At 68.3% G+C, this 46483-nt stretch carries 39 protein-coding genes, 3 tRNA genes and 1 riboswitch (1 of these 43 cut by a window edge); of the genes, 4 read left to right on the top strand and 38 right to left on the bottom strand.

What is annotated here, in order from left to right; genetic code table 11:
- A partial coding sequence (gene mgtE / locus RN02_RS09720) for a magnesium transporter (protein ID WP_043314245.1) occupies positions 1 to 1407 on the bottom strand: 1407 nt, incomplete at its 3' end.
- Positions 1408 to 1730: 323 nt separating this feature from the next.
- Between mgtE and bamE the strand changes: the two genes are divergently transcribed.
- The gene (gene bamE, locus RN02_RS09715) at positions 1731 to 2240 is read left to right on the top strand and encodes an outer membrane protein assembly factor BamE domain-containing protein (RefSeq protein ID WP_043314244.1); all 510 of its coding nucleotides are present in this window, start codon (positions 1731 to 1733) and stop codon (positions 2238 to 2240) included.
- Between the two features lie 68 nt (positions 2241 to 2308).
- Here bamE and RN02_RS09710 read toward each other — a convergent pair.
- From RN02_RS09710 to RN02_RS09590, 25 genes are all read right to left on the bottom strand, one after another.
- Positions 2309 to 2385: transfer RNA gene (locus tag RN02_RS09710), tRNA-Arg, on the bottom strand.
- A 101-nt stretch (positions 2386 to 2486) separates the two neighbouring features.
- A tRNA-Arg gene (locus RN02_RS09705) sits at positions 2487 to 2563 on the bottom strand.
- Positions 2564 to 2672: 109 nt separating this feature from the next.
- Positions 2673 to 2763 (bottom strand) — tRNA-Ser (locus RN02_RS09700).
- 61 nt (positions 2764 to 2824) lie between these two features.
- The gene (gene csrA / locus RN02_RS09695; protein ID WP_003085981.1) at positions 2825 to 3010 is read right to left on the bottom strand and encodes a carbon storage regulator CsrA; all 186 of its coding nucleotides are present in this window, start codon (positions 3008 to 3010) and stop codon (positions 2825 to 2827) included.
- 187 nt (positions 3011 to 3197) lie between these two features.
- The gene (locus RN02_RS09690) at positions 3198 to 4433 is read right to left on the bottom strand and encodes an aspartate kinase (protein ID WP_043314243.1); all 1236 of its coding nucleotides are present in this window, start codon (positions 4431 to 4433) and stop codon (positions 3198 to 3200) included.
- Positions 4434 to 4533: 100 nt separating this feature from the next.
- A complete protein-coding gene (gene alaS / locus RN02_RS09685; RefSeq protein ID WP_043314242.1) occupies positions 4534 to 7158 on the bottom strand; it encodes an alanine--tRNA ligase in 2625 nt (874 codons plus the stop codon).
- Between the two features lie 121 nt (positions 7159 to 7279).
- Entirely contained in the window at positions 7280 to 8284 is a 1005-nt protein-coding gene (gene ltaE / locus RN02_RS09680) for a low-specificity L-threonine aldolase (RefSeq protein ID WP_009620768.1), read from the bottom strand.
- 642 nt (positions 8285 to 8926) lie between these two features.
- Positions 8927 to 9925 (bottom strand): succinylglutamate desuccinylase, encoded by a 999-nt coding sequence (astE, locus tag RN02_RS09675; RefSeq protein WP_043314241.1) that lies wholly within the window; start codon positions 9923 to 9925, stop codon positions 8927 to 8929.
- Between the two features lie 51 nt (positions 9926 to 9976).
- Positions 9977 to 10258, bottom strand: a complete 282-nt coding sequence (locus tag RN02_RS09670; RefSeq protein ID WP_009620763.1) for a hypothetical protein — start codon at positions 10256 to 10258, stop codon at positions 9977 to 9979.
- Positions 10259 to 10263: 5 nt separating this feature from the next.
- Positions 10264 to 11610 carry an N-succinylarginine dihydrolase gene (gene astB, locus RN02_RS09665; protein ID WP_043314240.1) on the bottom strand — a complete coding sequence of 449 codons (1347 nt, stop codon included), beginning with the start codon at positions 11608 to 11610 and terminating at the stop codon, positions 10264 to 10266.
- A complete protein-coding gene (gene astD / locus RN02_RS09660; protein ID WP_043314239.1) occupies positions 11610 to 13073 on the bottom strand; it encodes a succinylglutamate-semialdehyde dehydrogenase in 1464 nt (487 codons plus the stop codon). Before astD ends, astB begins: the two co-directional genes overlap by 1 nt.
- A 28-nt stretch (positions 13074 to 13101) precedes the next feature.
- Positions 13102 to 14121, bottom strand: a complete 1020-nt coding sequence (astA, locus tag RN02_RS09655; protein ID WP_043267706.1) for an arginine N-succinyltransferase — start codon at positions 14119 to 14121, stop codon at positions 13102 to 13104.
- 90 nt (positions 14122 to 14211) lie between these two features.
- Positions 14212 to 15228: an arginine/ornithine succinyltransferase subunit alpha gene (gene aruF / locus RN02_RS09650; protein WP_043267708.1), complete on the bottom strand. Its 1017-nt coding sequence runs from the start codon at positions 15226 to 15228 to the stop codon at positions 14212 to 14214.
- Between the two features lie 159 nt (positions 15229 to 15387).
- On the bottom strand, positions 15388 to 16608 hold the full coding sequence (locus RN02_RS09645) for an aspartate aminotransferase family protein (protein ID WP_043314238.1): 1221 nt from the start codon (positions 16606 to 16608) through the stop codon (positions 15388 to 15390).
- 626 nt (positions 16609 to 17234) lie between these two features.
- On the bottom strand, positions 17235 to 18218 hold the full coding sequence (gene argR, locus RN02_RS09640; RefSeq protein WP_009620752.1) for a transcriptional regulator ArgR: 984 nt from the start codon (positions 18216 to 18218) through the stop codon (positions 17235 to 17237).
- A gap of 34 nt (positions 18219 to 18252) precedes the next feature.
- Positions 18253 to 19017 carry an arginine/ornithine transport ATP-binding protein AotP gene (aotP, locus tag RN02_RS09635; RefSeq protein WP_009620746.1) on the bottom strand — a complete coding sequence of 255 codons (765 nt, stop codon included), beginning with the start codon at positions 19015 to 19017 and terminating at the stop codon, positions 18253 to 18255.
- A gap of 15 nt (positions 19018 to 19032) precedes the next feature.
- Positions 19033 to 20145 (bottom strand): succinylglutamate desuccinylase/aspartoacylase family protein, encoded by a 1113-nt coding sequence (locus RN02_RS09630; RefSeq protein ID WP_043314237.1) that lies wholly within the window; start codon positions 20143 to 20145, stop codon positions 19033 to 19035.
- A gap of 16 nt (positions 20146 to 20161) precedes the next feature.
- On the bottom strand, positions 20162 to 20860 hold the full coding sequence (locus RN02_RS09625; protein WP_043267718.1) for an ABC transporter permease: 699 nt from the start codon (positions 20858 to 20860) through the stop codon (positions 20162 to 20164).
- Between the two features lie 13 nt (positions 20861 to 20873).
- Positions 20874 to 21563: an ABC transporter permease gene (locus RN02_RS09620; RefSeq protein WP_043314236.1), complete on the bottom strand. Its 690-nt coding sequence runs from the start codon at positions 21561 to 21563 to the stop codon at positions 20874 to 20876.
- A gap of 425 nt (positions 21564 to 21988) precedes the next feature.
- Positions 21989 to 22768 (bottom strand): ABC transporter substrate-binding protein, encoded by a 780-nt coding sequence (locus RN02_RS09615; protein WP_009620740.1) that lies wholly within the window; start codon positions 22766 to 22768, stop codon positions 21989 to 21991.
- Between the two features lie 835 nt (positions 22769 to 23603).
- On the bottom strand, positions 23604 to 25559 hold the full coding sequence (acs, locus tag RN02_RS09610; protein ID WP_043314235.1) for an acetate--CoA ligase: 1956 nt from the start codon (positions 25557 to 25559) through the stop codon (positions 23604 to 23606).
- 149 nt (positions 25560 to 25708) lie between these two features.
- Complete coding sequence (gene dctM / locus RN02_RS09605) at positions 25709 to 26989, bottom strand: C4-dicarboxylate TRAP transporter large permease protein DctM (RefSeq protein WP_043267724.1); 1281 nt, start codon at positions 26987 to 26989, stop codon at positions 25709 to 25711.
- Entirely contained in the window at positions 26986 to 27618 is a 633-nt protein-coding gene (locus RN02_RS09600; RefSeq protein ID WP_043314234.1) for a TRAP transporter small permease, read from the bottom strand. Before RN02_RS09600 ends, dctM begins: the two co-directional genes overlap by 4 nt.
- 82 nt (positions 27619 to 27700) lie before the next feature.
- Positions 27701 to 28696 (bottom strand): TRAP transporter substrate-binding protein, encoded by a 996-nt coding sequence (locus RN02_RS09595; RefSeq protein ID WP_043314233.1) that lies wholly within the window; start codon positions 28694 to 28696, stop codon positions 27701 to 27703.
- Positions 28697 to 28919: 223 nt separating this feature from the next.
- Positions 28920 to 29867 (bottom strand): LysR family transcriptional regulator, encoded by a 948-nt coding sequence (locus tag RN02_RS09590; RefSeq protein ID WP_043314232.1) that lies wholly within the window; start codon positions 29865 to 29867, stop codon positions 28920 to 28922.
- Between the two features lie 322 nt (positions 29868 to 30189).
- Here RN02_RS09590 and RN02_RS09585 point away from each other — a divergent pair, with 322 nt between their 5' ends.
- Positions 30190 to 32358 (top strand): FUSC family protein, encoded by a 2169-nt coding sequence (locus tag RN02_RS09585; RefSeq protein WP_052267683.1) that lies wholly within the window; start codon positions 30190 to 30192, stop codon positions 32356 to 32358.
- A gap of 669 nt (positions 32359 to 33027) precedes the next feature.
- Positions 33028 to 33291: a DUF2790 domain-containing protein gene (locus RN02_RS09580; protein ID WP_009618416.1), complete on the top strand. Its 264-nt coding sequence runs from the start codon at positions 33028 to 33030 to the stop codon at positions 33289 to 33291.
- 78 nt (positions 33292 to 33369) lie between these two features.
- Here the strand turns inward: RN02_RS09580 and RN02_RS09575 are convergent, their stop codons facing one another.
- Positions 33370 to 34668 carry a phospholipase gene (locus RN02_RS09575; protein WP_043314231.1) on the bottom strand — a complete coding sequence of 433 codons (1299 nt, stop codon included), beginning with the start codon at positions 34666 to 34668 and terminating at the stop codon, positions 33370 to 33372.
- Between the two features lie 206 nt (positions 34669 to 34874).
- Between RN02_RS09575 and RN02_RS09570 the strand changes: the two genes are divergently transcribed.
- Positions 34875 to 36539 carry an MFS transporter gene (locus RN02_RS09570; protein ID WP_043314230.1) on the top strand — a complete coding sequence of 555 codons (1665 nt, stop codon included), beginning with the start codon at positions 34875 to 34877 and terminating at the stop codon, positions 36537 to 36539.
- 195 nt (positions 36540 to 36734) lie between these two features.
- Here the strand turns inward: RN02_RS09570 and RN02_RS09565 are convergent, their stop codons facing one another.
- From RN02_RS09565 to RN02_RS09515, 11 genes are all read right to left on the bottom strand, one after another.
- Complete coding sequence (locus RN02_RS09565; RefSeq protein ID WP_043267732.1) at positions 36735 to 37469, bottom strand: adenosylcobinamide-GDP ribazoletransferase; 735 nt, start codon at positions 37467 to 37469, stop codon at positions 36735 to 36737.
- Positions 37466 to 38071, bottom strand: a complete 606-nt coding sequence (cobC, locus tag RN02_RS09560) for an alpha-ribazole phosphatase family protein (RefSeq protein WP_043314229.1) — start codon at positions 38069 to 38071, stop codon at positions 37466 to 37468. The genes RN02_RS09565 and cobC overlap by 4 nt, the downstream gene beginning before the upstream one ends.
- Positions 38068 to 39123: a nicotinate-nucleotide--dimethylbenzimidazole phosphoribosyltransferase gene (gene cobT / locus RN02_RS09555; RefSeq protein ID WP_043314228.1), complete on the bottom strand. Its 1056-nt coding sequence runs from the start codon at positions 39121 to 39123 to the stop codon at positions 38068 to 38070. The genes cobC and cobT overlap by 4 nt, the downstream gene beginning before the upstream one ends.
- Complete coding sequence (cobU, locus tag RN02_RS09550; protein WP_043314227.1) at positions 39120 to 39641, bottom strand: bifunctional adenosylcobinamide kinase/adenosylcobinamide-phosphate guanylyltransferase; 522 nt, start codon at positions 39639 to 39641, stop codon at positions 39120 to 39122. Before cobU ends, cobT begins: the two co-directional genes overlap by 4 nt.
- A 71-nt stretch (positions 39642 to 39712) precedes the next feature.
- Positions 39713 to 41173 carry a cobyric acid synthase gene (locus RN02_RS09545; protein WP_043314252.1) on the bottom strand — a complete coding sequence of 487 codons (1461 nt, stop codon included), beginning with the start codon at positions 41171 to 41173 and terminating at the stop codon, positions 39713 to 39715.
- Between the two features lie 8 nt (positions 41174 to 41181).
- A complete protein-coding gene (cobD, locus tag RN02_RS09540) occupies positions 41182 to 42168 on the bottom strand; it encodes a threonine-phosphate decarboxylase CobD (RefSeq protein ID WP_043314226.1) in 987 nt (328 codons plus the stop codon).
- The gene (gene cbiB / locus RN02_RS09535; RefSeq protein ID WP_043314225.1) at positions 42161 to 43198 is read right to left on the bottom strand and encodes an adenosylcobinamide-phosphate synthase CbiB; all 1038 of its coding nucleotides are present in this window, start codon (positions 43196 to 43198) and stop codon (positions 42161 to 42163) included. Before cbiB ends, cobD begins: the two co-directional genes overlap by 8 nt.
- On the bottom strand, positions 43195 to 43845 hold the full coding sequence (bluB, locus tag RN02_RS09530; RefSeq protein WP_043314224.1) for a 5,6-dimethylbenzimidazole synthase: 651 nt from the start codon (positions 43843 to 43845) through the stop codon (positions 43195 to 43197). The genes cbiB and bluB overlap by 4 nt, the downstream gene beginning before the upstream one ends.
- Positions 43842 to 45137, bottom strand: coding sequence for a cobyrinate a,c-diamide synthase (locus RN02_RS09525; protein ID WP_043314223.1), 1296 nt, complete (start codon positions 45135 to 45137; stop codon positions 43842 to 43844). Before RN02_RS09525 ends, bluB begins: the two co-directional genes overlap by 4 nt.
- Positions 45137 to 45748 carry a cob(I)yrinic acid a,c-diamide adenosyltransferase gene (cobO, locus tag RN02_RS09520; RefSeq protein ID WP_043314222.1) on the bottom strand — a complete coding sequence of 204 codons (612 nt, stop codon included), beginning with the start codon at positions 45746 to 45748 and terminating at the stop codon, positions 45137 to 45139. The genes RN02_RS09525 and cobO overlap by 1 nt, the downstream gene beginning before the upstream one ends.
- A gap of 227 nt (positions 45749 to 45975) precedes the next feature.
- Positions 45976 to 46196: riboswitch (cobalamin riboswitch) on the bottom strand.
- 22 nt (positions 46197 to 46218) lie between these two features.
- Positions 46219 to 46483 carry the 3' end of an FUSC family protein gene (locus tag RN02_RS09515; protein ID WP_043314221.1) on the bottom strand. Its footprint extends 1775 nt past the window's final position, so the window shows 265 of its 2040 coding nt (coding positions 1776-2040); the start codon falls outside the window, past its right edge; its stop codon occupies positions 46219 to 46221.

The following is a 46483-nucleotide window of genomic DNA, read 5'->3' as shown; positions in this document are numbered from 1 at the left end:
AAAAACCCCGCCGCTGTCGGTCATGGCGGTGATCATCACGCTGGATCCCATCGCCGGGTCGCGCCCCAGGCGCAGCAGCGTCATCGGAATCAGCACCCCCGCCAGCGCCGCCAGCAGCAGGTTGAGGGTCATGGCCGCGGTCATCACCACGCCCAGCTCCCAGTTGCCGTACAGGTAGAAGGCCACCACGCCTATCACCCCGCCCCACACCAGGCCGTTGACCAGCGCCACGCCCAGCTCCTTGCGCAGCAGGCGCGTGGCGTTGCTGGTCTGGATCTGGTCCAGGGCGATGGCGCGGACGATCATGGTGATGGTCTGGTTGCCCGAGTTGCCGCCGATGCCGGCGACGATGGGCATCAGCGCGGCCAGCGCCACCAGCTTCTCGATGGAGCCTTCGAACAGGCCGATCACCCGCGAGGCGACGAAGGCGGTGATCAGGTTGGTGGCCAGCCAGGTCCAGCGGTTGCGTACCGACTTCCACACCGAGGCGAAGATGTCTTCCTCCTCGCGCAGACCGGCCATGTTCAGCACTTCGGTCTCGCTCTCCTCGCGGATGAGGTCGACCATCTCGTCGATGGTCAGGCGGCCGATCAGCTTGCCGTTCTTGTCCACCACCGGGGCAGAGATCAGGTCGTAGCGCTCGAACGCCTGGGCGGCGTCGTAGCCGTCCTCGTCGGGCTGGAAGGTCACCGGGTCGGTGGCCATGACCTCGGCCACCTGCTTGTCCGGGTCGTTGACCAGCAGGCGCTTGATCGGCAGCACGCCCTTGAGCAGGCCGTCGTAGTCGACCACGAACAGCTTGTCGGTATGCCCCGGCAACTCCTTCAGGCGGCGCAGGTAGCGCAGCACCACTTCCAGGCTGACGTCGTCGCGGATGGTGACCATCTCGAAGTCCATCAGCGCGCCGACTTCGTCTTCCTCGTAGGACAACGCCGAGCGCACGCGCTCGCGCTGCTGCGCATCGAGGGTTTCCATCAGCTCGTGGACGACGTCGCGCGGCAGTTCCGGCGCCAGGTCGGCGAGTTCGTCGGCGTCCATCTCCTTGGCCGCGGCGAGGATCTCGTGATCGTCCATGTCGGCGATCAGCGTCTCGCGGACGGCGTCGGAAACTTCGAGGAGGATGTCGCCGTCGCGCTCGGCCTTGACCAGCTGCCAGACCGTCAGGCGGTCGCCCAGCGGCAGCGATTCGAGGATGTGGGCGATGTCGGCGGGGTGCAGGTCATCGAGCTTGCGCTGCAGCTCGGCGAGGTTCTGCCGGTGTACCAGGTTCTCGACGAGGTCCTGGTGCTGGCCCTCCTGGCGGTGCGCCAGGTCTTCGACCAGCTTGTGCTTGTTCAGCAGCTCGACCACCTGGTTCAGGCGGTCCTGCAGGCTTTCCTGCGGCTTCTTGGCTTCTACTTCGGTCATAGCACGCTCCACCCCCAGCGGCGGAGCGCGCACGGGGGCTTAAAACATCAGGTCGTGTTGAGGCAATCGGGGTTCTGGGTAACTACTGGGTAAGTCCATGGTGGTGTGCCCACGCGCCCATATCGGGCAGATAGGAGAAATGATAACACTCCGGAGCCTGTTCAGCGTTACAAAATAGCGGCTAGAACAATCGCTTGCGGCACAAAGTTGAGGGTTACTTCACTGGCTATCACAGACGCCGGAAAAACCTGTCGAGACACCCGGAAATTTCGCGGAGGCCAGGCGGGATAGGCTGCATGCAACCCTGTCACGGAGGATCGGAGATGCGCCTGTCGCCCCTGCACTGCCTGCTGCTCCCGCTGCTCGCCCTCATGCCAATGGACAATCCCGCCGCCACGCCGTTCCGCTGCGAGGCCGCCGATGGCCGTGTCAGCTTCCACCAGCATGGCTGCCCGCCGGGCCAGGCGCAAAGCCGGCAGCGCGCGCACAACCCGACGCCGGGCAGCGGCAGGCCGGTGCCCCTCGCCCGCCCTTCCCAGGAGAGCCGGCGCATGCCATCCGACACGCCGCTGGTGGTGGTCGGCGAGCGCGAGGACGGCTGCGGCAACCGCCTCGACGACCGGGAAAGACGCACCGCGATCCTGCAGAAACGCATCCGCACCGGCATGACCCGCGCGGATGTGGAAAGCGCCTTCGGCCGCCCGGACCGGATCAGCCAGTTGGATGACCGGCAGCGCTACCACTACGACGCCAGGCCCGGCCAGGGCCGGCGCACGGTGACCTTCGACGAGTTCGGCTGCGTGCAGGGCAAGGCGACGCGCAAGCGGCGCTGAGCCTGGCCGACTTGGAAAAATGCGGACAAAGAAAAAGGGCCTGCATTGCTGCAGGCCCTTTCGGTAGATGGCGCACTCAGGAGGATTCGAACCTCCGACCGCTCGGTTCGTAGCCGAGTACTCTATCCAGCTGAGCTATGAGTGCGCTGGTTGGTGCAGTTTAGCCAGGTTCACCAACTGGTGCAGCTTCTCGGGCCGAGGCCTTTCGTCGCTGCTGGCGTCCGCTTTCGCGTACCGCCTGTGTAGTGGCGCACTCAGGAGGATTCGAACCTCCGACCGCTCGGTTCGTAGCCGAGTACTCTATCCAGCTGAGCTATGAGTGCGCTGATGGGGCGCAAATTCTAGTCCGAACATTCAGACGTGTCAAACAGATTTTTCAATCTTTTCAGTAGCTTAGCTACCTGACTCGTCATTCGCAGCAGAACGTGCAAATGGCGGAGAGGGGGGGATTCGAACCCCCGACACCCTTTTGAGGTGTACTCCCTTAGCAGGGGAGCGCCTTCGGCCACTCGGCCACCTCTCCGCAACACGGGGCGCATGATATCCATGTTTTCCCCGTTTGCAAAGAATTTTTTATAGAAAAATTAATGGTTTGGTTCTTGGTCTTTCTCTTTCTGGATGCGCTGGTAGATCTCTTCGCGGTGAACAGCGACTTCCTTCGGCGCGTTCACGCCAATGCGCACCTGATTTCCCTTGACGCCCAGCACAGTCACAGTGACGTCATCACCAACCATCAGGGTCTCTCCGACCCGGCGAGTCAGAATCAGCATTCCTTTCTCCTTTCGTGTTTCGGATAAGCAGTCTGCAAAAAAAAGAAATGGCGGCAGAGCCACTGAATATCAAGTGTGTGCTCCTTCACCCAAGTATTGACCAGTCCGCGCGGAATGAAAGTTCCGGCGGCCCGGTCAAAAACGACAAAAGGCGCGGGATGAGCCGCGCCTTTTGCATGATGCCCTCTTACTCGCCCTGGCGGGCCGGGGCATCCAGCTCGAAGGCAGTGTGCAAGGCGCGCACCGCGAGCTCCAGGTATTTTTCCTCGATGACCACGGACACCTTGATTTCCGAGGTGGAGATCATCTGGATGTTGATGCTCTCCTTGGCCAGCGCCTCGAACATGCGGCTGGCGACGCCGGCGTGGGAACGCATGCCGACACCGACGATGGAGACCTTGGCGATGTTGGTGTCGCCGGTGGCTTCGCGCGCGCCGATGTTGGCGGCGGTCTGCTTGAGGATTTCCAGGGCGGCCAGGTAGTCGTTGCGGTGCACGGTGAAGGTGAAGTCGGTGGTGTTATCGTGCGAGACGTTCTGCACGATCATGTCGACTTCGATGTTCGCGGCACTGATCGGCCCGAGGATCTTGAAGGCCACCCCGGGGGTATCCGGTACGCCACGGATGGTCAGCTTGGCTTCGTCGCGGTTGAAGGCGATGCCGGAGATGATCGGCTGTTCCATGGATTCCTCTTCATCAAGGGTAATGAGGGTGCCCGGACCCTCCTGGAAGCTGTGCAGCACGCGCAGCGGAACATTGTACTTGCCGGCGAACTCCACCGAGCGGATCTGCAGCACCTTGGAGCCGAGGCTGGCCATTTCCAGCATTTCCTCGAAGGTGATCTTGTCCAGTCGGCGGGCCTGCGGCACTACGCGCGGGTCGGTGGTGTAGACGCCATCGACGTCGGTATAGATCTGGCACTCGTCGGCCTTCAGCGCCGCGGCCAGGGCCACGCCGGTGGTGTCGGAGCCGCCGCGGCCGAGGGTGGTGATGCTGCCGTGCTCGTCCACGCCCTGGAAGCCGGCGACCACGACCACGCGGCCGGCCTTGAGGTCGGCGCGGATGTTGGCGTCGTCGATGCTCAGGATACGCGCCTTGGTGTGCGCGCTGTCGGTCAGGATGCGCACCTGGTTGCCGGTGTAGGAAACCGCCGGCACGCCGCGCTTGATAAGGGCCATGCTCAGCAGGGCGATGGTCACCTGCTCGCCGGTGGAGACCATGACGTCCAGTTCGCGCGGAACCGGTTGGTCCATGATCTGCTTGGCCAGGCCGATCAGGCGGTTGGTCTCGCCGCTCATGGCGGAAACCACCACCACGATATCGTCACCCGCCTCGCGGAATTTCTTCACCTTCTGGGCTACCTGCTCGATACGCTCGACGGTGCCGACGGAGGTCCCTCCAAACTTCTGTACGATCAAAGCCATTTCAAAAGCCGCCTGATTCCTGAAGGGCGCCCATTAGACAGACATCGCTGCCCCTTGCCAAGGCCCGCCGGGCGCGCCGCGGGCCTGGCCTTGCCGGTGCTTACCGGCCCTGTTCGACGAAGGCCTTGGCCAGGGCCAGGGCCTCGTCCAGCTTGCCGGCGTCGGTGCCGCCGCCCTGGGCCATGTCAGGGCGACCGCCGCCCTTGCCGCCCACGGCTGCCGCGGCCTGCTTCATCAGGTCGCCGGCCTTGAGTTTGGCGGCCAGGTCCTGGGTCACCCCGGCGACCAGCACCACTTTCTCCTCGAACACGCCGCCGAGCAGGATCACGCCGCTGCCCAGCTTGTTCTTCAACTGGTCGACCAGCGCCAGCAGCGCCTTGCCGTCCAGGCCGTCGAGACGCGCGGCCAGCACTTTCACGCCCGCCACGTCCACGGCCGAGCCGGCCAGGTCGTCGCCGGCGGCGCTGGCGGCCTTGGCCTTGAGCTGCTCCAGCTCCTTCTCCAGTTGGCGGTTGCGCTCCAGCAGGCCGGCGAGCTTGTCCAGCAGGTTGTCGCGGCTGCCCTTGACCAGGCCGGCCGCTTCCTTGAGCTGCTCTTCGGCGCCATTGAGGTAGGCCAGCGCAGCCGCGCCGGTCACCGCCTCGATACGGCGCACGCCGGCGGCCACGCCGCCTTCGCTGGTGATCTTGAACAGGCCGATGTCGCCGGTGCGGCCGACGTGGGTGCCGCCGCACAGTTCGACGGAGAAGCCGCCGCCCATGGTCAGCACGCGCACCTGGTCGCCGTACTTCTCGCCGAACAGCGCCATGGCGCCCTTGGCCTTGGCGGTGTCGATGTCGGTCTCTTCGGTTTCCACGACGCTGTTGGCGCGGATCTCGCGGTTGACGATGTCTTCCAGCTGCTTCAGTTGCTCGGGCTTGATGGCCTCGAAGTGGCTGAAGTCGAAGCGCAGGCGCTGGCTGTCCACCAGCGAGCCCTTCTGCTGCACGTGGTCGCCCAGCACCTGGCGCAGCGCGGCGTGCAGCAGGTGGGTGGCGGAGTGGTTCAGCGCGGTGGCCTGGCGCACGCTGGCATCGACCTCGGCCTTGACCGCGGCGCCGACGCTCAGGCTGCCCTGGGCGACGATGCCGTGGTGCAGGTGGGCGCCGCCGGCCTTGGTGGTGTCGCGCACGTCGAAACGCACGCCGGCGCCGGAGAGGGTGCCGCAGTCGCCGACCTGGCCGCCGGATTCGGCGTAGAACGGCGTCTGGTCGAGGACGACCACGCCCTCCTCGCCTTCATTGAGCTTCTCGACGGCCTTGCCGTCCTTGAACAGCGCGATGATCTGGCCGGCGCCGGACACGCCCTGGTAGCCCAGGAAGCGGGTGTCGCCGTCGACCTTGACCAGGGCGTTGTAGTCCATGCCGAAGGCGCTGGCGGAACGGGCGCGCTCGCGCTGGGCCTCCATCTCGCGCTCGAAGCCTTCCTCGTCGAGGGTCAGGCTGCGCTCGCGGGCGATGTCGTTGGTCAGGTCCACCGGGAAGCCGTAGGTGTCGTACAGCTTGAACACCACGTTGCCGGGGATGACGCTGCCTTTCAGCTCGTTCAGGTCCTGTTCGAGGATCTTCAGGCCCTGCTCCAGGGTCTTGGCGAACTGCTCTTCCTCGGTCTTGAGCACGCGCTCGATGTGCGCCTGCTGCTGCTTGAGCTCGGGGAAGGCCTCGCCCATCTCGGCCACCAGGGCAGCGACGATCTTGTGGAAGAAGCTGCCCTTGGCGCCCAGCTTGTTGCCGTGGCGGCAGGCGCGGCGGATGATGCGGCGCAGCACGTAGCCGCGGCCCTCGTTGGACGGCAGCACGCCGTCGGCGATGAGGAAGCTGCAGGAACGGATGTGGTCGGCCACCACCTTCAGCGACGGCGCGTCGTCGTTGGCGCAGCCGATGGCCTCGGCGGAGGCTTTGAGCAGGCTCTGGAACAGGTCGATCTCGTAGTTCGAGTGGACGTGCTGCAGCACGGCGCTGATGCGCTCCAGGCCCATGCCGGTGTCCACGCTCGGCGCCGGCAGCGGGTGCATGACGCCGTCCGCGGTGCGGTTGAACTGCATGAACACGTTGTTCCAGATCTCGATGTAGCGGTCGCCGTCCTCTTCCGGGGAGCCGGGCGGGCCGCCCCAGATGTCGGCGCCGTGGTCGTAGAAGATCTCGGTGCAGGGGCCGCAGGGGCCGGTGTCGCCCATCGCCCAGAAGTTGTCGGAGGCGTAGGGGGCGCCCTTGTTGTCGCCGATGCGCACCATGCGCTCGGCGGGCACGCCGACTTCCTGGGTCCAGATGTCGTAGGCCTCGTCATCGCTGGCGTAGACGGTGACCCAGAGCTTGTCCTTGGGCAGGTTCAGCCACTTGTCCGAGGTGAGGAATTCCCAGGCGTAGTGGATGGCGTCGCGCTTGAAGTAGTCGCCGAAGCTGAAGTTGCCCAGCATTTCGAAGAAGGTGTGGTGGCGCGCGGTGTAGCCGACGTTTTCCAGGTCGTTGTGCTTGCCGCCGGCGCGGACGCACTTCTGGCTGGTGGTGGCGCGGGTGTAGGCGCGCTTTTCCAGGCCGAGGAAGCAGTCCTTGAACTGGTTCATGCCGGCGTTGGTGAACAGCAGGGTCGGGTCGTTCGCCGGAATCAGCGAACTGGACGCTACGCGGGTGTGCCCCTTCTCTTCGAAGAAGCGGAGGAAGGCTTCACGGATTTCAGCGCTTTTCATAGGTTCTTCCACGGAAAAATGCGGCCACGAATCGCCGGCAAAGGGCCGCATTATATCGGCCCTGCGCACCGGGTACAGTGTGTTTCTACGATAGATGGCAGCTATTGCGCCTCTATCCTAGTCAGTCGCGACGAAAGGCGGCGAAAGCCTCGACGATACGGGGAATGTCCGCGGTTTTCACGTCCAGGTGAGTAACCAGGCGCAGGCGCGGGGCGGCGCTGACGCGGATGCCGCGCTCGCCGAGGAAGTCGCGCAGGGCCGCGGCACGCTCGCCGAGGTCGACATAGACCATGTTGGTCTGCACCGGCTCGACGGCGTAGCCCAGGTCCGCCAGGCCGCGGCCGAGGGTTTCGGCGTTGGCGTGGTCCTCGGCCAGGCGCTGCACCTGGTGGTCCAGCGCGTACAGCCCGGCCGCCGCGAGCCCGCCGGCCTGGCGCATGCCGCCGCCGACCATCTTGCGCAGGCGCCGGGCCTTGCCGATCAGCCCGGCGCTGCCGCACAGCACCGAGCCCACCGGCGCGCCCAGGCCCTTGGACAGGCACACCGAGACGGAATCGAAGTGGCGGGTGATCTCGCCGGCGTCCACGCCCAGCTTGACCGCGGCGTTGTACAGGCGCGCGCCGTCCAGGTGCAGGGCCAGGCCGCGGCGCTGCGTCAGCTCGCGGGCGGCGGCCAGGTAGGCCAGCGGCAGGACCTTGCCCTGCATGGTGTTTTCCAGCGCCAGCAGGCGGGTGCGGGCGAAGTGGAAGTCGTCCTGCTTGATGGCCGCCTCGACCTTGGCCAGGTCCAGCGAGCCGTCGGCCTCGCCCTCGATGGGCTGCGGCTGGATGGAGCCGAGCACCGCGGCGCCGCCGCCTTCGTATTTATAGGTGTGGGCCTGCTGACCGACGATGTACTCGTCGCCGCGTTCGCAGTGGGCCATCAGCCCGAGCAGGTTGCTCATGGTGCCGCTGGGCACGAAGAGCCCGGCCTCGAAACCCAGGCGTTCGGCCAGGACGGCCTCCAGGCGGTTGACGGTGGGGTCCTCGCCATACACGTCGTCGCCCAGCTCGGCCCGGGCCATGGCCTCGCGCATCCCGGCGCTGGGCAGGGTGACGGTGTCGCTGCGAAGGTCGATGACGGACATGACGGGGCTCCTGGAACGCGGGGAAAGAGCCCGATGCTATGTGCTTGGCTGCCTGGGGACAAGGCTCGGAAGGCAGCTCTTCGCGGGCAGGGGAATGGCGTGGGTGGAACAGAGTAGGAGCGGATCTTATCCGCGAATCGCGCCGGTGTGTCCGGCTATCGCGGACAAGGTCCGCTACGGCGTGAGGAATGTCGTGCCTCCCGGCAACCTGTAGGAGCGGGCCCTGCCCGCGATTTCGCGCGCAGGGCGCGCTCCTACAGGGGATGGCGTGGGTGGCGCAGCGTAGGAGCGGATCTCATCCGCGAATCGCGCCGGGACGTCCGGCTATCGCGGACAAGGTCCGCTCCTACGGGGGGAGGAATACCGTGCCTCCCGGCAACCTGTAGGAGCGGGCCCTGCCCGCGATTTCGCGCGCAGGGCGCGCTCCTACAGGGGAATGGCGTGGGTGGCGCAGCGTAGCGGATCTCATCCGCGAATCGCGCCGGTGATTTCAGCTATCGCGGACAAGGTCCGCTCCTACGATGGGAGGAATGCCGTGCCTCCCGCCAACCTGTAGGAGCGGGCCCTGCCCGCGATTTCGCGCGCAGGGCGCGCTCCTACAGGGGAATGACGTGGGTGGGGCAGCGCCCAAACGCCGGGCGCTCAGAGCTTGGTGGGCACCACGAGAATGCCGGCGCGCAGGCCGTTCCGCACCCGCGGGTTGGGGAAGATGATGCGCGCGCCTTTCTCTTCGACGATCCAGCGGGTGCCGCCGATGTCCTCGGCGAGCAGGTAGCCATGGTCCAGCTCGGTGAAGTTGTCCACGGCGTCGTCCAGGTGCAGGCGGAAGTGGTCGCTGTGCTTGATCACCTCGCGGGACACGGCGAACAGCTGCAGGCCGTCCAGCCCGCCCTCCTCCACCGGCGCCTCGCTGCCGTCGACCAGCACCTGCAGCAGCGCCTCCAGGCGGCCCAGGTTGACCACCTGGTTCTGCCCGAACGGCCGCGCCTTGCCCAGTTCCAGGGTGAAGGCCTCGGCGCCCAGACGGCTGTAGGTGTAGGAGCTGAAGGTGATGCCGGTCTTGTTCTGCAGCAGCACCGCGTCTATCCCGGCGCTGCGCAGGCGCGCCAGCTCCGCGCGGGAATGCTCGCGGCCCTCGCTCCAGGGGTAGAGGGCGAACTGCTCGATCTTCGAGCCGCGGATCGCCGTGTGCAGGTCGTAGTGCAGGCGCTGGCGGCCGTCGCGGGCGAAGAAGGCCGCGGCCAGGCGTTCCAGCTCGGCGGCGCGCAGAGCCTCGCTGCCGCTGCCGTCCTCGTGGCGGCCGCAGAACAGGCGGTTGATGTCCTGTTCCAGGTAACGCTCGCCACGGCGCATGGCTTCCGGGTTGCCGAGCAGGAACAGCAGGCGCGCCGCCGGCTTCAGCTCGCCGCGGGCGATGCGCTGGACGAGGCGGTCGAGCAGCTCGATGGGCGCCGTCTCGTTGCCGTGGATGCCGGCCGAGAGCAGCAGGTCCAGGCCGTTGTCGCGACCGCTGGCAGGGGTCACCTCGAGGGCGCCTTCGGCCAGCCAGTGCAGGCGCGTGCCGTCGGCGGTGAGCTGGATCTTCTCGGTCGGCTCGCGACCGACGAGGGTCAGGTCGAGCAGCTTGCCCAGTGCTAGCATGCGCGGGTCTCCCGGTTGGCCGCCGGCACCTGCGGGCGGCGGCCCCTGCGATCAGTGATGGTCACATCCACAGTCTGGACCATGTTCGTGGACTTCGGCGGCCTCCAGCTCCAGGCTCAGGCTGAGCTGGTTGACCGCCTGCGGGCGGACCACCAGCAGCGGTACCTCGGTGTCCTCCTCGAAGGACTCGGCGTAGATCAGCAGGCCGCCCTTGCCGTCGGCCTCCAGCCACAGGTCGCGGCCCTCCAGGCGGATGGCCAGGCGGGCGCTGTGGGTCTCGCGACGGGCGCCGGTGGCGTCTTCGAGGATCAGCGGAAGGCTTTCGGTGGTCATGATGTTCAACTCATCTGGAAGGGATAGACGGAGCCCAGTTTAAGGATCCGGCTCAGTTCATCCAATGCCGTCCGGCACTCCACCAGCAACTGCGGGTCGGCCAGGTCGGCTTCGGACAGGCGGTCGCGGTAGTGCTTGTCGACCCAGGCCACCAGGGTGTCGTACAGCGCCGGGGTCATGACCACGCCCGGGTTCACCGCGGCCAGCTCGGCCTCGTTGAGCGCCACGCGCAGGCGCAGGCAGGCCGGGCCGCCGCCGTTCTGCATGCTCTGCTTGAGGTCGAAGACCTTCACTTCGCGGATCGGCCCGCCCTCGGCGGTCAGGCGCGACAGGTAGTTCCACACGCGCTCGTTCTGCCGGCACTCTTCCGGGACGATCAGCAGCATGCTGCCGTCGGCGCGGCTGAGCAGCTGGCTGTTGAACAGGTAGGACCTGACCGCGTCTTCCACGCTCACCTGGTCGCCCGGCACGCAGACCGGCTGGAAGCGGCCGCCACGGCGGCCCAGCTTGGCGTCCAGCTCGGCCAGCACCTTGTCGGTGTCGAGGAAGGCGTCCTGGTGGTAGAACAGCACCTCGCCGTTGCCCACGGAAATCACGTCGTTGTGGAACACGCCCTGGTCGATCACCGCCGGGTTCTGCTGGGCGTAGACCACGCCCTCCTCGCCCAGGCCGTGCAGGCGGGCCACCGCCTGGCAGGCTTCCAGGGTCTGCCGCGCCGGGTAACGCTGCGGCGCCGGGAAGCGGCTGTCGAAGGCGCTGCGGCCGAACACGAAGAACTCCACGCCGGCCTCGCCGTAGCCCTTGCAGAAGCGCGTGTGGTTGGCCGCGCCCTCGTCGCCGAACTGCGCCACCGCCGGCAGCGCCGCGTGGTGGGCGAAGTGTTTCTCGTCGCGGAACATGGCGCCGAGGATGCGGCTGGTGACCGGGTGCTCGATGGAGCGGTGGAACTTGCAGTTCAGGTTGGCCGCGGTGAAGTGCACGCGGCCATCGGCGGTGTCGGCGCTGGGGCTGACGGTGGCGGCATTGGCCGTCCACATGCAGGAGGCCGAGCTGACCGCGGCGAGCAGCGGCATGGCTTCCTTGGCCGCCTTGGCGATGACTTCGGCATCGCTACCGCTGAAGCCGAGGGCCCGCAGCGACGCCACGGCCGGGCGTTCCTGCGGGGCGAGCACACCCTGCTTGAAGCCCATCTCCATCAGCGCCTTCATCTTCGCCAGGCCCTGCTTGGCGGCTTCCTTCGGGTTGGACGCCACCTGGCTGTTGCTCTGCGAGGCGACGTTGCCGTAGGACAGGCCGCCGTAGTTGTGCGTCGGGCCGACAAGACCGTCGAAGTTCATTTCATAGGCGGTCATCACAGGCTCACTCCCGGAGTCAGGGTTGCAGGCAGGGCAAGGCTTTCGCTTTCCAGCGAAGCCACCGGATAGGCGCAGTAGTCGGCGGCGTAGTAGGCGCTCGGGCGGTGGTTGCCGGAGGCGCCGATACCGCCGAAGGGCGCGCTGCTGGCGGCGCCGGTCAGTTGCTTGTTCCAGTTGACGATGCCGGCGCGGCTGTCGAGCAGGAAGCTCTCGAAGCGCTCGCGGGAATCGGACAGCAGGCCGGCGGCCAGGCCGTACTGGGTGGCGTTGGCTTCGCGCACGGCTTCGTCGAAATCGCCGTAGCGGATGACCTGCAGCAGCGGGCCGAAGAATTCTTCGTCCGGGCGCTGCGCCACGCCGCTCACGTCGAGGATGCCGGGGGTCAGCAGGGCCGCGCCTTCCAGCGGCTGGGACATGGCCAGCAGGGCCACGGCGCCGTTGGCCAGCAGGTGCTCCTGGGCCTTGAGCAGGTGCTCGGCGGCGGCCAGGGAGATCACCGAGCCCATGAAGGGCGCCGGCTGTTCGTCGAAGCGGCCGACCTTGATGCTCGCGGTCACCGCCACCAGGCGCGCCAGCAGGGCGTCGCCCCACTCGCCCGCCGGTACCAGCAGGCGCCGCGCGCAGGTGCAGCGCTGGCCGGCGGAGATGAAGGCGGACTGGATGATGGTGTAGACGGCGGCGTCGATGTCCTTCACTTCATCGACGATCAGCGGGTTGTTGCCGCCCATCTCCAGCGCCAGGATCTTCTGCGGCTGGCCGCCGAACTGGCTGTGCAGCAGATTGCCGGTGCGGCTGGAGCCGGTGAAGAACAGGCCGTCGATGTCCGCGTGCGCAGCCAGGGCCACGCCGGTGTCGCGGGCGCCCTGCACCAGGTTGAGCACGCCCGCCGGCAGGCCGGCGTCGATCCAGGCGCGGACGGTCAGCTCGGCGACCTTGGGCGTCAGTTCGCTGGGCTTGAAGATCACGCAGTTGCCGGCCAGCAGCGCCGGCACTATATGGCCGTTGGGCAGGTGGCCGGGGAAGTTGTAGGGGCCGAACACCGCGACCACCCCGTGCGGCTTGTGGCGCAGCACGGCCGTGGCGTCGGCCAGCGGGCCGCTCTTGATGCCGGTGCGCTCGCGGTAGGCCTGGACCGAGATGGCCACCTTGTTGACCATGCTGGTGACTTCGGTGCTGGCTTCCCACAGCGGCTTGCCGGTTTCCTCGCCGATCGCCCGGACCAGCTCGTCGCTGCGCGCCTTGAGGGTGGCGGCGAAGGCTTCCAGCACGGCGATGCGCTCTTCCAGCGGGCGCCGCGCCCAGGCCGGGAAGGCGGCGCGGGCGGCGGCCACGGCGGTGTCGACCTGTGCAGCGCTGGCGGCGCGGCCGCTCCAGACCACGGCCTGGCTGACCGGGTCGAGGGATTCCAGGGTAGCGCCCTCGCCCGCCTGCCACTGGCCGGCGATGTAGTGGGTAGTCATCTCTTGTTCTCCTCCGATCCGCGCGGGATCAGCGTTTTCCGGCGGACAGCGGCACCGCGCGCACCGAGGCGCCGGCGGATAGGCGCAGGCGCTTGGCGGTCTGCGCGTCGACCACCAGGGAGCCGGCGGCGACCCGCGCCGGGGCCGCGGCGATGCGGCATTCCTCGCGCTTGCGGTTGTGGATCAGGTAGGGCTCGGCGTCGTCGCCGGGCGTGCCGATGGCCAGCACCAGCGCCTGGCTGTCGGCGATGGCGCGGATCTTCTCGGTCGGCGCCTCGATGGCCGGGCCTGCGTCGAAGATGTCGACGTAGCCCTGGTAGCTGAAGCCCTCGGCCTTGAGCATGGCCAGCGCCGGCTCGGTGTCCGGGTGCACGCGGCCGATCACGTTGCGCGCCTCTTCCGAGAGGAAGCAGGTGTACAGCGGGAACTTCGGCATCAGTTCGGCGATGAAGGCCTTGTTGCCGACACCGGTCAGGTAGTCCGCCTGGCTGAATTCCATCTTGAAGAAGTGCCGGCCCAGGCTTTCCCAGAACGGCGAGCGGCCGTCGGCGTCGGACATGCCGCGCATCTCGGCGATCACCTTGTCGCCGAACAGCTCGCGGAACTCGGCGATGAACAGGAAGCGCGCCTTGGACAGCAAGCGGCCGTTGAGGCCCGTGCGGTGGTCGGCATGCAGGAACAGCGAGCACAGCTCGGACTGCCCGGTGAGGTCGTTGGCCAGGAACAGCGTGGGGATCTCGCGGTGGATGCCCAGTTCCTGGGAGGCGCTGACGGTGAGGCCGACGCGGTAGTTGTACCAGGGCTCGCGCAGGCCGACGGCGCCGGCCACTGCGGAGATGCCGACGACCTTGCCGGCATCGTCCTCGAGGACGAACAGGTAGTCGGCGTCGGCGCGCTCGGCTTCGCCGCGGAAGGCCTTCTCGGCCCAGCCGACGCGGTGCGCCAGGCGCTGTTCGTTGGCCGGCAGCGTGGTCAGCCCGGTGCCGGTACTGCGCGCCAGTTCGATGAGGGCCGGCAGGTCGGCGCTGGTGACAGGACGAACGATCATATTCACTCCGTTCAAGCTATGAGCCAGAAGCCGGAAGCTGGAAGTTGAAAGCGCTGAGCCTCCAGCTTCCGGCTTCTGGCTTCCAACTCGTTAAACCGCTACCAGACGCACGCTGGCGCCTTCGCCGATGCCCAGGGCCTCGGCGGTTTCGGCGCTGAGGGTCACCGGCTTGCCGGGCACCCAGTCCAGCTCGGCGACCAGGGCGCGGTAGTCCTGCAGCAGGCCGTTGGTGACCAGGTAGCTGCGGGTGGCCTTGGGCACCTCGCCGATGCGCACCGGCACCAGGCGGCTCTGGGCGATGGAGCGGATGCCCGAGGTGCGCGCATGCAGGGTCGGGCCGCCATCGAAGATGTCGATGTAGTTATCGGTCTCGAAGCCTTCGCGCATCAGGATGTCGAAGGTGATCTGCGCCCGCGGGTGCACCTGGCCCATGGCTTCCTGGGCCTCGTCCGGCAGCAGCGGCACGTAGATCGGGTAGTGCGGCATCAGCTCGGCGAGGAAGGTGCGGCTCTTCAGGCCCGAGAGCTTCTCGGCCTCGCTGTAGTTGAGGTCGAAGAAGTTGCGCCCCACGGCGTTCCAGAACGGCGATTCGCCCTGCTCGTCGCTGTAGCCGACGATCTCGGTGACCACGGCGTCGGCGAAGCGCTCCGGGTGGCTGGCCATGAACAGCAGGCGGCCGCGGGAGTTGAGCTCGGCGATGGGCGTGTTCACCAGCTCGCGCTGCACGTAGAAGCTGGTCAGCAGGCTGTTGCCGGTGAGGTCGTGGCACAGCGAGAGGACGTGGATCTTGTTGTGGATCTTCAGCTCGCGGGAGGCGTGCACGAAGGTCTCGTTGCGGAAGCTGTAGAAGGGCTCGGAGAAGCCGGCCGAGGCGACTATGGCCGAGCAGCCGACCAGTTGCCCGGTCTGCGTGTCCTCGAGGACGAAGAAGTAGCTTTCCTCGCCGTTGTAGCTGACTTCGGCGGCGAACGAGGCCTCCGAGGCCAGGATCTTTTCCTTCAGCCGTTCCGCGTCGTCCGGCAGCGACGTGACGCCGACCGGGCTGTCCGCGGCGAGACGCTGCACCTGCTGCAGGTCGGCCGCTTGGGCGGGGCGCATCACCAGCATGGCGTCACTCCTCTAACCAGACAAAACCATATGAACTTCCCCGTCGCGTCGCGGGCACGGCACAGCCTGCGCCAACGCATTCGGGGCCTGCGAAAAACGGCCGGGCAAGCCGGCCGCATCGAACCGGCGCCGGCGGGATGCCCGGCGCCGTACTGCGGATCAGCCGCGGGTGAGCTTGGCCACCGCGCGCTCCAGGCGATCCAGGCCTTCGTCGATGTCGGCGTCGTCGATCACCAGGCTGGGCGCGAAACGCACCACGTCCGGGCCGGCCTGCAGGATCATCAGGCCTTCCTTCTCGGCGGCGTTGAACACGTCCTTGGCCTTGCCCTTCCAGGCATCGGCCAGCACCGCGCCGATCAGCAGGCCGAGGCCGCGGACCTGGGTGAAGATGCCGTATTCCTGGCCGAGCTTCTCCAGGCGCGCCTTGAAGCGCTCGTGCTTGGCGCGCACGCCTTCGAGCACCTCGGGCGTATTGATCACGTCGAAGGCCGCGCCGGACACCGCGCAGGCCAGCGGGTTGCCGCCGTAGGTGGTGCCGTGGGTGCCGACGACCAGGTGTTCGGCGATCTTCGCGGTGGTCAGCATGGCGCCGATGGGGAAACCGCCGCCCAGGCTCTTGGCGCTGGAGAGGATGTCCGGGACCACGCCGTAGTGCTGGTAGGCGTAAAGGTAGCCGGTACGGCCGAAACCGCTCTGCACTTCGTCGAAGATCAGCAGCGCGCCGTTGTCGTCGCACAGTTTGCGCACGCCTTCCAGGTAGGCCTTGTCGGCCGGCAGCACGCCGCTCTCGCCCTGCACCGGCTCGATGATGACCGCGCAGGTCTTGTCCGAGATGGCCGCCTTGAGCGCGTCCAGGTCGTTGAACGGGATGTGGGTGATGCCTTCGACCTTCGGCCCGAAGCCGTCGGAGTACTTGGCCTGGCCGCCGACGTTGACGGTGAACAGGGTGCGGCCGTGGAAGCTGTTGACCATCGAGATGATCTCGTACTTCTGCGGGCCGTAGACGTCGTGGGCGTAGCGGCGCGCCAGCTTGAGCGCGGCCTCGTTGGCCTCGGCGCCGGAGTTGGCGAAGAACACCCGCTCGGCGAAGGTGGCGTCGATCAGCTTCTGCGCCAGGCGCAAGGCCGGCTCGTTGGTGAACACGTTGGATACGTGCCAGATTTTGTTGGCCTGCTCGGTCAGCGCGCCCACCAGCGCCGGGTGGCAGTGGCCCAGGGAGTTCACGGCGATGCCACCGGCGAAGTCCACCAGCTCGCGGCCGCTCTGGTCCCAGACTCGCGAACCCTGCCCACGCACCGGAATGAAAGCGGCCGGGGAGTAGTTGGGGACCATCAGCTGGTCGAAGTCGGAGCGTTGTACCTGAGCGTGCGGAGCGGACATCGGTGTTCTCCTGCCTGGTGAGGCGGCTATCGATGGAAGGATTGTAGGGACGAAAAACCGGTTGGCATTGCCGCCAAGCGACAACTTCTTATAGCGCCAACCCGTGGATTTCCGAGGCTTTCGGAAATGCGACAGAAAGCGTCGGTAAGGCGCAGTGTAAAGCCAGGGCGGGCCTGCGGGTACAAGGCGCGGGGGAATTTGTTCGATGGCCGGACAGGGGAATGCCGGGCGGGGTTTTCGTGGGAGCGAGAGGACGCCTGGCCCTTCCCCTTCGGGGCGTTCGGCGGTGCCGGGAAATCCCGATTGTTCGCGAGCAAGCGCGGTGCTGCGTGGGCTTTTCGTAGGAGCGAGCTTGCTCGCGAAGGGGATTCCCCGGTGGCTACGGTGCCTGGACTCGGCTCCGCCCCTCTCCCCAACCCTCTCCCTGAAGGGAGAGGGGGCTTGTCCGTGCCGAGAGGAGGCATGGCTTCAGCCGGTAATTTCTGTGCTAGCCGGCTAACGCCGAAACATCAGCATCTGCCCAACGGTCCCCTCTCCCTTCAGGGCGGGGCGCGCAGCCGAGGGCTAGGGAGAGGGAACGCGGCCACGCCCAACACCAGCGTAACCGGGAGCCTCTCCCACTCAGCTCACCCCCGCTCCCCCGGCCCCGGCGCACCATCGGCAGCCCCCTGCCCACGACGCTGGTTCCGGTCCTCACGAGGGGTAACGCCAAAGAAATTACGGTAAGCACTGGAGAAGTGCGGCCCACTGGAAAACCCGCAGGACAGGCCGATCTGGATGATCGACTTGCTGGTCTGCATGAGCATCTGCCGCGCGCGGTTCAGGCGCAGTTCCAGGTAGTACTGGCTGGGCACGCGGGTCAGGTACTGCTTGAAGATGCGCTCCAGCTGGCGGCGCGACACGCAGACGTGCTGGGCGATCTCGTCGGTGGTCAGCGGCTCTTCGATGTTCGCTTCCATCAGCAGCACCGCCTGGGTGAGCTTCGGGTGGCTGGAGCCGAGGCGGTTCTTCAGCGGGATGCGCTGGCGCTCGCTGCCCTCGCGGATGCGCTCGACCACCAGTTCCTCGGACACCGCGCCGGCCAGTTCCGCGCCGTGGTCGCGGGACAGCACCGCCAGCAGCAGGTCGAGCACTGCCATGCCGCCGCAGGCGCTGAGGCGGTCGCGGTCCCACTCGAACAGGTGGTTGGTGGCGATGACCTTGGGGTAGCGCTCGGTGAAGTCGTCGTGCCAGCGCCAGTGCACCGCGGCGCGGTAGCCGTCGAGCAGGCCGAGCTGGGCCAGCGGGTAGATGCCGGCGGACAGCGCGCCGACGCTGGCGCCGCCGCGGGCCAGTTGCTTGAGCGCGGCGGCCAGCGGCGCGGAGACCTGCTGCGGCGCCTCGTCGGCGACCAGGAAGACGCGCTGGCACTGCTCCAGCACGCCCTGCCAGGCCTGCCCCGGCAGGCGCCAGCCGTCGCCCTCGGCGGGCTGCTCGGCGTTCATGAACACCGGGTCGTAGAGCGCTTCGGGGTGCAGGCGCCGGGCGACCCGCAGGGCCTCCTCGGCGAGCGCCAGGGTCAGCGCGCGGGTCTGGGGCCAGAGCAGGAAACCGATGCGTTGGGCAGTCATGCGGAGGCTTCTGTCGACTTCGTCGGGGGACAGCTTACTTCAAGCTGCCGGAAAGGAACTGCTTGAGGCGGTCCGATTGAGGATTTGCCAGGACTTCCTTCGGGCACCCGCGCTCTTCCACCAGGCCCTTGTGCAGGAACACCAGTTGGTTGGAGACCTCGCGGGCGAAGCCCATCTCGTGGGTCACCACCACCATGGTGCGGCCTTCCTGGGCCAGGTCCTGCATGACCTTGAGCACTTCGCCGACCAGCTCCGGGTCCAGCGCCGAGGTCGGCTCGTCGAACAGCATCACCTCCGGCTCCATGGCCAGGGCGCGGGCGATGGCCACGCGCTGCTGCTCGCCGCCGCTCATGTGCGCCGGGTAGGCGTCCTTGCGGTGCGCCACGCCGACCTTGGCCAGGTAGTGCTCGGCCTTCTCCAGGGCTTCCTTCTTCGACACGCCGAGCACGTGCACGGGCGCCTCGATGACGTTGTCCAGGGCGCTCATGTGCGACCACAGGTTGAAGTGCTGGAACACCATCGACAGGCGCGAGCGCATGCGCTGCAGCTGGCGGGTGTCGGCGGCCTTGAGCGCGCCGTCCTTGTTCGGCACCAGCTTCAGCTCCTCGCCGTTGAGCAGGATCTTGCCGGCGTGGGGCTGCTCCAGCAGGTTGATGCAGCGCAGGAAGGTGCTCTTGCCCGAGCCGGAGGAGCCGATGATGCTGATCACGTCGCCCGCTTTCGCCGCCAGGGAAACGCCCTTGAGCACTTCGTGGGTGCCGTAGCGCTTGTGCAGGTCTTGGATTTCCAGTTTGTACATGTCGGTTACTCGAATTCAGTCGTTGATCAGCCGGCCCGTACGGAACGGCTCGCGCCCGGCCACCTTGGCCATCCAGTGTCCCGCCAGCGCGTAGCGCCCCCGCTCCAGGGCGAAGAGCACGCCGGCGGTTCCGGCGCACACGGTGCTGACCTTGTCGTTCAGCGGGTCCACCACCTCGAACAGCGCCTCGCCCTTCTCCACCCAGTCGCCGGCGCGGCGCAGGAAGCTGACCACCCCGGCATGGGGCGCGGCGAGGTATTCGGTGCCCTCGAAGGGCATGCCTTCGCAGCATTCGCCCGGCGCTTGCGGCCATTCGCCGGCGATCAGCCCCTGTTCGGCGAGGAAGGCCAGGATCGCCTCGGCGTTGTCGCGCGCCTGCTCGACGCGGGTGTCGCCCATGCTGCCCAGCTCGACCGTGGTGGCCATGCATGCCGCAGGCACGGCGGCCTGTGGATAAGCGCGGGCCAGGCGCAGCCAGGGCAGCGAGCAGGATTCGTCGAAGGAGTTGCCGCCGGAGTCCTCAGCCAGCAGCGCCACGCCCGCCTTCAGCCGCGCGGCCAGGGAACGCCATTGCGGCCAGTGCTGCGGGATGGCATAGAGGTGGATGCAGGCCTCGAAGTCGCAGTGCAGGTCGAGCACCACGTCGGCGTCGCAGGCATGGCGCAGCAGCAGGCGCTGCATGGCTTGCAGCTCGGAGGTGGCCGGCGCCTGCGCGTCGAGGACTTCGCGCATGTGCTGGCGGATCAGTTGCACGTTGGCCTCGGCGTCGTCACCCAGTTGGCCGGCGACGCGCGGCTCGACCAGGGACGCCAGGTCGACGAAACCGCGGTTGAAGTTCTGCCCGCTGTTCGCCTCGAAACGCCCGAGATGGCTGGCCTGCAGCCACTGGCCAAGGCCGATGGGGTTGGCTACCGGCACCAACTCGACCGTGCCCAGCAGGCGGCCTTCGGCCTCCAGCGCAGCCAGGCGCAGCTTCAGTTCCCAGGCGGTGCGCATGCCCGGCAGCTCGTCGGCGTGCAGGCTGGCCTGGATGTAGGCCTTGCGCGGGCCGGCGCCGTAGCGGAACAGGCTCAGGCGGCGTTCGCTGCCAAGGCTGGCGCAGGGCAACAGGTGATCGATGCGTTGCATGTTCCCCTCCTCCGCCTCAGTGCTTGCGCGGCGCCAGGTAGGCCAGCCAGCGGCGTTCGGCGGCCTTGAACAGGCGCACCAGGATCAGCGTCAGGATCAGGTAGAAGACCCCGGCGGTGATGAAGGCCTCGAACGGCAGGTAGTACTGCGAGTTGACGGTGCGCGCGGCGCCGGTGATGTCCACCAGGGTGACGATGGAGGCCAGGCTGGTGGTCTGCAGCATCATGATCACCTCGTTGCTGTACTGCGGCAGCGCGCGGCGCAGCGCCGAGGGCAGGAGGATGCGGCGGTACATCTTCAGGCGCGACATGCCCATGGCCTTGGCCGCCTCGATCTCGCCATGGGGCGTGGCCTTGAGGCTGCCGGCGAGGATTTCCGCGGTATAGGCGCTGGTATTGATGGCGAAGGCCAGGCAGGCGCAGAAGCTGGCGTTGGACAGCCAGGGCCAGAACACGCTGTTGCGCACCGCTTCGAACTGGGCCAGGCCGTAGTAGATCAGGAACAGCTGCACCAGCATGGGCGTGCCGCGGATCACGTAGGTGTACAGCCAGGCCGGCAGGTTCACCGCCGGGCGCTTGGACACGCGCATCAGCGCCAGCGGCACGGCCAGCAGCAGGCCCACGGCCAGGGAGATCAGCAGCAGCTTGAGGGTCACCAGCAGGCCGCCGAAGTACAGCGGCAGGTTTTCCCAGATGACGGTGTAGTCGAAGATCATCGCGTGGCTCCCCTTACAAATCCGCGACCTTGACGCCCACCGAGTAGCGGCGCTCGAGCAGGCGCAGCAACAGCAGCGAGACGCTGGTCACCACTAGGTAGAGGGCGGCGACGAACAGGTACCAGGTGAACGGCTCGCGGGTGGCGTCCGCGGCCTGCTTGGCCTTGAACATCATGTCCTGCAGGCTGACCACCGAGATCAGCGCGGTGGCCTTGACCAGCACCAGCCAGTTGTTGGTGAAGCCGGGGATGGCCAGGCGGATCATCTGCGGCACCTGCACGCGGAAGAACACCTGCAGATGGCTCATGCCGTAGGCGAAGCCGGCCTCGGCCTGGCTCTTGGGGATGGCCATGAAGGCGCCGCGGAAGGTTTCCGAGAGGTAGGCGCCGAAGATGAAGCCGAGGGTGCCGACGCCGACGACGAAGGGGTTGAGGTCGATGTAGTCGTCGTGACCCAGCAGCGGCGCGACGCGGTTCACCAGGTCCTGGCCGCCGTAGAAGATCAGCAGGATCAGCACCAGGTCGGGTACGCCGCGGATCACCGTGGAGTAGGCGTCGCCGCACCAGGCCAGCCACCTGACCGGCGACAGGCGGAAGGCCGCGCCGACCAGGCCGAGCACCGCCGCCAGGGCCATCGACAACAGGGCGAGCTGGAGGGTCAGCCAGGCACCATCGACGATGGTGGCCGCGTAACCGTTGAACATGGTCAGCACCTCATGCAACCGTTCGCCGCAGCGGCGAACGCAGAACGACGGGCCACGGAGCCCGGGAAAACCGGCCGCGGTCGCCCAGCGTCCGCCGCCCAATAAAAAAGTGGCACAAACAGCAGGGACCGTTACCGTTTCGTCACGGCCGCGACGGAACATTTTTTTGCGCGGGACAAGGCGCACGCGTCACGGCTCGGTCATCCCAGATGAACAGCGAGCGAGGCCCCCGCACAAAAAATAGTCCGTCCCTTCGGGTTGCGCGGCAAATGACGCCATGCGTCGTTGCGGGATTTGGCAAGGGAACACCATTGCCTGCATCCCGCGCCTAGCCTGGCGTCATTTGTCACAGCAACGCGACTCGCGCCGAAACGGCAACGGTCCCCGGGCCTCGACCCGGGTTTGCGCCACTTTCCGGTCAGGGATCAGTTCGAGCCGTAGACGTCGAACTTGAAGTACTTGTCCTGGACCTGCTTGTACTTGCCGTTGGCACGCAGCGCGGCGATGGCCGCGTTGAACTTGCCGGCCAGGGCGCTATCGCCCTTGCGCACGGCGATGCCCACGCCTTCGCCGAAGTACTTCTCGTCGGTCAGTTGCGGGCCGACGAAGGCGAAGCCCTTGCCGGCGTCGGTCTTGAGGAAGCCGTCGTCGAGGTTGACCGAGTCGGCGACCACCGCGTTCACGCGGCCGGCCACCAAGTCCATGTTGGCTTCCTGCTGGGAGTTGTAGCGCACCACTTCCACGCCGGCCGGGGTCAGCTCGCCGGAAGCGTAGCGATCCGCGGTGCTGCCGCGCAGCACGCCGACCTTCTTGCCCTTGAGGTCGGTCAGCGGGTCGTTCAGCGCCGAGCCTTCCTTCATCACGTAGCGGGCCGGGGTGTTGTAGTACTTGTTGGTGAAGTCCACGGACTTCTTGCGCTCGTCGGTGATGGTCATCGACGAGAGGATGGCGTCGATCTTGCGCACTTTCAGCGCCGGGATCAGGCCGTCGAATTCCTGCTCGACCCAGGTGCACTTGACCTTCATCTCTTCGCACAGGGCGTTACCGATGTCGACGTCGAAGCCGGCCAGCTGGCCATCGGGGGTCTTGAAGGAGAACGGCGGGTAGGCCGCTTCGATGCCGATACGCACGGGCTTGTCGTCGGCGTGGGCCATAGCGGTGATAGCGGAGAGCGCCAGCGCGCCGAGAAGTGCGAACTTCTTCATCAGTAACTCCTTCGAGGGTAGGACTTCGATTGGCAGGAGAAAGGGGTTGGCCCAGGCTGCCCGTGCAGAAGTGAAGGTTATTGTCGTCTGCGCGCATTGCCGTGGCGGGTTTCTCGTGGAAAACCACGCCATCCAGGGTGAGCGGCATTCTAGCGACAGCCCCTGGGCGGTTATTTCTTCAATGCGACAACTAATTATAGAAGCACCGGAGAGCGGGCTCCGACATCTTGACGGGGCGGATTTTAGGTGATCAAGGCGGGAAGAGTAAAACCAATTTTCATTGCAGGTATCGAGCCAATTAATGGACACCTCAATGAATACGCGGCCTCCAGCCTGGGGTAGTTTTCTGGAGTTCAGAAAAGGCGCATAGAAAGCGTGCGAAATGTTTCCAGGCGCCTCATTTTGTCGCAGCGTGGCGGGAGGTGTTACCGCATGCCATTCGGCGTCGGGCATCAACCTGTAGGAGCGGGCCCTGCCCGCGATTCGCGCGCAGGGCGCGCTCCTACATGGGAATGGCGTGGGTGGGGTGGCGTAGCGGATCTCATCCGCGAATCGCGCCGGGACGGTCGGCTATCGCGGACAAGGTCCGCTCCTACAGTTCCAGGGAAGCCCCGTAGGATGGGTTGAGCGAAGCGATACCCATCACCGCCACCGCATGGGTTTCGCAAGCTCAACCCATCCTACGAAGAGCACCTCGGCGCAGCCGGCAAGACAGTTGCTCCTACGTTACAGGCGAGCATGGCTCCTACGAAGAGCATTCTGGCTCGGTCTGTCCTACAGTGGAAGAAAGAAAAACGCCCCGGCAAGCCGGGGCGTTTTTCGTTGCGGAGGCGGATCAGGCGGCTTTCATCGCCCGGTGGGTGTCCACCAGGTGCTGCACCACGCCCGGGTCGGCCAGGGTGGAGATGTCGCCCAGGGCGTCGTACTCGGCGGTGGCGATCTTGCGCAGGATGCGGCGCATGATCTTGCCCGAGCGGGTCTTCGGCAGGCCCGGGGCCCACTGGATGACGTCCGGGGTGGCGATCGGGCCGATCTCCTTGCGCACCCAGGCCTTGAGTTCCTGGCGCAGTTGCTCGCTGGCTTCCTCGCCGGCGTTCAGGGTGACGTAGACGTAGATGCCCTGCCCCTTGATGTCGTGCGGCACGCCGACCACCGCGGCCTCGGCCACTTTCGGGTGGGCGACCATGGCGCTCTCGATCTCGGCGGTGCCCATGCGGTGCCCGGAGACGTTGAGTACGTCGTCGACGCGGCCGGTGATCCAGTAGTAGCCATCCTCGTCGCGGCGGGCGCCGTCGCCGGTGAAGTACATGCCCTTGAAGGTCTTGAAGTAGGTGTCGACGAAGCGGTCGTGATCGCCGTACAGGGTGCGCGCCTGGCCCGGCCAGGAGTCGAGGATCACCAGGTTGCCCTCGGCCGCGCCCTCGATGATGTTGCCCAGGTTGTCCACCAGCGCCGGCACCACGCCGAAGAACGGCTTGGCGGCGGAGCCCGGCTTCAGCACGTGGGCGCCCGGCAGCGGGGTCATCAGGCAGGCGCCGGTCTCGGTCTGCCACCAGGTATCGACGATCGGGCAGCGCGACTGGCCGACGGTCTCGTAGTACCACTGCCAGGCTTCCGGGTTGATCGGTTCGCCCACCGAGCCCAGCAGGCGCAGGCTGGAACCGTCGGCGCCTTCGACCGCGGCCTTACCCTCGGCCATCATGGCGCGGATGGCGGTGGGCGCGGTGTAGAGGATATTGACCTTGTGCTTGTCGACGATTTTGGCGACGCGGGTGATGTCCGGGTAGTTCGGCACGCCTTCGAACAGCACGGTGGTGGCGCCGTTGGCCAGCGGGCCGTAGACCACGTAGCTGTGGCCGGTGACCCAGCCGATGTCGGCGGTGCACCAGAAGACCTCGCCAGGGCGGTAGTCGAACACCCGCTCATGGGTCAGCGAGGCGTACACCAGGTAGCCGCCGGTGGTGTGCAGCACGCCCTTGGGCTTGCCGGTGGAGCCGGAGGTGTAGAGGATGAACAGCGGGTCCTCGGCGCCCATTTCCTTCGGCGCGCAGGTGGTGCCGGCGACCTTCATCAGGTCTTCGTACCAGACGTCGCGGTGCGCGTTCCACTTGATGTCCGAACCGGTGCGCTTGCAGACGATGATCTTCTGCACGCTGTTGGTTTCCGGGTTGGTCAGGGCGTCGTCGACGTTGGCCTTGAGCGGGGTCTTCTTGCCGCCGCGCACGCCTTCGTCGGCGGTGATCACGATCTTCGAGCGGCAGTCGATGATGCGCCCGGCCAGGGCTTCGGGGGAGAAGCCGCCGAACACCACGGAGTGGATGGCGCCGATGCGGGTGCAGGCGAGCATGGCCACCACGGCTTCCGGGATCATCGGCATGTAGATGGTCACCACGTCGCCGCGGTGCACGTCCTGGCCGCGCAGGGCGTTGGCGAACTTGCAGACCTGCTCGTGCAACTGGCGGTAGGTGATTTCCTGGTGCTCGGACGGGTCGTCGCCTTCCCAGATGATCGCCAACTGGTCGCCGCGCTCGGCGAGGTGACGGTCCAGGCAGTTGTAGGAAACGTTGAGCGTGCCGTCGGCGAACCACTTGATGTCGACGTGGTGGTCGTCGAAGGAGGTCTGCTTGACCTTGGTGAAGGGCTTGATCCACTCCACCCGCTGGGCCTGCTCGCGCCAGAAGCCGTCGGGGTTGACCACCGACTGCTGGTACAGCTTCTTGTAGCTGGCTTCGTCGGTCAGGGTATTGGCGGCCACTTCGGGACGCACGGGATACACGGATGCCGCACTCATGACGCATTACCTCGGTTCGGAGTGTTGTTCTTGTTGGGACCAAGTTGTAACGGCCGGGGTGCGCAGGGACCATACGACCATGGTCTTACCAATCCTTAGTCGTAGTGATAGGCCCCATCAGCCCGGCTGACGGGGCCTGCGGCAATGCGTCACATGCCCAGCGCCTGCGGCAGCGCGAGGGAGATGAAGGGCACGTAGGTGACCAGGATCAGGAACAGCAGCAGGATCATCAGCCAGGGCGTCGCCGCGCGGACCACCCCGGTCAGCGGCATGCCGGTCACCGCAGAGGTGACGAACAGGTTGAGGCCGACCGGCGGCGTGATCAGGCCGATCTCCATGTTCACCACCATGATGATGCCCAGGTGGATCGGGTCGATGCCCAGCTGCATGGCGATCGGGAACAGGATCGGCGCCAGGATCAGGATGATCGCCGAGGGTTCCATGAAGGCCCCGGCCACCAGCAGCACCAGGTTCACCACCAGCAGGAACTGCCAGGGCCTGAAGCCCTGGTCCAGGACCCAGGCGGTGATCTGCTGGGGAATTTGCTCGGTGGTCAGCACGTGGGCGAAGAGCATGGCGTTGGCGATGATGAACATCAGCATGATCGACAGCTTGCCTGACTCCAGCAGCACCCGCGGCACTTCGCGGATGCGCAGGTCCCGGTACACGAAGATCGCCACCAGGCCGGCATAGACCGCCGCCACCGCGGCCGCCTCGGTCGGGGTGAACATCCCGGTGTAGATGCCGCCGAGGATGATCACGATCAGCAGCAGGCCCCAGAGCGCCTCGCGGGCCGAGCGCAGCCATTCGCCCAGGCTGGCCCGCGGCAGCGCCGGCAGCTTGCGGTAGCGCGCCACCAGGTAGATAGCCACCATCAGCACCACGCCCAGCAGTATCCCGGGGATCACGCCGGCCATGAACAGTTTGCCCACCGACTGCTCCGTGGCGGCGGCGTACACCACCATGACGATCGACGGCGGGATGAGGATGCCCAGGGTGCCGGCGTTGCAGATGATGCCGGCGCCGAACGCCTGCGGGTAGCCGGAACGGACCATGCCGGCGATGGCGATGGAGCCGACCGCGGCCACGGTGGCGGGGCTCGAGCCGGACAAGGCGGCGAACAGCATGCACGCCAGCACTGCGCCTATGGCCAGCCCGCCGCGGATGTGGCCGACGCAGGCATTGGCGAAGTCGATCAGCCGGCGGGCCACGCCGCCGGTGGTCATGAAGGCGCCGGACAGCAGGAAGAACGGGATCGCCAGCAGCGTGTAGTGCTCGCTGGTCTCGAACAGCTTGATCGCCAGCGAGCGCACCGAGTCGGGGCTGAACAGCATGATGGTGATCGAGCCGGCCAGGCCGAGCGAAGCGGCGATCGGCACGCCGATGAACATCAGTACGAAGAGCAGGAGGAACAGGAACAGAACGGTCATTGGCTGCGGCCCTCGTCTTCCTTGACCTTCAGTGCGTCGGCGGCTTCGTCGGCAAGCCCCAGGCCGGTCTGCTGGCCGCGCAGGATGCGCACGAGGATCTCGAGGAAGCGGATGAACACCAGGGCGTAGCCCAGCGGCACGATCAACGCGATGTGCCATTGGCGGATGCCATAGTGGCCCAGGTCCTCGGCGCCGATGCCGGCGATGAACAGGGTGCGCACCCAGTCGAAGCTGCCGACGGCGATCAGCCCGGCATACCCCAGGCAGCACAGGCAGGCGACCAGGCCGATGAGGCGTTGCAGCGGGCGCGGCGCGAGCCGGACCAGGGCGTCGACACCGATGTGGCCGGCGGTGCGCACGCCATAGGCCAGGCCGAAGAAGATCAGCCAGGCGAACAGCGCCTTGGTCAGGGCGACGCTCCAGGTCATGGACTGGGCCAGGCCGATGATGAAGTCGCCGATGGCGAACAGCGTTTCGCTGCCGGCCTCCCAGCGGTCGGCCAGGCTGTAGAACGGGGTGTAGAGGTTGTTGAGGATCACGTAGACGAAGGTGACCAGGGTCATGGCCGCCAGCAGGAAGGCGATGAAGCCCTCCTCGAAGTGATCCCAGGCGCGCCGAAGGGCCGTCATGGAAGTCTCCGTAGGCTGTGGTGGTGGGCTCGTGCGGGTGCTGCGGGCGCGGGCGGCGAACGCTGCCCCGCCCGCGCGTGGCTCAACCCTGGTTGGCGTCCTGGGCGGCCTTGATCAGGTCGGCGCCGATGTCGCCCTCGAACTTCTTCCACACCGGCTGCATCGCCTCGCGCCAGTCGGCGCGCTGCTGCGGTGTCAGTTCGATGATCTCGGAGGTGCCGGAGGCGGCGATCGCCTGCTTGGCGTCCTGGTTGAGCTTCGCGGCGTGCTGGTTCACCGACACCGTGACCTCGTCGAGGATCGCCTGCAGCTGCTGGCGGATGTCCGCCGGCAAGCCGTTCCAGAACTTGGTGTTGGTGATGACCATGTAGTCGATCAGGCCGTGATCGGACTCGGTCATGTATTTCTGCACCTCGTTGACCTTCTGGCTCTCGTAGTTCGACCAGGTGTTCTCGGTGCCGTTGACCACGCCGGTCTGCAGGCCCTGGTAGACCTCGGCGAAGGACATCTTGCGCGGATTGGCGCGCACCGCCTTGAACTGCTCCTCCAGCACCGCGGAGGCCTGCACGCGGAACTTCAGGCCGCGGGCATCGCGGGGCTCGCGCAGCGGCTTGTTGGCCGACATGACCTTCAGGCCGTTGTGCCAGTAGGCCAGGCCGGTGATGCCCTTGTCCTCCATCGAGGTCAGCAGCTTGCGTCCGGCCGGGCCGGCCTGGAAGCGGTCGACGGCGGCCATGTCGTCGAACAGGAACGGCAGGTCGAAGATCTGCAACGGCTTGGCGTACTGCTCGAACTTGGCCAGCGACGGCGCCAGCATCTGCACGTCGCCCAGCAGCAGCGCCTCCATCTCCTTGCCGTCGCCGAACAGCGAGGAGTTCGGGTACACCTCCACCCGCACCTTGCCGGGCAGGCGCTCCTCGACCAGCTTCTTGAACAGCAGCGCGCCCTGGCCCTTGGGCGTGTTGTCCGCGACCACATGGGCGAACTTGATGACCACAGGGGCATCGGCAGCGTGCGCCATAGCGGCGCCAAGCACCATCAGGGCGCCCAGCAGCGCCCGCAGCTTCGAACCAAACATTGCTTCACCCTCGGTTTGTTCTTGTATCGGTGAGACCGGCCGCCGGGCGGCCTGGGCAACCCAGACTGACGCAGCGGCAGCGTTCGGTGAATTCACCTTTTCCCAAGGCAGCGTTCGGCAGATCGGAATGCGGCTACGAAAAGTCCCACAACCGGCCGTGGTGAGGCATTTGTGAAAAAGCACGCCGCCCGGGCGGGCGGCGCGATTCAGGCGGTCTGGCGCCTCAGTTGGGCAGGCGCGCGCTGTGTTCGAGCATCAGCTGCTCGTCCTCGGCGAGCATGCCGGGGATGCAGTCGCGGAGGAATTCGACCCAGGTGCGGATCTTCGCATCGAGGAACTGCCGCGACGGGTAGAGCGCGTAGATGTTCAGGTGGAACAGGCTGTAGCCGGGCATCACCCGCACCAGGCTGCCGTTGCGCAGGCCCTCCACCGCCGAGTACACCGGCAGCGCGCCTATGCCCATGCCGGCCACCACCGCCTCGGTCAGGGCGTCGGCGGTGTTGACCTGGAAATGGGTGTGGTCGATGTGCGCCAGCTCCTCGCCGTCCGGGCCGTGGAACAGCCACTTGTCCAGCGACATCACGCTGTTCACCAGGCGCAGGCAGCGGTGCCCGGCCAGTTCCGCCGGCACCTTGGGCGAGCCATGTCGCGTCACGTAGGCGGGCGCCGCGCAGAGCACGCTGTGGGTCTGCCCCAGGCGCTTGGAGACGAAGCCGGAGTCGGGCAGCTCGGGGGCGATCACCACCGAGATGTCGTAGCCCTCGTCGAGGATGTCGGTGGTGCGGTTGGCCAGGGTCAGGTCGAAGCTGACTTCCGAGTACATCTCGCAGTACTGGGAGATCGCCTTGATCAGGTAGTGTTGGCCGATGCCGGTCATGGCATGCACCTTGAGCTTGCCGGCCGGGCGCGAATGGGCGTCGCTGGCCTCGGCCTCGGCTTCCTCGATGTAGCCGAGGATCTGCTGGCAGCGCAGCAGGTAGCGCTGGCCGGCCTCGGTGAGGGCGATGCGGCGGGTGGTGCGGTGCAGCAGGCGGGTACGCAGGTGGGCTTCGAGCTTGGCCACGGTACGCGAGACGTAGGCCGTGGTGAGGTCCATGCGCTGGGCGGCGGCGGTGAAGCTGCCGGTCTCGGCGACACAGACGAAGGCACGCATGTTGTGCAGCAGGTCCATTATTTCTCCTGAGAGCCTGTCCGCGCGCCGTGCCGGGCGATGCCGGCTACAGCAAAGTCTTGTTACAGATTCGCGACAGGCGGCGAATTGTCGCATAACTGCCCACGGCGAATTGTTGTTTTTCAGGCAACAATAATTCGCCCAACTGTCAGCTTATCCTGCCTCCGGCGGTTTTCTAGAATCGCCTCCCCACCGCGGCCCCTCCGCAGTTCCCAGGATTCACAGCTGTGTTCCGCCATACGCGCCAGGCTCGTTTCGCCCCTGCTCCGTCGCCCTTCCCGCAGCCCTGCGGTTGCACAGTTCCCGACTCGCCGCTGCCCCGATGAACAGCCTCACCCGCATCAGCGCGCGCCTGCCCGGCGCCGACGCGCTGCGCCAGGCGGCGTCCGCCTGGGCCCATAGCGACGGGGTGACCTGGGTGTTCATCGGCAAGACCCTGCTCACCGCCTTCCTCGCCCTGTGGCTGGCCTACCGCCTGGAGCTGCCGCAGCCGAACACCGTGCTGGTCAGCGCCTTCATCGTGCTGCAGCCGCAGAGCGGGCAGGTCCTGGCCAAGAGTTTCTACCGCATCCTCGGCACCCTGGCCGGGCTCACGGTGATGGTCAGCTTCATCGCCCTGTTCGCCCAGGAGCGCGTGCTGTTCCTGCTCTGCGTGTCGCTCTGGGTCGGCCTGTGCACTGCCGGCGCCGCGCGCTACCGCGACTTCCGCGCCTACGCCTGCCTGCTGGCCGGCTACACCGCGGTGATGATCGGCATCCCCGCCACCCTGCACCCGGAGGGCGCCTTCATGGCGGCGCTGTGGCGGGTGCTGGAGATCACCCTGGGCATCTTCTGCACCGGCCTGGTCAGCGCCCTGGTGCTGCCGCAGACCAGCAGCGCCGCGCTGCGCAACGCCCTGGACACACGTTTCGGCGACTTCGCCGGGCTGGCCGCCGCCGGCCTGGAAGGCACCCTCGACCACGCCCGCTTCGAGCAGGCCGCCGCGCGCATCGCCGCCGAGGCCGTGGGCCTGGAGAACCTGCGCAACGTCACCGCCTTCGAAGACCCGCACATGCGCCTGCGCAGCGGCCGCCTGGCGCGCCTGAACAGCGAGTTCATGCAGCTGACCACGCGCTTCCACGCCCTGCAGCGCCTGCTCGACCGCCTGCGCGAACGCCAGGCCGGCGCCGTGCTGGAAGTGCTGATGCCGTGCCTGGTGGAAGTCGGCGGGCTGCTCGCCGGCTGGCATGGCCGGCCGCTGCGCGACGCCGACGCGGCCTTCCTCGCCGCCCAGCTGGAACACTGCCGCCAGCAGCTGATGCCGCAGATCCGCGAGGCCCGCGCCAGGCTCGCCCACGCCTGCCCGCGGGAAGCCGACCAGCTGGACTTCGAGACCGCCGCCGAGCTGCTGTTCCGCTTCGCCGGCGACCTCCACGACTACGCCCAGACCCACGCCTCCCTGGCCGCCCACAAGCACATCCGCGAGCAGTGGAAGGAACGCTTCACGCCCAAGGCCAACGCCGTGGCCGCGGCCGTCGCCGGGCTGCGCTGCGCGCTGCTGGTGCTGGTCGGCGGGGTGTTCTGGATCGAGACTTCGTGGCTCAGCGGCGCCACCTTCACCCTCACCTCGGTGCTGATCGCCGCGCTGTCCTCGGCCTCGCCCAACCCCAAGCGCCTGTCGCTGCAGCTGACCTTCGGCACCCTGCTGGGCGCCACGCTGGGCTTCATCCTCACCTTCCGCGTGCTGCCGCACCTGGATGGCTTCCCGCTGCTGTGCATGGTGCTGGCGCCGGTGTTCGCCCTCGGCGCCTTCCTCATCACCCGCCCGCAGTGGAGCGGCTACGGCGTGGGCCTGCTGGTGTGGTTCTGCATCGCCTCGCTGCCGGCCAACCTGGCGCGCTACGACGCCTACACCTTCATCAACGAATACCTGGCCATGCTGCTGTCCATGGGCATGGCGGTGGTGGCGGCCATGGTGATACTGCCGCCCAACCGCCCCTGGCTGTGGGAGCGCCTGGAGGCCGAACTGCGCATGCGCGTGGTGCACACCATCAGCGACCCGCTGAAGGGCCTGTCGGCCGGTTTCGAAAGCGGCACCCGCGACCTGCTCAACCAGGCCTATGGCCTGGCCAGCGGCCGCCCCGACGTGCAGCGCCGGCTGCTGCGCTGGATGTTCCAGGTGCAGGAAGTGGGCCTGGCGATCATCGAGCTGCGCCGCGAACAGGCGGCGCTGCCCGACGAGCCCTGGTACGCCGAGCACATGCCCTGGCGCCGCGCCATCCGCGCCATGGGCCGGGCACTGATCCGCCTGTTCATCCAGCCCGGCGAGCACAACCGCCTGCGCGCCCTGGCGGCGGTGGAGCACGCCATCCACAGCACCCGCAGCACCCAGGAACCGCGCCCGCCGCACTTCGACACCTCGCCGCTGCGGCGCATGTGCAGCTACCTGCACTTCATCCGCACCTCGCTGCTCGACCCCAGTTCGCCGCTGCGGGAGAGCTCGCGGGGTTGAGGAAGCCGCGCGCCGTGCCCCACCTGTAGGAGCGCGCCCTGCGCGCGAAATCGCGGACAGAGTCCGCTCCTACCGCATGAGCGAGCGTGGCTTTTCGTAGGATGGTGTTGAGCGAAGCGATACCCATCAGCGCAACCGCATGGGTTTCGCAAGCTCAACCCATCCTACGAAGAGCGTCTCGGTGCGGCCCGCAAGACAGTTGCTCCCACGGTTCCAGGAAGCACGGTCGTAGGAGCGGACCTTGTCCGCGATAGCCGGACCCACCGGCGCGATTCGCGGATGAGATCCGCTCCTACGCTGCCCCACCCGCGCCATTCCCCTGTAGGAGCGCGCCCTGCGCGCGAAATCGCGGGCAGGGCCCGCTCCTACACCAGCCCCTATCGCGCGACGGCTGCGACACGACCGCGCAGCGTCATTATGCCCGCGCGCTCCCCGAAAACCCGCGCCGCTGCTGGATTGTTGCCTTTTAGTACGAGGTATTTTTGGCTTCCAGGCATATGAATATGCCCGCCGCGGACCTACCATTTGCTTGCTGTTGAAGCGCGCCGCAACACCCAAGAACCCGATCGCAACATCCCTAAAGACATCTTCCCGATGAAGCCGATGAACTTCGTCCTGGCCGCGTGCGCCCGGATGCGGCTCCCGCTCGGGAAAAAGGCAGGAAAATTCATGAAAGCCCTAGTCGTTCTGGCCCTGGCCGGCTTCTCCTCGCTCGCCCTCGCTGCGCAAGCGGACGAGGCTGCCCAACCTCAGAGTCCGGCAGTGGAGCAATACACCTACGGAATGAACCTGGACGTCGCCCACGTGGTTTCCACCACCGACGTCTCCAACCAGTGCGGGGTCGTGCCCGCGCAGATGACCTACGAAGACTCGAAGGGCGAGCGTCACACCATCGAGTACCAGGTCTGGGGCAACGGCTGCACTGGCGGCTAGGCCTCATCCGAAACGCCACCGCGAAGGGTCCACGCTCCCTTCGCGGCGCGTTGCAGCTTCCCCTCCCCTCGCCCCTCCCTATCGCTGCAGCACCGACCTCGCCAGGTTGCGGCTGTGCGCCCCGAACGCCCGGATCAACGCCAATAGCTGTTCGTCCAGCTGCGCATCGTGCTGCAGCGACGCCAGTTCGTTGCCGGCGCTGAAGCCGACGCCGGCATCCGCCGGGACCGTCGCCAGCCAATGACCGATCGCCGCATCGAAGGCCGCCGCATGGGCATGGGATTCGGCCGCCACCACCTCCCGCGGATAATCGGCCGAATACGCCGGATAGCCCCCGTCGCCGGAAGTATCGGCATAGGCGGCGAGCAACGCCGACCCCTGCGGCTTGCGCAGCGATTCCAGCAGCCAGTCCAACTGGTAGCGCTCCACGCCCAGGTGGCGGCTGGCCACGCGGCTGATGGCAGCCTTCTTGTCGGCGTCGAAGCCGGCCATGGCCTTGAGCGCGGTCCACAGCATGCTGGCGGTGGTTTCGCCGGGTAATGGCGTGCTGTGGTAGGGCTGCGTCAGGTCCTGGATGTAGTGCATCGACCAGCCGAGGAAGCGGTAGCCCCAGTATGGATGGCCATGTTCGAAGGCATAACGCGCCAGGCCGTGGAACTGGTAGGCGCGCCATTCCGGCCAGCTGCGCTGCAGGTAGGGCGCGCCGGCGAAGATGATCGGCGACTCGTGGTAGAAGCCCATGTGGAATGGCGCCTGGGAGCTGAACTCGTAGCCCGGGTCGCCGAACGGCTGCGGGCCGAAGCCATAGCGCTGGCCGGCCGCGCCGGGGCTGTCGCTGAACAGGTGGATGTCGTGGCCGAAGTCCGGCTCGTCCGTGGCGCTAGCCAGCACCGCCAGGGCCGGCACCGGCTCGCCCGGCTGCAGGGCGATGAAGCGCCAGCGCGCCCAGCCGGCGAGGTCGCGGAACACCAGCACGTCGGACGCCTTCAGGTGCGGCCGCGCGGGCTGGTCGTGCCCCGGCTCGGGCTGGATGGCGTTGGCCAGCTTGATCTCCGGGTTCAGCCGCAGGGCCGCGAGGAAGGCCAGGCGCAGGTCCTGCTCCGCGCCGGTGAAGCGCAGCGCGTCGGGCCGCGCCGGGTACTGGCGGAAGTGCTCGCGGGCGAAGCGCTCCTGCTCGTCGAGCAACGCCACCAGGCCCTCGCGCTCGGCGGCGAGGAAGGCTTCCAGCGACTCCATGGGCACCGCCGGCGCAGTGGCCACGGCCGGCAATTGCGCCAGGGCCAGGTAGCTGCCCAGGGCATGGTTGGACCAGGCCCAGAGGCAACGCGGCAGGATCAGCAGGGACAGCAGCAGACAAATGCGCAACCGGTGGCTCATGGGGCCTCCACTCTTCTCGGACGATGCCCCGCAGCCTAGCAACCCCGGCGCCGCGGGGCACTGTCGCAGAGGGCCAGGGCGATTCACCGATAAGGCCAGGCTGACCATCATCAATGGCGAGCGCGGGGCCAGCCACTACACTTGCCGGGCATGACCTGCCGGCAGGGCGCCGTCGTCGCCGGCCATCGCAAGAAGGCATTTCCCCCATGCTGCAATCCGTGTCACCGAAGAACGACCTGCCGCTGAAGAACGAGGCCGATCCCCAGCGCAGCGGCGTGCTCGCCCCGTTCGGCATCGCGGCCTTCCGCATCATCTGGATCTGCAACCTGTTCGCCAACCTGGGCACCTGGGCGCAGTCGGTGGCCGCCGCCTGGGTGGTCACCGAGGCCCACGCCAGCCCGCTGATGGTGGCGATGATCCAGGTCGCCTCGGCGCTGCCGCTGGTGCTGCTGTCGATCCTCTCCGGGGTGCTGGCGGACAACCACGACAGGCGCAAGATCATGCTCGTCGGCCTGTCCATCGAACTGTCCGGCGCCGCCCTGGTGACGCTGCTGGCGTTCCTCGGCTACCTCGACCCGCTGCTGCTGATCGCTTCCATCCTCTGGCTGTCCCTGGGCAGCTCCATCACCATCCCGGCCTGGCAGGCGGCGGTGAACGAGCAGGTGCCGCCGCGTCTGGTGGGCGACGCGGTGCTGCTCAACAGCGTCAACTACAACGTCGCCCGCGCGGTCGGCCCGGCCATCGGCGGCCTGCTGCTGTCGGCCACCGGCGCGCCCTGGGTGTTCCTGTTCAACTGCCTGTGCTACGCCTCGCTGATCTGGGCCATCTGGCAATGGCGCCGCGAGGTGCCCAAGCGCACCCTGCCGCCGGAGCACATCGTCGAAGGGGTGGTGGCGGCGCTGCGCTTCACCCAGTACTCCAGCGTCACCCGCCTGGTGATGCTGCGCTCGGCGGTGTTCGGCCTGTCGGCCAGCGCGGTCTGGGCGCTGCTGCCGCTGCTGGCGCACCGCAACCCGGACGGCAACGCCTCGGTGTACGGCTACATGCTCGGCGCCCTGGGCCTGGGCGCCATCCTCGGCAGCACCCTGGTCGGCCGCCTACGCAAGGTGATCGGCACCAGCCGGCTGATCAGCCTGGGCGGCGGCACCCTCGGCCTGGTGCTGCTCATCCTCGGCACGGTGGACAGCCTCTGGGTGCTGTTCCCCGCTCTCATCCTCGGCGGCAGCTGCTGGATAGCCGCGGTGGCCAGCTACAACTCGGCGGTGCAGATACTGGTGCCGGACTGGGTCAAGGCGCGCGCCCTGGCGCTGTACCAGACGGCCATCTACGGCGGCCTGGCGCTGGGCTCGTTCCTCTGGGGCCACTTCGCCGGCACCCTGGGCGTGCAGGGCGCGCTGCTGGCCGCCGGCTGCCTGCTGCTGGTGTCGGTGGCGCTGCTGTACAACTCGCGCCTGCCGGAACTCAACCCCGGCAGCATCGCCCGCGCGCCCAGCACCCTGCCGGGGGAGCCGACCTTCGTCTTCGACACCCAGCGCGGCTCGGTGCTGGTGACCATCGAATACCGCATCCCGGCCGAGCGCACCCGCGACTTCGTCCGCGCGGCCAAGGCGCTGCGCCGCCTGCGCCTGCGCAACGGCGCCGAACGCTGGGCGCTGTACCGCGACATCAGCGACAAGGAGGCCTGGCAGGAGGTGTTCCTGGTGGACAACTGGATCGCCCACCTGAGGATGCTCGACCGCATGACGCTGGAAGACAAGACCATCATCGACACGGTCACCAGCCTGCATGCGGGGGATGCGCCGCCGAAGATGCGGCATGGGGTGAGCTATGAGTCGGGGAGCTACGAGGCGCCGCCGGAGACGTTGGGGTGAGGGTGTTCGCCTGGGGGTGAGGTGCCCGGCGGGAAGTCCGCTCCCTCTCCCCAGCCCTCTCCCTGAAGGGAGAGGGGACCGTTCGGTATGGACTGGAAATTCGGCGTCAACCTGTAGGAGCGGGCCCTGCCCGCGATTCGCGCGCAGGGCGCGCTCCTACATGGAACTGTGTGGGCAGGGCGATGGCATGCCTGGCTAAATCGCCAGAGCCACCAACACCGCACACTCCACCAACTCCACCAAAGCCCCCGCCGTATCCCCGGTCGTGCCATCCAGCCGCGCCATCAGCCGGTTGCGCCACCAGAGGAACACCGCCAGCGCCACCACCAGCGCCACCAGGCCGCTCAGGCCGGTGAGCGGCATCAGCGCGGCGTTGAGCGCCAGCATCCAGGGCAGCGCGCGGCGCGGCAGGTGGTCGGCCAGGGCCTGGCCGAGGCCGCCGGGGCGGGCGTAGGGGGTGGTGAGGAACAGCAGCGGCAGGGCCACCCGCGCCAGCCAGGGCGCCAGCAGCAGGGCCCAGAAGTGGTGGGCGTCGAGCAGCGCAGCAATGGCGCAGAACTTCACCAGCAACAGCACTACCAGCACCACCACCGCCACCGGGCCGCTACGCGGGTCCTTCATGATCGCCAGGGTGCGCTCGCGGTCGCCCAGCCCGCCCACCCAGGCGTCGGCGGTGTCGGCCAGGCCGTCCAGGTGCAGGGCGCCGCTGAAGGCCACCCACACGGCCAGCAGCAGGGCGGCGTGCAGCAGCAGGTAGGTCTCGCCGAAGAAGTAGCCCAGGGCGTAGAGCCCGCCGCCCATCAGCGCGCCTACCAGCGGGTAGAACAAGGTGGCGCGGCCGAACTGCTCGGGCGTGGGCACCTCGCCCAGGCGGATCGGGATGCGGCTGAGGAACTGCAGGGCGATCAACGGCAGGAACAGGTTGCTCATCGGGGCGCGCTCACGGCGGACTCGACCGGTTGGATGCTCCAGCCGCCGGCCTGCGGCTCGATGCGCAGCGCCAGCCGTTCGCCGTGGGCGACGCTCACCTGCAGCAACTGCTCGCGCGGCAGGCCCTGGGCGCGCGCGCCGAGCAGGCGCATCACGCCGCCATGGGTCACCAGCAGCAGGTGCTTTCCGGCATGCGTCGCGTACAGCCGCTGCAGGGCGGCGAACACCCGCGCCTCGAAGGCCGCGAGCGGTTCGCCGCCCGGCGGGGTGAAGGCGTAGGGGTCGTTCCAGAAGCGGGCTAGCGCATCGCTATCAGTCTCCATCAGCTTAGCTGCGGAAAGCCCTTCCCACTCGCCGAAATCCATCTCGCGCAGGTCCGGTTCCAGCTGCAGCGGCAGGCCGCTTGCGGCCGACAGGCGCTCGGCGAAGGCGGCGCAACGGCGCAACGGCGAGCTGACCAGGGCCTCCCAGGGCTGCTCCAGGCCCAGGCCGGCCTGCATCTGCGCCCAGCCGGCGGCGGTCAGGGCGTCGTCCAGGCGGCCGCGGAAGCCGCCGCCCAGTTCGGTTTCGCCGTGGCGCAGCAAGTCCAGGCGCAGGCTCATGCCGGGCGGTCCGACACCGCCGCCTCGGCGAAGGTGGCCATCCCGGCGTGCAGCCGGCAGGCCTGGCGCAGCAGCGGCACGGCCAGGGCAGCGCCGCTGCCCTCGCCCAGGCGCAGGCCCAGGTCCAGCAGCGGCTGCGCCTCCAGGGCCTGGAGCACGCGCTGGTGGCCGGGCTCGGCGCCGCTGTGGGCGAACAGCAGCCAGTCGCGGCACTGCGGGTTGAAGCGCACCGCGCAGAGCGCCGCGACGCTGCAGATGAAGCCGTCCACCAGGGCGACGATGCCCTTCTGCGCGCAGGCCAGGTAGGCGCCGGCCAGGGCCGCCACCTCGAAGCCGCCGAGGCGGCACAGGGCCTCGAAGGGCTCGGCGCAGTGCCCGCCATGCAAGGCCAGGGCGCGCTCGATGACCTCGGCCTTGTGCGCCACGCCTTGCGCATCCAGCCCGGTGCCGGGGCCGACCAGGGCAGACGCGCGCTCGCCCAGCAGGCCGCAGGCCAGCGCCGCGGCGCAGGTGGTGTTGCCGATGCCCATCTCGCCGCCGATGAACAGCTCGCTGCCGGCCTGCTGCGCGCGGCGCACGGATTCGCGCCCGGCTTCCAGGGCGATCAGGCACTGCGCGGCGGTCATCGCCGGCTCGCGGGCGAAGTTCAGGGTGCCGGCGCCGACCATCAGGTGCAGCACGCCGGGCAGCGGTTCCAGGGGCACGGCGGTGCCCAGGTCGATCACTTCCAGGCGCGCGCCCAGGTCGCGGGCCAGCACGCTGATGGCCGCGCCGCCGCGCACGAAGTTGCGCAGCATCTCGCCGGTCACCGCCTGCGGGTAGGCCGAGACGCCCTCCTCCACCACGCCGTGGTCGCCGGCGAACAGGGCGATCCACAGGTGCTCCAGGCTCGGCCGCTCGCGGCCCTGCAGGCTGGCCAGGTGCACGGCCACGTCTTCCAGGCGGCCCAGGGCGCCGCGCGGCTTGGTCAACTGGTCCTGGCGCGCGGCGGCCTTGTCGCGCGCCACGCGGTCCGTGGGTTGGCAGGCTTCGCGCCACCATTGCAGGCTCATACGGGCTCTCCCTTGAGGGTCATGGGCAGGCCGGCGACGGTGAACAGCACCCGCTCGCTGGCCTCGGCCAGGGCCTGGTGCAACCAGCCGGCCTCGTCGACGTAGCGCCGCGTCAGCTCGCCCAGGGGCACCACGCCCAGCCCGGTTTCGTTGCTGACCAGGAGGATGCGGCCCGGCAGGGCCGGCAGCGTGGCCAGCAGTTCGTTCACTTCGTGTTGCAGGTGCGCGCCGTCGTCGGCGAGCAGCAGGTTGGTCAGCCACAGGGTCAGGCAGTCCACCAGCAGGCAGCGATCCGGCGCGGCGTGCTCGGCGAGGGCCCGCGCCAGATGCAGCGGCTCCTCCACCAGGCCCCATTCGGCGGGGCGGCGGTCGCGGTGCTGGCGGATGCGCTCGCCCATCTCGCCGTCGCCGGCCTGCGCGGTGGCGAAATAGGTGACCGGCAGGCCGCTGTCCCGGGCCAGGCGCTCGGCCAGACGGCTCTTGCCGGAGCGGGCGCCGCCGAGGATGAGTTCAAGCATGGGTTTTCTCCGCACGGAACGCTTTTCGTAGGATGGGTGGAGCGAAGCGATACCCATCGATTGCCCCCGGCTCAAAGGCCACATAGGGATTTCAGCTTCTGCGTGTCCAGATACGCCTCCACCTGGTCCGCCAGGCGCTCGATGTCGCGCTCGCGCAGGGCGTGGTAGTCCAGCTGTTGCACTTCGCCCAGGCCGGCCCAGCGCAGCAGCGCGGCGCAGGCGGCGGGGGACTCGAACAGGCCGTGCAGGTAGGTGCCCATGACCTGGCCATCGGCGCTCAGGGCGCCGTCGCAGCGGCCATCGTCCAGGCGCACCGCAGGGCTCTCCAATGCCGGCCCGCTGGTGACGCCGGCGTGGATTTCGTAGCCACCGACCTCGGCGTCTTCCAGGGCCAGCCGGCCACGGACGTTGCGCAGTTGCTTCTCCGGTTCCAGCACGGTGTCCAGCTCCAGCCAGCCGAGGCCGGCGCTGTCGCCGGCGGCGCCTTCCAGGCCGTGGGGGTCGGACAGCGTGCGGCCGAGCATCTGCAAGCCGCCGCAGATGCCCAGCAGCTTGCCGCCATAGCGCAGGTGGCGCTCGATGGCGGCGTCCCAGCCCTGGGCGCGGAGGAAGGCCAGGTCGGCGCGCACGCTCTTGGAGCCGGGCAGGATGACCAGGTCCGCCGCCGGCAGCGGCTGGCCGGGTCCGACGAAGGTCAGTTGCACCTGCGGGTGCAGGCGCAGCGGGTCGAAGTCGGTGTGGTTGCTGATGCGCGGCAGCACCGGCACCGCCACCTTGAGGCTTTCCCCGGCCTTGGCGGCCTGGCGGGTGTCGATGGCGTCCTCGGCTTCCAGGTGGAAGTCCATCAGGTAGGGCAGCACGCCGAGCACCGGGATGCCGGTGCGTTCCTCCAGCCAGTCCAGGCCCGGCTGCAGCAGGGCGATGTCGCCGCGGAAGCGGTTGATGACGAAGCCCTTCACCCGCGCCCGCTCGCTTTCGGAAAGCAGCTCCAGGGTGCCGACCAGATGGGCGAAGACGCCGCCGCGGTCGATGTCGGCGATGAGGATCACCGGGCAATCCACCGCCTCGGCGAAGCCCATGTTGGCGATGTCGTTGGCACGCAGGTTGATCTCCGCCGGGGAGCCGGCGCCTTCCACCATCACTACCTGGTAGGCGTCGAGCAGGCGCTGGTGGGATTCGAGCACAGCCTGTTTGGCGACCCTTTTGTAATCGTGATAGGCGGCGGCGTTCATGCTGGTCACCGCGCGGCCGTGGATGATGACCTGGGCGCCCACGTCGCTGTTGGGCTTGAGCAGCACCGGGTTCATGTCGGTGTGCGGCGCCAGGTGGCAGGCCTGGGCCTGCACCGCCTGGGCGCGGCCGATCTCGCCGCCGTCGGCGGTCACCGCGCTGTTCAGCGCCATGTTCTGCGGCTTGAACGGCGCCACCGCCACGCCCTGGCGGCGCAGCCAGCGGCACAGCGCGGTCACCAGGGTGCTCTTGCCGGCGTCGGAGGTGGTGCCCTGCACCATTAAAGTAGTGCCTTGCACCATCGGGGTGGTCATGTCGGGCTCCATTCGCCGAGGGCCTGGCCCAGGCGCTGCCAGCCGGCTTCGTCGGCGGGCAGGCCGAAGCGCAGGCTCGGCGGACTGTCGAAGAGGCGCACGAGGATGCCGCGGCGGGCCAGGTGCTCGTGCAGTTCGCCGGCCCGAGGGTAGGCAAGCCACTGGAACAGCGCGGTGCCCTGGGTCAGCAACCGGTGCGTTTTAAGAAGCGCGGCCAGGCGTGCGCCGGCCTGCTCCAGCGCTGCGCGGCGTTCACCTTGCCGCGCGTGGTCGGCCAGGGCGTGCCGGGCCACCCAGCGCGTCGGCCCGCTCACCGCCCAGGGCCCGAGCAGCTCGGCCAGGCCCCGCAGCAGCGATGGCTCGGCGAAGGCGAAGCCCAGGCGCGCGCCGGCCAGGCCGAAGAACTTGCCCAGCGAACGCAGCACCACCAGGCCCGGCTGGCCGCCGGCCAGGGGCAGCAGGCTGTGCCCGGGGGTGCAGTCCATGAAGGCCTCGTCCACCACCAGCCAGCCGCCGCGGGCGCGCAGGCGCTCATGCCAAGCCAGCAAGCGTTGGCTGTCGAAGCGCCGGCCGGTGGGGTTGTTGGGGTTGACCAGCAGCAGCACGTCGAGCTGGTCGACCAGGCCGTCCACCTCATCGTCGGCCAGTTCCAGCAGTTCATGGCCATGCTGTTTCCAGGCCGCCGCATGTTCGGCGTAGCAAGGCGCGAGCACGCCGACCCGGCCCGGTGCGCGCAGGCGCGGCAGGGCCTGGATCGCCGCCTGGCTGCCGGGCAGCGGCAGCAATGAGTCACAGCCGTAGTAATCGCGCGCGGCCTGCTCCAGGCCGTCATCCTCTTCCGGCAGGCGCTGCCAGGCGCTGGCGGGGATGTCCGCCAGCGGCCAGGGCCAGGGCGCGATGCCGGTGGACAGGTCGAGCCAGCCCTCCAGCGCGATGCCGTAGCGCTGCGCGGCCGCGCGCAGCTTTCCGCCGTGCTCAAGCATGCAGCAGCGCCCCCAGGCCGAGGATCGCCAGCAGCCACAGCAGCACGCCCTGGCGCACCAGGGCCAGGGCCCGCCAGATGTCGCGGGCGCCTGGCGCCGGGCCTTCGCCCAGTTGCGGGCGTTCGTGCAGTTCGCCGTGGTAGACGGCGTTGCCGCCCAGGGCCACGCCGAGCGCACCGGCGCCGGCGGCCATCACCGGGCCGGCGTTGGGGCTGTCCCATTGCGGCGCCTGGCGGCGCCAGCTGCGCAGGGCCAGGCGGGTGTTGCCGAGCAGCGCGTAGGTCAGCGCGACCAGGCGCGCGGGGATGTAGTTGAGGGCGTCGTCGATCTTCGCCGCGGCCCAGCCGAAGCGTTCGAAGCGCGGGTTGCGGTAGCCCCACATGGCGTCCAGGGTGTTGCTCAGGCGGTACAGCACCACGCCCGGCGCGCCGGCCACGGCGAACCAGAAGAGCGCGGCGAACACCGCGTCGCTGCCGTTCTCCAGCACCGATTCGGTGGCGGCCTTGGCCACCGCGCTGTCGTCCAGTTCGGCGGTTTCGCGGCTGACCATGTAGCCCACGCGCTTGCGCGCCTCGGGCAGGTCGCCGTCGCGCAGGGCCAGAGCCACGGGCTCGGCGTGCTCGCCCAGGCTGCGCAGGCCGATGGCGGCGTAGAGGGCAATGGCGGAGACCAGCCAACCGAGGTGCGGGACCAGGGTCAGCAGCCAGGTGATGAAGGTCAGTGGCAGCACGGCCAGGGCCCAGGCGGTGACGCCGTGGCTGCGCCAGCCGAGACCGGGGGTGTGGTTATCGGAGGTTGGGGAGGTTGGAAGAAGAGCGCCCTCTCCCCGGCCCTCTCCGGAAGGCGGCCCCCCCTGAAGGGCGAGGGAGTCGACGCTGCCAACCGGCAGGTCTGGAGTACGTGAACGATTGAAGCGGCGCTCCAGGCGGTCGGCCAGGCGGCCGAAGGCTACCAGCGGGTGCCAGCGCTTCGGCTCGCCGAGCAGGCCGTCCAGGGCCACGCCGGCGACGCTCAGCAGGGCCAGGCTCATGGGCGTTCTCCCCAGTGATTTTCGTAAAGCAGTTCGTTCAGCGGGCGCGGCTGGCGCCAGCCTTCCAGGGCCAACATGGGCGCCGGGTAGAACTCCGCCACCGGGCCCAGGCACAGCACCGCCACCGCCTCGCTGCCCGCCGGCAGGCCGAGCAGTTCGCCCAGGGCGGCGGGTTCGAACAGCGACACCCAGCCCATCCCCAGGCCTTCGGCGCGGGCCGCCAGCCAGAGGTTCTGGATGGCGCAGGCCAGCGAGGCCAGGTCCATCTGCGGCAGGGTGCGGCGGCCGAAGACGTGGGCCTCGCGGCCGTCCGCCAGGGCCGCCACCAGCAGCTCGGCGCAGTCGCGGATGCCCTCGACCTTCAGCCGCATGAATTCCTCGGAGCGCTCGCCCAGGGCCTCGGCGGTCTTCACCCGCTCCGCCTCCACCAGGCCGTGGATGGCCTCGCGCAGTGCCGGGCGGGTGATGCGGATGAAGCGCCAGGGCTGCATCAGGCCGACGCTGGGGGCCTGGTGCGCCGCTTCCAGCAGACGCGCCAACAGCGCCGGCGCCACCTCGCCGCCGCTGAAGTGGCGCATGTCGCGGCGCTCGGCGATGGCGCGGTAGATGGCCGCGCGTTCCTCGGGGCTGTAGGCGTGCTCGTTCATGGGCGGAAGATCGCGGCGGCGGCTGCCGGGTTCGACGGCAGGTAGAAGTGGATATAGGACGCGGTCAGGCGGCCCAGGCGGAACACCGCCTCGGCCACCGGCTTGGCGTTCGGGCAGGTGCCGCGCAGGGCCGGCTCCAGTTGGCTGTCCAGCAGCGAATGGTGGAAGGTGTGGCCGCGCAGCGGGCCTTCCGGCAGTTCCACTTCCTGCAGGGCCAGGGCGGCCAGGCGCTTCTGCAGGGTGGCACGGCCGGGCAGCAGACCGAGCAGTCGGCCGCTGCGGCCCTCGGCGTCGGTCAGGCCATCGAGCAGGTAGAGCATGCCGCCGCACTCGGCCAGCAGCGGCTTGCCGGCGGCATGGTGGGCGCGGATGGCCTCGGCCATGGCGCGGTTGTTCTCCAGCTGCGCCAGGTGCAGTTCCGGATAGCCGCCGGGTAGATAGAGGCTATCCACCTCCGGCAAGTATTCGTCGGTGAGCGGCGAGAAGAACTTCAGCTCGGCGCCCAACTCGCGCAGCAGGTCGAGGTTGGCCTGGTAGAGGAAGGCGAAGGCGGCATCCCGCGCCACGCCGATGCGCACGCCGGCCAGGGACGCTTGCGGTTCGCGCTCGGTGGGCGCGGCGAAAGTCACCGGCGGCGGCAGGTCCACTGCGCTGCTGGCGGCCAGGGCGTCGGCGGCGGCGTCCAGGCGCGCGTCCAGGTCGGCCAGTTCCTCGGCCTGCACCAGGCCCAGGTGGCGGCTGGGCAGTTCCAGGTCGGCGCTGCGCGGCAACGCGCCGTACCAGCGAATCCACTCCGGCAGGCTGTCGCGCAGCAGGTCGCTGTGACGCTGGCTGCCGACGCGGTTGCCGAGCACGCCGGAGAACGGCAGGCCCGGCTGGTAGGTGGCCAGGCCCACGGCCAGGGCGCCGAAGGTCTGCGCCATGGCCTGGCCATTGATCACGCCGAGCACCGGCACATTGAAGGTGCGCGCCAGGTCGGCCGCCGAGGGCGTGCCGTCGAACAGGCCCATCACCCCTTCAATGAGGATCAGCTCGGCCTCCCCCGCCGCCTCCCAGAGCAGCCGGCGGCTCTGCGCCTCGCCGACCATCCACAGGTCGAGCTGGTGCACGGGCGCGCCGCTGGCGCGGGCGAGGATCATCGGGTCGAGGAAGTCCGGGCCCACCTTGAACACCCGCACCCGGCGCCCCTGGCGCGCGTGCAGGCGGGCCAGGGCGGCGGTGACGGTAGTCTTGCCCTGCCCCGAGGCGGGAGCGGCGATCAGCAGCGCCGGGCACTGGCGCGCCCGGGTCATCAGAACTCCACCCCTTTCTGCGCCTTGATGCCGGCCTTGAAGGCGTGCTTGACCAGGCCCATCTCGGTGACGGTGTCGGCGGCGTCGATCATGCCCTGCTGGGCGGCGCGGCCGGTGACCACCACGTGCTGGTGCGCCGGACGCGCGGCGATGTCGGCCAGCACGGCGTCCAGCGCCAGGTAGCCGTGCTTGAGGGCGATGTTCAGCTCGTCCAGCAGCACCAGGCCGACGGCCGGGTCGGCCAGCAGCTCGCGGGCCACGTCCCAGGCCTGCCGGGCTTTCTCGATGTCGCGCTGGCGGTCCTGGGTCTCCCAGGTGAAGCCCTCGCCCATCACGTGGTAGCGCACCTGCTCGGGGAAGCGGCGGAAGAAGGCTTCCTCGCCGGTGCTCGCGGCGCCCTTGATGAACTGCACCACGCCGGCCTGCATACCATGGCCGAGGGCGCGGGCGAGCATGCCGAAGGCCGAGCTGCTCTTGCCCTTGCCGTTGCCGGTGAGCACCAGCAGCACGCCGCGCTCGTCCCGAGCCTGGGCGATCTTCTCGTCGATCACGTCCTTCTTGCGCTGCATGCGCGCGCGGTGGCGCTCGTCCTTTTCCGGGGATTCGCTCATCGTTGGGTCTCCTGGCCGAAGGCGGCCGTGCTCGCGATGCCAAGGCACCGGGGCTGAAGGGGCGTGCGGGAGGGACGACGGAAAGCAGCCGCGCGGCGCGGGGCCGTGGCTGGAAGGAGAATGCTCATCTGCCTGATCGCTCCACCGCTCTCACCCGCGCGGCTAGTAAACCGGGATGACGCGGGGCGATCGGAGCGCGGCCTGGGCAGCGCCCGACGGCTTCCTGCGCGTCGTCGTCGCTACGGGCCGGTCTCCGGGCTCGCGAGTGAAGGTCACCGGACCTCTGCGGCTGCGCCTTCCCATGCCGTTGGCACAGTGGCTGTTGCGTCCGCGTGACTCGCCTACCGTTGCGGGGGCAGCGCCGGAATGACCGAATTGGCTCGGTTGCACCGGCTTCCCTGTTTCACCTTCGGCCATGGCCGAGGGCACCTGTAGCAGGCGCGCAGCTTAGAGGCAGGCGGGGTGGCCGGTCAATCGGCGGCGGCGATGGGTCGCGCCTGCTGCGCGGGCGCGGCGGCCGGGTCCTGGCGGCACCAGCGCAGCCAGATGAACTGCAGCTGGACCAGGGTGGCGCGAGCCAGTTCGCGGTCCTCGGCCGGCAGCCGGTGGTCGTTTTCCAGGGCCTTGAACAGCGCCACGCTGGCCGCCTCCAGGGCCTGCTCGCGGCCGGCGCGCGGGCCGCCGGCGAGCAACAGGTCGTGCAAACACAGCAGGTAGGCGTCGCGGGCCCGGCGC

The organism is Pseudomonas sp. PI1, from assembly GCF_000812405.1.
Taxonomy (GTDB): Bacteria; Pseudomonadota; Gammaproteobacteria; order Pseudomonadales; family Pseudomonadaceae; genus Pseudomonas; species Pseudomonas citronellolis.
This window is presented reverse-complemented; position numbering and strand designations above follow the sequence as displayed.

Coding starts and splice junctions, on each gene's coding strand:
- bamE (WP_043314244.1), top strand. CDS start 1,731: ATGCGCCTGTCGCCCCTGCACTGCCTGCTGCTCCCGCTGCTCGCCCTC.
- csrA (WP_003085981.1), bottom strand. CDS start 3,010: ATGCTGATTCTGACTCGCCGGGTCGGAGAGACCCTGATGGTTGGTGAT.
- RN02_RS09690 (WP_043314243.1), bottom strand. CDS start 4,433: ATGGCTTTGATCGTACAGAAGTTTGGAGGGACCTCCGTCGGCACCGTC.
- alaS (WP_043314242.1), bottom strand. CDS start 7,158: ATGAAAAGCGCTGAAATCCGTGAAGCCTTCCTCCGCTTCTTCGAAGAG.
- ltaE (WP_009620768.1), bottom strand. CDS start 8,284: ATGTCCGTCATCGACCTTCGCAGCGACACCGTCACCCTGCCCAGCGCC.
- astE (WP_043314241.1), bottom strand. CDS start 9,925: ATGCTAGCACTGGGCAAGCTGCTCGACCTGACCCTCGTCGGTCGCGAG.
- RN02_RS09670 (WP_009620763.1), bottom strand. CDS start 10,258: ATGACCACCGAAAGCCTTCCGCTGATCCTCGAAGACGCCACCGGCGCC.
- astB (WP_043314240.1), bottom strand. CDS start 11,610: ATGACCGCCTATGAAATGAACTTCGACGGTCTTGTCGGCCCGACGCAC.
- astD (WP_043314239.1), bottom strand. CDS start 13,073: ATGACTACCCACTACATCGCCGGCCAGTGGCAGGCGGGCGAGGGCGCT.
- astA (WP_043267706.1), bottom strand. CDS start 14,121: ATGATCGTTCGTCCTGTCACCAGCGCCGACCTGCCGGCCCTCATCGAA.
- aruF (WP_043267708.1), bottom strand. CDS start 15,228: ATGCTGGTGATGCGCCCCGCCCAAGCGGCCGACCTGCAGCAGGTGCAG.
- RN02_RS09645 (WP_043314238.1), bottom strand. CDS start 16,608: ATGTCCGCTCCGCACGCTCAGGTACAACGCTCCGACTTCGACCAGCTG.
- argR (WP_009620752.1), bottom strand. CDS start 18,218: ATGACTGCCCAACGCATCGGTTTCCTGCTCTGGCCCCAGACCCGCGCG.
- aotP (WP_009620746.1), bottom strand. CDS start 19,017: ATGTACAAACTGGAAATCCAAGACCTGCACAAGCGCTACGGCACCCAC.
- RN02_RS09630 (WP_043314237.1), bottom strand. CDS start 20,145: ATGCAACGCATCGATCACCTGTTGCCCTGCGCCAGCCTTGGCAGCGAA.
- RN02_RS09625 (WP_043267718.1), bottom strand. CDS start 20,860: ATGATCTTCGACTACACCGTCATCTGGGAAAACCTGCCGCTGTACTTC.
- RN02_RS09620 (WP_043314236.1), bottom strand. CDS start 21,563: ATGTTCAACGGTTACGCGGCCACCATCGTCGATGGTGCCTGGCTGACC.
- RN02_RS09615 (WP_009620740.1), bottom strand. CDS start 22,768: ATGAAGAAGTTCGCACTTCTCGGCGCGCTGGCGCTCTCCGCTATCACC.
- acs (WP_043314235.1), bottom strand. CDS start 25,559: ATGAGTGCGGCATCCGTGTATCCCGTGCGTCCCGAAGTGGCCGCCAAT.
- dctM (WP_043267724.1), bottom strand. CDS start 26,989: ATGACCGTTCTGTTCCTGTTCCTCCTGCTCTTCGTACTGATGTTCATC.
- RN02_RS09600 (WP_043314234.1), bottom strand. CDS start 27,618: ATGACGGCCCTTCGGCGCGCCTGGGATCACTTCGAGGAGGGCTTCATC.
- RN02_RS09595 (WP_043314233.1), bottom strand. CDS start 28,696: ATGTTTGGTTCGAAGCTGCGGGCGCTGCTGGGCGCCCTGATGGTGCTT.
- RN02_RS09590 (WP_043314232.1), bottom strand. CDS start 29,867: ATGGACCTGCTGCACAACATGCGTGCCTTCGTCTGTGTCGCCGAGACC.
- RN02_RS09585 (WP_052267683.1), top strand. CDS start 30,190: ATGAACAGCCTCACCCGCATCAGCGCGCGCCTGCCCGGCGCCGACGCG.
- RN02_RS09580 (WP_009618416.1), top strand. CDS start 33,028: ATGAAAGCCCTAGTCGTTCTGGCCCTGGCCGGCTTCTCCTCGCTCGCC.
- RN02_RS09575 (WP_043314231.1), bottom strand. CDS start 34,668: ATGAGCCACCGGTTGCGCATTTGTCTGCTGCTGTCCCTGCTGATCCTG.
- RN02_RS09570 (WP_043314230.1), top strand. CDS start 34,875: ATGCTGCAATCCGTGTCACCGAAGAACGACCTGCCGCTGAAGAACGAG.
- RN02_RS09565 (WP_043267732.1), bottom strand. CDS start 37,469: ATGAGCAACCTGTTCCTGCCGTTGATCGCCCTGCAGTTCCTCAGCCGC.
- cobC (WP_043314229.1), bottom strand. CDS start 38,071: ATGAGCCTGCGCCTGGACTTGCTGCGCCACGGCGAAACCGAACTGGGC.
- cobT (WP_043314228.1), bottom strand. CDS start 39,123: ATGAGCCTGCAATGGTGGCGCGAAGCCTGCCAACCCACGGACCGCGTG.
- cobU (WP_043314227.1), bottom strand. CDS start 39,641: ATGCTTGAACTCATCCTCGGCGGCGCCCGCTCCGGCAAGAGCCGTCTG.
- RN02_RS09545 (WP_043314252.1), bottom strand. CDS start 41,173: ATGGTGCAAGGCACTACTTTAATGGTGCAGGGCACCACCTCCGACGCC.
- cobD (WP_043314226.1), bottom strand. CDS start 42,168: ATGCTTGAGCACGGCGGAAAGCTGCGCGCGGCCGCGCAGCGCTACGGC.
- cbiB (WP_043314225.1), bottom strand. CDS start 43,198: ATGAGCCTGGCCCTGCTGAGCGTCGCCGGCGTGGCCCTGGACGGCCTG.
- bluB (WP_043314224.1), bottom strand. CDS start 43,845: ATGAACGAGCACGCCTACAGCCCCGAGGAACGCGCGGCCATCTACCGC.
- RN02_RS09525 (WP_043314223.1), bottom strand. CDS start 45,137: ATGACCCGGGCGCGCCAGTGCCCGGCGCTGCTGATCGCCGCTCCCGCC.
- cobO (WP_043314222.1), bottom strand. CDS start 45,748: ATGAGCGAATCCCCGGAAAAGGACGAGCGCCACCGCGCGCGCATGCAG.